Annotated in this window: 46 protein-coding genes and 2 pseudogenes (1 of these 48 cut by a window edge); 26 read left to right on the forward strand and 22 right to left on the reverse strand. The window is 64.9% G+C overall.

Translation table 11 applies throughout. The features are described from left to right. From glyA to RFN30_RS22065, 3 genes are all read left to right on the forward strand, one after another. Window positions 1-1,003, forward strand: partial view of a serine hydroxymethyltransferase gene (gene glyA, locus RFN30_RS22055; RefSeq protein ID WP_320264194.1) — the 3' portion only. It extends 320 nt beyond the left edge of the window; the window shows 1,003 of its 1,323 coding nt (coding positions 321-1,323); its start codon lies off the left edge, out of view; its stop codon occupies window positions 1,001-1,003. Between the two features lie 90 nt (window positions 1,004-1,093). Then, a complete protein-coding gene (locus RFN30_RS22060) occupies window positions 1,094-2,209 on the forward strand; it encodes a branched-chain amino acid ABC transporter substrate-binding protein (protein ID WP_320264195.1) in 1,116 nt (371 codons plus the stop codon). A 64-nt stretch (window positions 2,210-2,273) separates the two neighbouring features. Next, window positions 2,274-3,143, forward strand: a complete 870-nt coding sequence (locus RFN30_RS22065; RefSeq protein ID WP_320264196.1) for a tetratricopeptide repeat protein — start codon at window positions 2,274-2,276, stop codon at window positions 3,141-3,143. Here RFN30_RS22065 and RFN30_RS22070 read toward each other — a convergent pair. Then, entirely contained in the window at window positions 3,081-3,797 is a 717-nt protein-coding gene (locus RFN30_RS22070) for a hypothetical protein (RefSeq protein ID WP_320264197.1), read from the reverse strand. The two genes, RFN30_RS22065 and RFN30_RS22070, sit on opposite strands and share 63 nt — an antisense overlap. Window positions 3,798-4,028: 231 nt before the next feature. Here RFN30_RS22070 and RFN30_RS22075 point away from each other — a divergent pair, with 231 nt between their 5' ends. After that, the gene (locus tag RFN30_RS22075; RefSeq protein ID WP_320264198.1) at window positions 4,029-5,030 is read left to right on the forward strand and encodes a LysR substrate-binding domain-containing protein; all 1,002 of its coding nucleotides are present in this window, start codon (window positions 4,029-4,031) and stop codon (window positions 5,028-5,030) included. Here the strand turns inward: RFN30_RS22075 and RFN30_RS22080 are convergent. Continuing rightward, window positions 4,966-5,553 (reverse strand): TetR/AcrR family transcriptional regulator, encoded by a 588-nt coding sequence (locus RFN30_RS22080; protein ID WP_320264199.1) that lies wholly within the window; start codon window positions 5,551-5,553, stop codon window positions 4,966-4,968. The two genes, RFN30_RS22075 and RFN30_RS22080, sit on opposite strands and share 65 nt — an antisense overlap. A gap of 84 nt (window positions 5,554-5,637) precedes the next feature. Between RFN30_RS22080 and RFN30_RS22085 the strand changes: the two genes are divergently transcribed. After that, the gene (locus RFN30_RS22085; RefSeq protein WP_320264200.1) at window positions 5,638-6,513 is read left to right on the forward strand and encodes a crotonase/enoyl-CoA hydratase family protein; all 876 of its coding nucleotides are present in this window, start codon (window positions 5,638-5,640) and stop codon (window positions 6,511-6,513) included. On the opposite strand, the gene RFN30_RS22090 is transcribed toward RFN30_RS22085, so the two are convergent. The 5 genes from RFN30_RS22090 to RFN30_RS22110 all read right to left on the reverse strand — a co-directional run bounded on the left by RFN30_RS22090 (window position 6,492) and on the right by RFN30_RS22110 (window position 10,956). Beyond that, on the reverse strand, window positions 6,492-6,806 hold the full coding sequence (locus tag RFN30_RS22090; RefSeq protein ID WP_320264201.1) for a cupredoxin domain-containing protein: 315 nt from the start codon (window positions 6,804-6,806) through the stop codon (window positions 6,492-6,494). The genes RFN30_RS22085 and RFN30_RS22090 overlap by 22 nt on opposite strands. Further along, entirely contained in the window at window positions 6,803-7,327 is a 525-nt protein-coding gene (locus RFN30_RS22095) for a DUF4142 domain-containing protein (RefSeq protein WP_320264202.1), read from the reverse strand. Before RFN30_RS22095 ends, RFN30_RS22090 begins: the two co-directional genes overlap by 4 nt. Before the next feature lie 345 nt (window positions 7,328-7,672). Next, window positions 7,673-8,377, reverse strand: coding sequence for an RNA polymerase sigma factor (locus RFN30_RS22100; protein WP_320264203.1), 705 nt, complete (start codon window positions 8,375-8,377; stop codon window positions 7,673-7,675). 89 nt (window positions 8,378-8,466) lie between these two features. Continuing rightward, window positions 8,467-9,552, reverse strand: coding sequence for an HPP family protein (locus RFN30_RS22105; RefSeq protein WP_320264204.1), 1,086 nt, complete (start codon window positions 9,550-9,552; stop codon window positions 8,467-8,469). A 234-nt stretch (window positions 9,553-9,786) separates the two neighbouring features. Next, a complete protein-coding gene (locus tag RFN30_RS22110) occupies window positions 9,787-10,956 on the reverse strand; it encodes a cystathionine beta-lyase (protein ID WP_320264205.1) in 1,170 nt (389 codons plus the stop codon). A 559-nt stretch (window positions 10,957-11,515) separates the two neighbouring features. Between RFN30_RS22110 and RFN30_RS22115 the strand changes: the two genes are divergently transcribed. The 5 genes from RFN30_RS22115 to RFN30_RS22135 all read left to right on the forward strand — a co-directional run bounded on the left by RFN30_RS22115 (window position 11,516) and on the right by RFN30_RS22135 (window position 16,621). Next, window positions 11,516-12,544 (forward strand): amino acid ABC transporter substrate-binding protein, encoded by a 1,029-nt coding sequence (locus tag RFN30_RS22115; protein ID WP_320264206.1) that lies wholly within the window; start codon window positions 11,516-11,518, stop codon window positions 12,542-12,544. Between the two features lie 64 nt (window positions 12,545-12,608). Next, window positions 12,609-13,796 carry an amino acid ABC transporter permease gene (locus tag RFN30_RS22120; RefSeq protein WP_320264207.1) on the forward strand — a complete coding sequence of 396 codons (1,188 nt, stop codon included), beginning with the start codon at window positions 12,609-12,611 and terminating at the stop codon, window positions 13,794-13,796. A 4-nt stretch (window positions 13,797-13,800) separates the two neighbouring features. Beyond that, the gene (locus tag RFN30_RS22125) at window positions 13,801-14,958 is read left to right on the forward strand and encodes an amino acid ABC transporter permease (protein WP_320264208.1); all 1,158 of its coding nucleotides are present in this window, start codon (window positions 13,801-13,803) and stop codon (window positions 14,956-14,958) included. Window positions 14,959-15,034: 76 nt separating this feature from the next. Next, window positions 15,035-15,838 (forward strand): amino acid ABC transporter ATP-binding protein, encoded by an 804-nt coding sequence (locus tag RFN30_RS22130; RefSeq protein ID WP_126084530.1) that lies wholly within the window; start codon window positions 15,035-15,037, stop codon window positions 15,836-15,838. A 114-nt stretch (window positions 15,839-15,952) separates the two neighbouring features. Further along, on the forward strand, window positions 15,953-16,621 hold the full coding sequence (locus RFN30_RS22135; RefSeq protein WP_320264209.1) for a TIGR02117 family protein: 669 nt from the start codon (window positions 15,953-15,955) through the stop codon (window positions 16,619-16,621). 245 nt (window positions 16,622-16,866) lie between these two features. On the opposite strand, the gene RFN30_RS22140 is transcribed toward RFN30_RS22135, so the two are convergent. Together RFN30_RS22140 and RFN30_RS22145 are read right to left on the reverse strand one after the other, a co-directional pair. Next, window positions 16,867-18,102 carry an FAD-dependent monooxygenase gene (locus RFN30_RS22140; protein ID WP_320264210.1) on the reverse strand — a complete coding sequence of 412 codons (1,236 nt, stop codon included), beginning with the start codon at window positions 18,100-18,102 and terminating at the stop codon, window positions 16,867-16,869. A 30-nt stretch (window positions 18,103-18,132) separates the two neighbouring features. Beyond that, on the reverse strand, window positions 18,133-18,378 hold the full coding sequence (locus RFN30_RS22145) for a zinc-finger domain-containing protein (RefSeq protein WP_320264211.1): 246 nt from the start codon (window positions 18,376-18,378) through the stop codon (window positions 18,133-18,135). Between the two features lie 222 nt (window positions 18,379-18,600). On the opposite strand from RFN30_RS22145, the gene RFN30_RS22150 reads away from it, so the two are divergent. Further along, on the forward strand, window positions 18,601-20,796 hold the full coding sequence (locus RFN30_RS22150) for an RNA degradosome polyphosphate kinase (RefSeq protein ID WP_320264212.1): 2,196 nt from the start codon (window positions 18,601-18,603) through the stop codon (window positions 20,794-20,796). Next, a complete protein-coding gene (gene ppx, locus RFN30_RS22155; protein ID WP_320264213.1) occupies window positions 20,793-22,328 on the forward strand; it encodes an exopolyphosphatase in 1,536 nt (511 codons plus the stop codon). The genes RFN30_RS22150 and ppx overlap by 4 nt, the downstream gene beginning before the upstream one ends. A gap of 3 nt (window positions 22,329-22,331) precedes the next feature. Here the strand turns inward: ppx and RFN30_RS22160 are convergent, their stop codons facing one another. The 4 genes from RFN30_RS22160 to RFN30_RS22175 form a co-directional block, all read right to left on the reverse strand. Beyond that, on the reverse strand, window positions 22,332-22,754 hold the full coding sequence (locus RFN30_RS22160; protein WP_320264214.1) for a DoxX family protein: 423 nt from the start codon (window positions 22,752-22,754) through the stop codon (window positions 22,332-22,334). A gap of 130 nt (window positions 22,755-22,884) precedes the next feature. Then, window positions 22,885-23,307, reverse strand: a complete 423-nt coding sequence (locus tag RFN30_RS22165; RefSeq protein ID WP_320264215.1) for a DoxX family protein — start codon at window positions 23,305-23,307, stop codon at window positions 22,885-22,887. A gap of 397 nt (window positions 23,308-23,704) precedes the next feature. Then, a complete protein-coding gene (gene fumC, locus RFN30_RS22170; RefSeq protein ID WP_320264216.1) occupies window positions 23,705-25,102 on the reverse strand; it encodes a class II fumarate hydratase in 1,398 nt (465 codons plus the stop codon). Between the two features lie 147 nt (window positions 25,103-25,249). Further along, complete coding sequence (locus tag RFN30_RS22175; RefSeq protein WP_320264247.1) at window positions 25,250-25,723, reverse strand: cupin domain-containing protein; 474 nt, start codon at window positions 25,721-25,723, stop codon at window positions 25,250-25,252. A 110-nt stretch (window positions 25,724-25,833) separates the two neighbouring features. On the opposite strand from RFN30_RS22175, the gene RFN30_RS22180 reads away from it, so the two are divergent. Next, complete coding sequence (locus RFN30_RS22180) at window positions 25,834-26,799, forward strand: LysR family transcriptional regulator (RefSeq protein WP_320264217.1); 966 nt, start codon at window positions 25,834-25,836, stop codon at window positions 26,797-26,799. 8 nt (window positions 26,800-26,807) lie between these two features. On the opposite strand, the gene betI is transcribed toward RFN30_RS22180, so the two are convergent. Then, on the reverse strand, window positions 26,808-27,458 hold the full coding sequence (gene betI / locus RFN30_RS22185) for a choline-binding transcriptional repressor BetI (RefSeq protein WP_320264218.1): 651 nt from the start codon (window positions 27,456-27,458) through the stop codon (window positions 26,808-26,810). Window positions 27,459-27,540: 82 nt separating this feature from the next. Between betI and choX the strand changes: the two genes are divergently transcribed. Both choX and RFN30_RS22195 read left to right on the forward strand, forming a co-directional pair. Then, entirely contained in the window at window positions 27,541-28,479 is a 939-nt protein-coding gene (choX, locus tag RFN30_RS22190; RefSeq protein WP_320264219.1) for a choline ABC transporter substrate-binding protein, read from the forward strand. Then, window positions 28,476-29,318, forward strand: a complete 843-nt coding sequence (locus RFN30_RS22195) for an alpha/beta fold hydrolase (RefSeq protein WP_320264220.1) — start codon at window positions 28,476-28,478, stop codon at window positions 29,316-29,318. The genes choX and RFN30_RS22195 overlap by 4 nt, the downstream gene beginning before the upstream one ends. Here the strand turns inward: RFN30_RS22195 and RFN30_RS22200 are convergent, their stop codons facing one another. Then, window positions 29,319-30,068, reverse strand: a complete 750-nt coding sequence (locus RFN30_RS22200; protein WP_320264221.1) for an NIPSNAP family protein — start codon at window positions 30,066-30,068, stop codon at window positions 29,319-29,321. 238 nt (window positions 30,069-30,306) lie between these two features. On the opposite strand from RFN30_RS22200, the gene RFN30_RS22205 reads away from it, so the two are divergent. Then, entirely contained in the window at window positions 30,307-30,966 is a 660-nt protein-coding gene (locus tag RFN30_RS22205; protein ID WP_320264222.1) for a TetR/AcrR family transcriptional regulator, read from the forward strand. Window positions 30,967-31,023: 57 nt separating this feature from the next. Here the strand turns inward: RFN30_RS22205 and RFN30_RS22210 are convergent, their stop codons facing one another. Further along, window positions 31,024-31,617: a hypothetical protein gene (locus tag RFN30_RS22210; protein WP_320264223.1), complete on the reverse strand. Its 594-nt coding sequence runs from the start codon at window positions 31,615-31,617 to the stop codon at window positions 31,024-31,026. A 148-nt stretch (window positions 31,618-31,765) separates the two neighbouring features. On the opposite strand from RFN30_RS22210, the gene RFN30_RS22215 reads away from it, so the two are divergent. Then, on the forward strand, window positions 31,766-32,887 hold the full coding sequence (locus RFN30_RS22215; RefSeq protein WP_320264224.1) for a metallophosphoesterase: 1,122 nt from the start codon (window positions 31,766-31,768) through the stop codon (window positions 32,885-32,887). Between the two features lie 134 nt (window positions 32,888-33,021). Here the strand turns inward: RFN30_RS22215 and RFN30_RS22220 are convergent, their stop codons facing one another. Further along, complete coding sequence (locus RFN30_RS22220) at window positions 33,022-33,201, reverse strand: CsbD family protein (RefSeq protein WP_320264225.1); 180 nt, start codon at window positions 33,199-33,201, stop codon at window positions 33,022-33,024. A gap of 172 nt (window positions 33,202-33,373) precedes the next feature. Between RFN30_RS22220 and RFN30_RS22225 the strand changes: the two genes are divergently transcribed. The 6 genes and pseudogenes from RFN30_RS22225 (at window position 33,374) to RFN30_RS22250 (ending at window position 37,493) form a co-directional block, all read left to right on the forward strand. Continuing rightward, window positions 33,374-34,033, forward strand: coding sequence for a glutathione S-transferase family protein (locus RFN30_RS22225; protein ID WP_320264226.1), 660 nt, complete (start codon window positions 33,374-33,376; stop codon window positions 34,031-34,033). 111 nt (window positions 34,034-34,144) lie between these two features. Continuing rightward, on the forward strand, window positions 34,145-34,900 hold the full coding sequence (locus RFN30_RS22230; RefSeq protein ID WP_320264227.1) for an SDR family NAD(P)-dependent oxidoreductase: 756 nt from the start codon (window positions 34,145-34,147) through the stop codon (window positions 34,898-34,900). An 86-nt stretch (window positions 34,901-34,986) separates the two neighbouring features. After that, entirely contained in the window at window positions 34,987-35,307 is a 321-nt protein-coding gene (locus RFN30_RS22235) for an ArsR/SmtB family transcription factor (protein WP_320264228.1), read from the forward strand. After that, window positions 35,307-36,086: an SRPBCC domain-containing protein gene (locus RFN30_RS22240; RefSeq protein WP_320264229.1), complete on the forward strand. Its 780-nt coding sequence runs from the start codon at window positions 35,307-35,309 to the stop codon at window positions 36,084-36,086. Before RFN30_RS22235 ends, RFN30_RS22240 begins: the two co-directional genes overlap by 1 nt. A gap of 197 nt (window positions 36,087-36,283) precedes the next feature. Continuing rightward, a pseudogene (locus RFN30_RS22245) lies at window positions 36,284-36,622 on the forward strand (YkgJ family cysteine cluster protein); the annotation flags it as partial. A 259-nt stretch (window positions 36,623-36,881) separates the two neighbouring features. Further along, window positions 36,882-37,493, forward strand: a complete 612-nt coding sequence (locus RFN30_RS22250; protein WP_320264230.1) for a LysE family translocator — start codon at window positions 36,882-36,884, stop codon at window positions 37,491-37,493. Here the strand turns inward: RFN30_RS22250 and RFN30_RS22255 are convergent. After that, entirely contained in the window at window positions 37,490-38,527 is a 1,038-nt protein-coding gene (locus RFN30_RS22255; RefSeq protein ID WP_320264231.1) for an AraC family transcriptional regulator, read from the reverse strand. The genes RFN30_RS22250 and RFN30_RS22255 overlap by 4 nt on opposite strands. Before the next feature lie 289 nt (window positions 38,528-38,816). Here RFN30_RS22255 and RFN30_RS22260 point away from each other — a divergent pair, with 289 nt between their 5' ends. Both RFN30_RS22260 and RFN30_RS22265 read left to right on the forward strand, forming a co-directional pair. After that, a complete protein-coding gene (locus RFN30_RS22260) occupies window positions 38,817-39,242 on the forward strand; it encodes a GFA family protein (protein ID WP_320264232.1) in 426 nt (141 codons plus the stop codon). Window positions 39,243-39,296: 54 nt separating this feature from the next. Further along, a complete protein-coding gene (locus RFN30_RS22265; RefSeq protein WP_320264233.1) occupies window positions 39,297-39,812 on the forward strand; it encodes an OsmC family protein in 516 nt (171 codons plus the stop codon). An 88-nt stretch (window positions 39,813-39,900) separates the two neighbouring features. Here RFN30_RS22265 and RFN30_RS22270 read toward each other — a convergent pair. The 3 genes and pseudogenes from RFN30_RS22270 to RFN30_RS22280 form a co-directional block, all read right to left on the reverse strand. Continuing rightward, window positions 39,901-40,288: pseudogene (locus RFN30_RS22270) on the reverse strand (nuclear transport factor 2 family protein). 18 nt (window positions 40,289-40,306) lie between these two features. Then, complete coding sequence (locus RFN30_RS22275) at window positions 40,307-40,741, reverse strand: OsmC family protein (RefSeq protein WP_320264234.1); 435 nt, start codon at window positions 40,739-40,741, stop codon at window positions 40,307-40,309. A gap of 23 nt (window positions 40,742-40,764) precedes the next feature. Beyond that, window positions 40,765-41,775, reverse strand: coding sequence for a zinc-dependent alcohol dehydrogenase family protein (locus RFN30_RS22280; protein WP_320264235.1), 1,011 nt, complete (start codon window positions 41,773-41,775; stop codon window positions 40,765-40,767). Between the two features lie 110 nt (window positions 41,776-41,885). Between RFN30_RS22280 and RFN30_RS22285 the strand changes: the two genes are divergently transcribed. Next, the gene (locus RFN30_RS22285) at window positions 41,886-42,494 is read left to right on the forward strand and encodes a TetR/AcrR family transcriptional regulator (RefSeq protein ID WP_320264236.1); all 609 of its coding nucleotides are present in this window, start codon (window positions 41,886-41,888) and stop codon (window positions 42,492-42,494) included. A 158-nt stretch (window positions 42,495-42,652) separates the two neighbouring features. Here the strand turns inward: RFN30_RS22285 and groEL are convergent. Then, a partial coding sequence (gene groEL, locus RFN30_RS22290) for a chaperonin GroEL (protein ID WP_320264237.1) occupies window positions 42,653-43,446 on the reverse strand: 794 nt, incomplete at its 5' end.

A 43,446-nucleotide genomic window follows, 5' to 3' on the forward strand; every position in this document is an offset into this window, starting at 1 on the left:
AGTCTTCGGCGCGAAATATGCCGAGATCCGCGTGCCTTCCGGCGCCATCGCCAACCTCTATGCCTTCATGGTCGCGGCGCGGCCGGGCGACGCCATCATCGCGCCGCCGCCGGCGATCGGCGGCCATGTCACGCATCATATGGCGGGCTGCGCCGGCCTCTACGGGCTGGAGATCCATTCCGCGCCCGTCGACGCCGACGGCTATACGGTCGATGTCGCGAAGCTGCGCGCGCTTGCCCTGCAGGTCAGGCCGAAGATGATCACCATCGGCAGCAGCCTCAATCTCCTGCCGCATCCCATCAGCGAGATCAGGGCGATCGCCGATGAGGTCGGCGCGCTGGTGCTGTTCGATGCCGCGCATCTCTGCGGCATGATCGCCGGCCACGCCTGGCAGCAGCCGCTGGAGGAGGGCGCCCATCTGATGACGATGAGCACCTATAAGAGCCTCGGCGGCCCGCCTTCAGGGCTGATCGTCACCAATGACGCCGATATCGCCGAAAAGCTCGACCGCATCGCCTTTCCCGGCATGACCGCCAATTTCGATGCCGCCAAGTCTGCCGCCTTGGCCATCACGCTGCTCGACTGGAAGGCGCATGGCCGCGCCTATGCCGCCGCCATGGCCGGCGCCGCCAGGGTGCTGGCAGGCGAGCTGGCGCAGCGCGGGCTGCCGGTGTTCTCGACCGCGAAAGGCCACACCACCTCGCACCAGTTCGCCATTGAGGCGGCGGAGTTTGGTGGCGGCCAGGCGGCGGCGAAGCGGCTGCGGCGTGCGAACATCCTCACTTGCGGCATCGGCCTGCCGGTCGCGGCGGTCGATGGCGACATGAACGGCCTGCGCTTCGGCACGCCGGAGATCGTGCGCTGGGGCATGACCGAAAAGGACATGCCGGAGCTTGCCGCCCTTGTCGCCAGAGGGCTGCGCGGCAACGATGCCGTGGAGGATGTCGCGGCCGACGTGAGTGCATTCCGGCGCCGGTTCACCAAACTGCATTTCGTGAACTGACCGCCTGAACCCGCGGGCAGCGAGCCCGCATCTTAAAAAACAAGGGGCTGCGGGCGAGAAGCCCGCCTTCTTCAACAAAGGGGAAAGACCATGCGCATTATTCTGCGATTGATGACTGCTGCCCTGATGGCCGCCACCGCCGCCGGCGTCGCCAGGGCCGATATCGTGCTGGGCGTCGCCGGCCCGATGTCGGGGCCGAACGCCGCCTATGGCGAGCAGTACCGCGTCGGTGTCGAGACGGCGATCCAGCGCATAAACGCCAATGGCGGCGTGCTCGGCCAAAAGCTCAGCGTCTCGGTCGGCGATGATGTCTCCGACCCGAAGCAGGGCGTGTCGGTCGCCAACAAGTTCGTCGCCGACGGCGTGCATTATGTCGTCGGCCACTACAATTCCGGCGTCACCATTCCGGCCTCGGAGGTTTATGCGGAAAACGGCGTGCTCTTCGTCACGCCCACGGCCACCAACCCGATGGTCACCGAGCGCGGCCTGTGGGACGCTTTTCGCGCCTGCGGCCGCGACGACCAGCAGGGCATCATCGCCGCGAAATTTGTGCTCGCGCGTTTTGGGGACAAGAAGGTCGCGATCGTCGACGACAAGTCGACGGCCGGCAAGGGCCTCGCCGACGAGATGGCCAAGGCCTACAATGCCGGCGGCGGCAAGGAAGTGCTGCACGAGGAGATCAACCCGGGCGAGAAGGACTACGGCGCGCTTGTCGCCAAGATCAAGGAGTCGGGCGCCGACCTCGTCTATTATGGCGGCCAGCACACGGAGGCCGGCCTCATCGTGCGCCAGATGCGCGACCAGGGCGCCAAGACGATCCTGATGGGCGGCGACGGCATTTCGAACAGCGAGTTCGGCGCCATTGGCGGCGAGGGCGCGGCCGGCACGCTGATGACGTCCTTTCCCGATCCGGCCACCTTTCCCGAGGCCAAAGACGCTGTGGCCGACCTGAAGGCGAAGAATGTGCCCACCGAAGCGGTCACGCTCTATGCCTATGCCGCGACCCAGATCCTCGCCGAGGCGATCGCCAAGGCCAAGGCCGACGATCCGAAAGCGACGTCCGACTATCTCCATTCGGGAGCGGCTATCCCCACAGTGCTTGGCGCCATCTCCTATGACGACAAAGGGGATATCAAGCAGCCGGGCTTCGTCGTATTTGAGTGGCGGAAGGTCGACGGCAAGCTCACTCCGGTGGCCCTCAAATAGGCCTGAGGCGCCGGCGGCCTGGCGCAGGCTGCCGGCGCGTCTTCGGTCGAGGGAGCTTCAATTTGTGATCAGCGGCAGTCAGGGCGATAACAGTGATCTCATCCGCCGCGCGGTGGCCGCTTTCAATTCCGGCGATCACGGCCAGGCGACGGATCTGTGCGAGCTTGGCCTGAAACAGCGTCCGGGTGATCCGGCGCTTTGCCATCTTCTTGCGGCCGTTTTGTTCGCCAGGGCAGACCTGCCCGGGGCTCGTGCGCGCATCGAGGCGAGCCTCGCCGCTCGGCCGGACAATGTGCCCGCCTTGATCCTGGCGTGCAGGATTGCCCGGGCCGAAGGCCGGTTCGAAGCGGCGTTTCAGTTGCTGGACCGCGCCGCAAGGCGCTCGTCCCAAGTGGAAATTCTCGTCGAGCGGGCACGCACCCTGGATCAGGCGGGCAATGCCTCGGCAGCGGAGGCGTCCTGGGCACTTGTCTTGCAAAGGGAACCGAAATCCGGGGAGGCAATGGCGCGCCTCGGGCGCCTGGCGTGGCAACGCGGTGCGACCGCTGAGGCGGAAGGCTTCCTAGAACGAGCCGTCGCCGGTGGCGGGCATCCGGCTCAATGGTTTGACCTCGGGCTGGTGCGTCAAGACATGCGCAACTTCGGCAGCGCCGCCGAGGCCTATCGACGTGTGCTGGAGTTGAGCCCCGACGCCGCGGAAGCCGCGGTCAATTTGGGCGTCGTCCTGCAGGAAACGGGTGACCTTGACGGCGCGATGGCGGCCTATTCGAAGGCCTACCGTTTGAACCCATCCACCTTCGGCGTCATCGCCATGGCGCTCACCTCGGCGCCAAGCGGCAGGCTGTGGCTCGATGAGGAAGCACTGCGCCGCTCACTCGCCGGTGGAGCGACCCCGCCTGGCGCGAAACCGCTTGCGGTAGACACCCGGCGTTGACAGGACATCGGCGACCGTCTGGGCATACGAAGCCTGCCGTTTTTCGTCGAACACTTCATATTCGAGCCGAGGCGCGGCCCGCGGAACCGCAAAGCATTGCGCGACCGGAGTTCCTTTCCTGAGCACGCCGCAGAATTCGGGCTCTGTCCAGACCGCCGGGAAATTGATGCCGCCATCGCTGAACCGGTCGGAATCCACTAGGCCGGTCACCAGCCTGAAGGGAAGATCCTCGCGATTGACCGGGTGCGTCGCGAACAGCGACCAGCCATCCTCGACCTCGATGGTCCAGAAGCTATTGAATTTGAGGGCGGCCTGACCAGGCTTGGCAAACGGGCTGCCGGCGAGCTGTCCCGGCGTGTGAAAGCTCAGCGGCGCCCGGGGGTGGTTCTTCGTGACGGGGTCTGGGATTTTCCAGTCCCAGGAAAACGTCCCCCTGTCGACGATGACGTCGCATGGCAGCAGGATCATGAAGCCATAGGTCATAGCGTCGACCACCGGCGGGCACTGCTTGAGCGTGCGAATGTCGCGGCCGTGGATCGCAGAATAGGCGGTGGCGGGCATGGCGCGCAGCCAATCCGGCAGCGCGCCGCGCGCCAGGATCGGCCGCGGCAAATGCTCGACCAGCATCGGATCACATCGGAAAATGACACGCATCGCCGCCTCCCGGCATTGCGATACCATGCTTGCCGGCCACGCTCCAAGAAGGGGATATCAAGCAGCCTGGCTTCGTCGTGTTTGAATGGCGGAAGGTTGAGGGAAGCCGACCTCGCCGGCTCTCAAGCCGGTAACATTTGCGCAAATCCGGACGGAAAACCGCTACACACTTTCCTGGAATTTCTTTTTTGCGCCGGCGGCCGACTGCCGGCATTCCGTCGGGAGCCTGGAATGGCCGTCAATCCGCCGCGACCCCGCATGCCGCCGCTCAACGCCTTGCGGGCGTTCGAGGCGGCGGCGCGGCATGAAAGCTTCGCCAAGGCGGCGGGCGAGCTCGGCGTGACGCCCGCCGCTGTGTCGCATCAGGTCAAGGCGTTGGAGGCTTGGCTCGGCTCGGCGCTCTTCGTGCGCCACGCGCAAGGCCTGCATCTCACCGAGGCTGGTCGCTCGGCGCTACCCTCCTTTTCCACCGCCTTCGACGCTTTGGGGCTCGCCGTCCAGGAATTGCGCATTTCCGCACCCCGGCCGCAGGTTAGCGTCGCCGCGCTTCCCTCGATCGCCCAGCTCTGGCTGGCGCCGCGCCTGCCGGCGTTGCGCGCCGCTCATCCCGCGCTTCGCCCCTCCATCCATGCGCTGGAAGAGCCGCCGGACTTCAGGCGCGAGCCTTTCGATCTCGCCATCTTCCTCACCCGCCCTGGCGGCGGCCGCTCGTCAAAACTGTGCGACGACGTCATCTTCCCGGTCTGCGCGCCGGCGCTGTCCAGGCAGCTGAAGACGCCGGCCGATCTCGCCTCGCAGCTTCTGCTCTGGGACACGACCTGGACCGGGGACTGGAGCCTGTGGTTCGATGCCGCCGGGGTGAAAGGACCGTCGATCGAGACCGGCTCGGAATTCTCGCTCTACAGCATGGCGGTGCAGGCCGCCGTCGATGGCGCCGGCGTTCTGATGGGGCATGAGGCGCTGGTCTCGCGTGCTTTGGCCGCCGGCTCGCTGGTGGCACCTTTCCCCGAGCTGCGCGTGCCGACCGGCCTCGCTCTCTCGATCCTGGCGCCGGACCGACCGCCCGCGACCGCCGCGGCGATGATCGACTGGCTTCTGGAGCAGGAGGGGGCCACAGGGGCTGATACGGCCGCGTTTCCGTCGAGGCCCGTCGAACCGGGCGACAGATCTACCTCGCCACTTCGGGCATCCGCGCCCGCACCAGCGTCGCTGCGGCGTGACCGGCGGCCGTGATGTAATCCGGATTGTGGTGGATCAGCATGCTGGAAAAGGCGCCGTCCATCAGAAGCACGATCTCGCGCGCCAGCACCTTCGGCTCGCGCACGCCATGGCTTGAAAGCTCGCCCGCCAGCCATTTCTCGAAATTGCTCTTATGGCGGGAGCCGGCCTTCACCGCCGGATGGCCGGGCATCGCGGCGAGCTCGGCGGCCGTACGCAAGAAGCCGCAGCCCTTCCATTTGACGTGGCGGGCTACACGCGCCAGGTGGGTGAAGATCGCCACCACTTTCCGGTCCACGCCGCCTTCCGCGGCCTCGAACCAGCCGGCCATCTGCTTGAGGTTCGGCTGGTCGCGGCTGTCGAGATAGGCCGTGATCAGCTCGTCCTTGCTCTTGAAGTGGTAGTAGAGCGTGCGCTTGGTCAGCCCCGCCTTTTCCGCCACGGCATCGACGCTGACGCGGCCGATGCCTTCGGCATAGAACAGCTTCGCCGCCGCATCGACGAGGCGTTTTCTGGTGTGATTGGGCTTCTCGCTCATCCGTTGGGTATACCGACTAGTGAATATACAAACAAGGAGAAAGCTGATCCCTTGCGGCCGTCCCAAACCGGAAAGGAGAAGACGATGACCGAGCTTGTGCTTTGCGAAATTCGCGACCGCGTCGCGGTGCTGACGCTCAACCGCCCCGAAAAACTCAACGCCCTGAATTACGCCCTGATCGACCGCCTGCTGGCGATCCTCGATAGGGTGGAGACTGACGATGACGTGCGTGCCGTGATCCTCACCGGGGCAGGGGAGCGCGCCTTCTCGGCCGGCGGCGACATCCACGAATTCTCGTTGAGCGTCGCCGAAGGCGCGGATGTGGCGCTGCGCGACTTCGTCATGCGCGGCCAGCGGCTGACGGCGCGGCTGGAAGCTTTCCGCAAGCCGGTCATCGCCGCCGTCAATGGCCTGGCCTTCGGCGGTGGCTGCGAGATCACAGAGGCGGTGCCGCTGGCGATAGCCAGCGAACGCGCCCTGTTCGCCAAGCCGGAAATAAAACTCGCCATGCCGCCGACCTTCGGCGGCACACAGCGCCTGCCGAGGCTTGCCGGGCGCAAACGCGCGGTCGAGCTGCTACTGACCGGCGAGCCCTTTTCGCCCGCGCGGGCGTTGGAGCTCGGGCTCGTCAACAAAGTCGTGCCGCATGAAGAGCTGATGCCGGCCGCGCTTGATCTTGCGAACCGCATCATCGGCCATTCGCAGCCTGCGGTGGCGAGCATCCTCACCGCCGTGGCACGCGGCATCAACCTCAGCATCACCGAGGGCCTGATGGTCGAGGCCGAGCAGTTCGCCCGCATGGCCCCGACCGCCGATCTGGGCGAAGGGCTCAGCGCCTGGATCGAGCGGCGCCCGCCTGTCTATGACGGCTCTTGGACGCACATCACACGGCCGGCCGAGGCGAGGCGCGCCTCGCTTCGGCTCGACCGGGCGGCGGATCAGGGCGAAACCTCGACATGACCCTTCATATTGGGGTGGAAGCGGCAGAAATAGTCGACAGCAGCCGCTTCCTTGAGCGTGACCTTGCCCTTCGACTTGGGCGGGATCATCACCTCCCAGCCGCCTTTCACAGTCGCGGTGTGGGCGATCACGTCTTTGTTCGTCCACTCGATCGTGTCGCCGACCTTGGCGTTGACGCTCGCTGGCGAGAACACCAGTTTGTCGATCGTGACTTCGATCGTGGCGGCGAGCGCCGGCGCAGTGACAAGCGCCAGCGCCAATGCGACCGGGAGCGATAGCAGGCCCGCCCTCATTTCAGCATGCCGGCGACATGTTCGGCGTGCTGCTCATGCCCCTGGAATATCTTGAGGCCCGTTTCCAGCAGGCTCTTCAGTTCGGCATTGCTGGCCGAGGGGATGAGCAGGGTTTCGAGCGCGCCGTTGACCTGCTTGTGATAGGCCACTTCGTTCTCGATATAGGCCTTGTCGAAGGCCGCGCCCTTGAGCTTCGCCAGCTTGGCGCGCTCCTCCTTCGCCGTCTTGGTCAGCGCCTGGCTGGTGGCGTTGTCCTCGGGCTTGACCTTCAGCTTCTTCACCAGATCAAGCGCCTGCTTGTTCACCGCCTCGTGGTCGCGTTCCATGTCCTTGGCGAAGTCGACGACTTCCTTGGTCTTGGACGTCTTGATCGCCAGCTTGGCGGCTTCGACGTCGAGCGTGCCGGCGGTGTAGGCGATATGGGCGATCTGCGGGTCGGTGGGCTTTTCGGCGCCCTCAGCCAGCGGCGCGGCGCTGACGAGGAGGAAGGCGGCGAGTGCTGCGGTCGGTCGGATAAACATGGCATCTCCTTCGCCCGGCAGCGCGAGGCCCTCGGGCTTGTTTTGGGTTGACGGCCATTGGATGCGGGAAGGGGCGAAACGTTCCCGGCGTTTTTAAATTCGGGGATTGGAGCGCGAAGCGAGCACCGATGTGTCGAGTTCCGTCACACCCCCCTCTGGCCTGCCGGCCATCTCCCCCGCAAGGGGGGAGATTATTGGCTTCGTCGCCGGCGCCCTTCTTACAACGTTGATGGTTGGCGAAAGCGGACGTGACATCCGATCTCCCCCCTTGCGGGGGAGATGTCCGGCAGGACAGAGGGGAGTGCTGTCCCTCGGCGTATCGGGGTCAAGCCCGAAACGACGAATTCAATCGCCGAACCCCAGCCTCTTCATCACCGCCTCCGTCAGCCGCTCGCAGCGCCGACCGGCGAACGGAAAAGCGTCGAGCAGCACCGGGCCGATCTCATCGTCCAGCGCCTTGCGCACCAGGCTACGCGCTCGGTGCAGCCTGGTCTTTACCGTCTCCGGCCTGATGCCGAGCAGGTCGGCCGTCTCCTCGATGCTCAGGCCCTCGATGACGCGGGCGACGAAGACGGTGCGATAGACATCGGGAAGGCTGTCGGTCGCCCGTTCGACAAGCCTGAGGATCTGCCGCTGCGCCATCGTCCGCTCCGGATCGTCGCCAGGGTTCAAGTCGCTTGGGTTCAGGGGAAACCGGATGATCTGCGCTTCCGGATTTTCAGGCATCGCTACGATGCGCTTTTTCTTGCGCAGCCGGCCGAGCGCCTCGTTGATGACGATGCGCGTGAGCCAGGTTGCCAAAGAGGCGTCGCCGCGAAAGGCATCGAGGCTGGCGAAGGCGCGCATATAGGCTTCCTGCACGATGTCTTCGGCCTCGGCGTCGTTGCGCACCACGCCGCGCGCTATGCGGTAGAGCCGCTGGTTGTGCGTCTTGATGATCGAGCGGAAGGCGCCCGCTTCCCGCGCAAGCGCACGGCGCACCAGCGCCATGTCGCTTGCGATAGCGTCCGCCGCCGAAATCGCGGCGGCCTGCAGTGCGGACTGTCTCATCGCGTCCCGATCTCCCGACGGGCGTTGCATCCGATAGTTGGACGCGCCTGCCGGCAAAAGGTTCCCGGACTTTCCGGATCCAGCCGGCGCTATGCTACAGCTTTCAACTGCGGCCTGTCTGCAGCCTGTGCGCGGGCGGCGGCGGCCAAAAGGTCGGTCTGGGTGATCAGGCCGAGAATATGCCGCCCGGCGTCGACAATCACCACGGCGTGGCTGCGCCCGTCGGTCAGCGCCGGCAGCAGGCTCATCGCCGGCGTCTCGGGCGAGGCGGTGCCGGCCTTCGACATCACACCCTTTACCGTGTCGGTCGTTCCCGTCAGCTCGCGCAGGCCGACGGCGCCGACCAGCTTCGCCTCGGCGTCCACCACCGGCAAGGTGCGGATGTTGTGGTCGAGAAGCTGCTTGCGCGCCTCCTCGGCGGTGGCGTTCTCCGGCACCGAGATCACGTCGCGGGACATGATGTCCTGGCAGAGCAGCGTGCGGTGTGCGCGCACCGTCGCCTGCAGCTCGACCTGGCGCAGCAGCCTTTCGATGTCGTCGCGGTCGATGTCGAAGGTTTCGTCGAGCGCTGCAAGCGCGGCATCGACATCCTCGGGCCGGAAGCCGACCCGCTCCGTCGGCGGTCGGTCGGCGGTGCCGTGGCTGTTGGCCACGGGCACGTGCACATGCGGATAGTTGCGCCGCGACAGCTTGTGGAACAGGAAACCGAGCGTGACCAATATGATAGAGTTCAGCGCCACGGGCACGAATGGAAACAGGAAGCCGGCGCTGATCACGGCCGGTCCGCCGAGGACGCCGGTGAGCGCCGCGGCGCCGCCCGGCGGATGCAGCGAGCGCGTGAACGACATGGCGGCGATCGCCAGCGCCACCGCCAGCCCGGAGGCGATCACCGGGTTGTGCACGAAATGCGCCACCGTGACGCCGACCAGCGCCGAGATCGTATTGCCGCCGATGATCGACCAGGGCTGCGCCAGCGGGCTCGAGGGCACGGCAAAGAGCAGCACCGCCGAAGCGCCCATCGGCGCCACCAGCATCGCCACATGCGGGCCGCTGCCCATGGCGAGCCCGCTGATCACCCCGGTCAGCGCGATGCCGATCGTGGCGCCGATGCAGGCGGCAAGCCGTTCGCGCAGCGTCGCGCCGGCAAGGATCGGAACGAAAAGGCGAAACGCCATGGCGGGCCCCAGGTCGAATAGCTGGAATTATCGAATGGGTGGAATCTGCGCTGCTCGCAATGCCGCCGAAGCCACGGATTTGGAAGCCAAGCCAATCCGTATATTCGCGGCTGTGGAGAATATTATTGCGCGAAGAGGTCGCGTCGGCATGCCGCCAGCGGCCTCGGCTTACTCATTCGCGCCAAAGCGTTACGGCCGTTTGCTGAATCGGTTGCTACGTGCCTGGCCTCGTACTCAGGCTTCGGCTGCCGCTTTGAGCCCGCGCAAAATGTCGGCCTTGAGGTCCTCGACGTCTTCCAGCCCGATCTGCAGGCGGATCAGCGGCCCCGAGTAAGAGCCCTTGGCGATGGTGCGGTCGCCGAGGAAGACCGGCACCGCAAGGCTCTCATAGCCGCCCCAGGAATAGCCGAGGCCGAAGATGGTCAGCGCGTCGAGGAAGGCGTGCTGCTGTTTCTGCCCACCTCCGTTCAGCACGATCGAGAAGACGCCGCTCGAGCCGCAGAAATCGCGCTTCCAGAGCGCGTGGTCGGGGTGGCTCTCCAGCGCCGGATGCAGCACCTGCGCCACGCCCGGCTGCCCCTCCAGCCAGCGCGCGATTTCAAGCGCGCTCCTCTGGTGGTGTTCGAGTCTCACACCCATGGTGCGCAGGCCGCGCAACGTCTGGTAGACGTCGTCCGGGCCAGAGCAGCAGCCCAGCGTGCAGAAGCCTTCATAGAGCTTCTTCCAGCAGGCCTCGTTGGCGGACACCAGGCCGAGCAGCACGTCGGAATGGCCGGCCGGGTATTTCGTCGCCGCATGGATGGAGATGTCGACGCCGTAGTCGAGCGGCTTGAAGTAGAGCGGCGTCGCCCAGGTGTTGTCCATCATGACGATGGCGTTTGCGGCATGCGCCGCCTTGGCGATAGCCGGAATGTCCTGCACCTCATAGGTGTTCGATCCTGGCGATTCCGTCAACACCACCTTGGTGTTGGGCTTGATCAGCGATGAGATGCCGGCGCCGATGCGCGGATCGTAATATTCGATCTCGACGCCGAGCCGCTTCAGCATGGTGTCGGCGAAATTCCGTGTCGGGTGATAGACGGAATCGACGATCAGCAGATGGTCGCCGGCCGAGGCGAAGGTAAGCAGGGGAATCGTCACCGCGGCCAGACCCGACGGCACCGCGATCGTGCCGGCCGAGCCTTCGAGCGCGTCGACGGCGAGCGTGAGCGCATCCATGGTCGGCGTGCCGCGCGTGCCATAGGTGTATTTCTGATTGCGCGAGGCCATCGTGGCGGCGTCGGGATAGAGAACCGTCGAGGCATGCACGACCGGCGGATTGACGAATCCGAAATAGTCGAGCGGCTTGTTGCCGGAATGGGCAAGCCGCGTGTTGATGCCGATATCGCTGCCGTCTGTCGCCATGGTTCGTCGCCTGTCGTAGTGTGTCAGGAGGCCAGCCATAAAGCGGCGGAACTGGCCGCGCAACTGCTGCCGACCCGCCAAGCGGCGGTGTTTGGATGGGCCAAGTAGAAGATCGCCAGCCTGTCGTTTGCACCCTTGCACGCCTCTGGCGAAGGTGCGCCGAACGCGGTTTGGCGCACCTTCCTGCGCCCATGAATCATGCCAGTCCTCCCATCGGAGGCGACAGTAGTAACCGGCAGGAGGTCACGTAACGTTCAAACTTTCCGCGACGCCTGACTTGCCGGTTCCGATTGCAGCTCTTGACCAATTCGCAGGCGCTTTTGGCTGCAATTCGAGCACTTGTGGCAATCCGTTTTCAATCGTGTCGCAATTCGGTCATTTCCCTTGACCTCACAGGAATAATCGCCTTCGATGCGTTTCGTGAATGGGAGGCAGTGCATCGGCAACGATGCGGGTCCTGGAGAGGGCCGTTAAGTGGGAGCTGCATTCACACGCGGAAAAGATCAGGGGCTGCCTGGGAAGCAGGGGCGCCTGTAAAACAGAAAAGGGTCTGTGGGTCATGAAACACATTGCAATCGGCATTCTCGGCGCCGCCGCGCTCGGATTTATGGCGTCGGCAGCCTCGGCCGGCACGCTGGATACCGTGAAGCAGAAGGGCTTCATCCAGTGCGGCGTCTCGACCGGCCTCGCCGGCTTCTCGGCGCCGGACGACAAGGGTGAATGGCAGGGCATCGATGCCGACTTCTGCCGCGCCGTCGCGGCCGCTGTCTTCGGCGACGGCACCAAGGTCAAGTTCACCCCGCTCAGCGCCAAGGAACGCTTCACCGCGCTGCAGTCGGGCGAGGTCGACATCCTCTCGCGCAACACGACCTGGACGATCAACCGCGACACCGCGCTCGGCCTGAACTTCGTCGGCGTGACCTACTATGACGGCCAGGGCTTCATGATCAACGCCAAGAAGCTGCCGGGCGTGAACTCGGCGCTGCAGCTTTCGGGCGCCGCCGTCTGCGTGCAGACCGGCACCACGACCGAGCTCAACCTTGCCGACTACTTCAAGTCGAACAAGATGGAGTACAACCCCGTCGTGTTCGAGAAGCTGGAAGAGGTCAACGCCGCCTATGACGCCGGCCGCTGCGACGTCTACACCACCGACCAGTCGGGCCTCTACGGTATCCGCCTGACGCTGGGCTCGCCGGCCGACCATGTGGTGCTGCCCGAGATCATCTCCAAGGAACCGCTCGGACCGGCCGTGCGCCAGGGCGACGACCAGTGGTATCACATCGTCAAGTGGACCTACTTCGCGCTGCTCGACGCCGAGGAGCTCGGCATCACCAAGGCCAATGTCGATGAGATGAAGAACTCGGACAATCCCGAGATCAAGCGCGTGCTCGGCCAGGAGGCCGACACCAAGATCGGCACCGATCTCGGCGTCTCCAACGACTGGGTCGTCAACATCGTCAAGGCCGTCGGCAACTACGGCGAAGTATTCGAGCGCAACGTCGGCTCCGGCAGCCCGCTCAAGATCGCGCGCGGCATCAACGCGCTGTGGACCAAGGGCGGCCTGCAATACGCTCCGCCGATCCGCTGACCGAAACGTGATCCGGGAGGCAGGTCGACCTGCCTCCCGGTTTCTCTTTCCAGGGGATGGTCGCATGGCATCGCAGGAAATCCTTCGCGAGGAGCCGAGCCGCGGCTCCTTCATCAATGACCCGAAAATACGCAGCCTCTTCTTTCAGACGCTGGTCATCGTCTTGCTGTTCGGCTCGGTCTGGTGGATCGTGCAGAACGTTATCGACAATCTGGCCCGCCTGCACATCGCCTCAGGCTTTGGCTTCCTCAGGGGGCGCGCCGGCTTCGATATCTCGGACACACCGATCGCCTACACGTCGGACTCGACCTATTTCCGCGCCATCCTCGTCGGCCTGATCAACACGATCATCGTCGCGGTTGCCGGCATCATCACCGCCACCATCATCGGCTTCATCATTGGCGTTGGTCGCCTGTCGCAGAACTGGCTGATCCGCAAGATCTGCACCGTCTATATCGAGATCTTCCGCAACATCCCGCCGCTGCTGGTCATCTTCTTCTGGTATTCAGGCGTGCTGGCCGTCCTGCCTCCGCCGCGCGAGAGCTTCCACCTGCCGTTCGGCTCTTTCCTCAACCAGCGCGGATTCTATTTCCCGCGCGCCATCTGGGGTGATGGCTCCTGGTTGATCCTGGTTGCTTTCCTCGTCGCGCTCGCCATGGCCTGGTTTGTCGCCCACAGGGCGCGCCAGCGCCAGATGGCGACCGGCCAGCAGTTTCCCGTGTTCTGGACTTCGGTCGGGCTGATCGTCGGCCTGCCGGTGCTTGCCTTCCTGTTCGCCGGCATGCCGCTCACCTTCGATCTGCCGAAGCAGTCGACCTTCAATCTGACCGGCGGCTTCCAGGTCAAACCCGAGTTCCTGTCGCTCTATCTGGCGCTCTCCTGCTATACGGCGGCCTTCATCGCCGAGATCGTGCGCGCCGGCATCAGGGGTGTCAGCAAAGGCCAGACCGAGGCGGCCGGCGCCCTTGGTTTGCGCTCCGGCCCAATTCTGCGCCTGGTTGTGGTGCCGCAGGCGATGCGCATCGTCATTCCGCCGATGACCAGCCAGTATCTCAACCTGACCAAGAACTCGTCGCTTGCGATCGCCATCGGCTATCCGGACCTCACCGCCACCGCCGGCACGGTGCTCAACCAGACGGGGCAGGCGGTCGAGGGCGTGTTTATCATGATGAGTGCCTATCTGGTGCTGAGCCTCGTGACCTCCGCGGTCATGAATGTGGTCAACGCCAGAATGGCGCTGGTGGAGAGGTAGGGCCATGCAGGAACACGACATGTCCTGGGTGCGTACCGAAATGGCGCTGGCGCAGCCGGCGCCGCCCAGCGAGCGCGGCGCCTATGCCTGGGTGCGCAAGAACCTAATCGGTTCGGTAGGCGACACCATCCTCACCGTTCTCGGCATCGCCATTGTCCTCTGGGTGCTGCCGCAGGTCATCAACTGGGCCTTCATCAACGCGCAGTGGACCGGGCCCAACCGCACGGTCTGCGCCACGGTTTCGCAGGGCGGCATCCAGCCCGACGGCTGGAGCGGCGCCTGCTGGGCCTTCGTCAACGCCAAGTTTGGGCAGTTCATGTTCGGCACCTATCCGGTCGAGGAACGCTGGCGGCCGATCCTGGTCGCTATCCTGCTGGTGGTGCTTTTGGTGCCGATGCTGATTCCACGCGTGCCGCGCAAGGGACTGAACGCCATCCTGCTCTTCCTGGTGCTGCCGGTCGTGTCTTTCTTTCTCTTGTCCGGCGGCGCGTTCGGCCTCCCGGTTATCGAGACTTCGCGCTGGGGCGGGCTGCTGGTGACGCTCAGCCTCTCTTTCGTCGGTATCGCCGTGTCGCTGCCGCTCGGCACGGTGCTGGCGCTCGGCCGGCGTTCCAAGATGCCGATCGTCAAGATGCTGTGCGTGATTTTCATCGAGACGGTGCGCGGCATCCCGCTGATCACGGTGCTGTTTTTCGCCAGCGTCATGCTGCCGCTGTTCCTGCCGGCCGGCGTCACCTTCGACAAGTTCCTGCGGGCGCTGATCGGCGTGTCGCTGTTCGCCGCCGCCTATATGGCGGAAGTGGTGCGCGGCGGCCTGCAGGCGATCCCGAAGGGGCAGTATGAGGGTGCCGATTCGCTTGGCCTCGGCTATTGGCAGAAGATGGGTCTGATCGTGCTGCCGCAGGCGCTGAAGCTGGTCATCCCCGCCATCGTCAACACTTTCATCGGCATGTTCAAGGACACCAGCCTGGTGCTGATCATCTCGATCTTCGACCTTTTGGGCGTGGTCAAGCAGAACCTGTCCGACGCCAACTGGGCGACGCCGCAAACCGCGAAATCCGGTCTTGTGTTCGCCGCCTTCGTATTCTGGCTGTTCTGCTTCGGCATGTCGCGCTATTCAATGTACACCGAACGCCGGCTCGACACCGGCTACAAACGCTGATGCATGTCGCCCAAAAGTGTGTAGCGGTTTTTGGGGTAACGACATGCATCAAATACAACGATAAGGGGAATTTGCCATGAGCACCGAAAACGCCGTCAGCGCGGAAGACATCAAGGTCGATGCCAAGAAGATGCATGTCTCGACCACCGATGTCGCCATCGACATTGTCGGCATGCACAAATGGTACGGCGAGTTCCATGTGCTGAAGGACATCAACCTCAAGGTGATGCGCGGCGAGCGCATCGTCATCTGCGGTCCGTCCGGCTCCGGCAAGTCGACCATGATCCGCTGCATCAACCGGCTGGAAGAGCACCAGAAGGGCAAGATCATCGTCGACGGCAAGGAACTCACCAACGATCTGAAGAAGATCGACGAGGTGCGCCGCGAGGTCGGCATGGTGTTCCAGCACTTCAACCTCTTCCCGCACCTCACCATCCTGGAGAACTGCACGCTGGCGCCGATCTGGGTGCGCAAGACACCGAAGAAGCAGGCCGAGGAGATCGCCATGCATTTCCTCAAGCGCGTCAAGATTCCGGAGCAGGCCAACAAATATCCTGGACAGCTCTCCGGAGGCCAGCAGCAGCGCGTGGCGATCGCGCGCTCGCTGTGCATGAACCCGCGCATCATGCTGTTCGACGAGCCGACCTCGGCGCTCGACCCGGAAATGATCAAGGAAGTGCTGGAGACGATGGTCGGCCTTGCCGAAGAGGGCATGACGATGCTCTGCGTCACCCACGAGATGGGCTTTGCCCGCAAGGTCGCCAACCGGGTGATCTTCATGGATCAGGGCCAGATCGTCGAGCAGAACACGCCGGCCGAGTTCTTCGACCATCCGCGCCATGAGCGCACGAAGCTGTTCCTGTCGCAGATCCTGCACTGAGCGGATCGGATACCGATTTGCGAAGCCCGGCCGCGAAACGGCCGGGCATTTTTGTTTTTGGGTGATCGGCTAAAGGTTTCGCCGGTTTGAAACGCGACGGAATCGCTGCCGCCGATGAGAAAATTCCTGCGTTTCCTGATCACGCTGGTCGGCGCGGCAGCACTTGCCGCAGGGCTCGGCACACTGGTGCCGCGCCCGCTCTGGCCGTCGGCGATGGCCGCAGGCGAGGGCACCCGGCACATACTGGTGCTGAGGAACCCGATCCATACCGACATCGCGATACCGGTCGAAGACGGCGTGCGCCGGCGTTTCGGCTTCCTCGCCGATGCCGGCCTGCCGATTGATGCAGCGGCGGCGCGCTACCTCGTCTTCGGCTGGGGCGGCCGCGCCTTCTATCTGGAAACGCCGACCTGGTCGGAATTGAAGGCGGTGCCGGTGTTCGAGGCGCTGACTCTCGATGCCTCGGTCATGCATGTCGATGTCGCCGGTGCGATTGCCGAGCCGCATCCGGATGTCGCCGGGTTCGACATCGACGAGGCGCATTTTTCGGCGCTGCTCGATTACATTCAATCGAGTTTCCAGCAGGGGTCGAACGGGCCGATGGTCATCGACAACGCGGGCTATTCCAGCTTCGACCGCTTTTACGAAGCCAACGGCCACTTCAACGCGCTGGTCGGCTGCAACACCTGGACGGCGGCGGCGCTGCGCGCCGCCGGCCTGCGCACCGGCTGGTGGAACCCGCTGCCGGTGTCGCTGGGGTGGTCGATGAGGCTGTATAATTAGCTGGGTGCTTGCGGGAATTCGCCGACGTCGCGTTCCTTCTCGCCCCCCTCTGTCCTGCCGGACATCTCCCCCACAAGGGGGGAGATTGGCAGCTCTGGCGCCGGCGCTCATCATGCAACGTTGGTGATTTGCGAAAGCCGGCGCGACATCCGATCTCCCCCCTTGTGGGGGAGATGTCCGGCAGGACAGAGGGGGGCGCTGTCCCGCCAGCGTATCCAATTGGTCGGCCGCCTGCTAAAAAGCCTCTATCGCCTCACAACCTTCCGCTCCTCCCACCCATAAAGCCAGTCCAGATCCGCGGCGAGCTTCTCTGCCGGCCGCGTTGCCAGCACCAAATTGCGCGCGATCGCCACCGGACCCCAGGCATGCCAGGCAAGCCGGTTGAGCGCGCCTCGGCTGAGCACCTTCTCGATGCGCGGCCGCCTGAGGTTTTCCCAGATGGTGAGGCTCTGCCTTGGATCGGTGAGGATATCGACGACCAGATTGGCGAGCATCGCGGCGTCCTCGATCGCCATCGCAGCGCCCTGCGCCGCAAATGGCGTCATCGCGTGCGCCGCGTCGCCGATCAGGGCGATGCCTTCCGGCATCGTCCAGCGCCGCTGTTCGACCGTGTGGATCGGAAACGCCGTCCATGGGCCGGCCAAATCGACAAGTCTCGCCAGTTTGGGCGACGTGCCGCGCATGGCGCTGGCGAGAATTGCGGGATCGGCATGACCCGACCAGCCTTCGGCGATGCGCTCGCCCTTGGTGAAGGCGGCGAGGTTGAAGGCACTGCCCTTGCTCACCGGATAGGCGACCATATGGAAACCGGGATGGAGGAAAGTGGTGATGCAGTCGATCGCGCCGATCGCGGCGAAGGCTTCCCCGCCAGCGCTTTCCGCCGCCACCGTGGCGCGCCAGGCGAGCTCGCCGGAAAAGCGGCTTCTCGTGAAAGCGGGCTCCCTGCCGGCAAGTTGCGATCGAACCGACGACCAGACGCCGTCGGCGCCCACCAAAAGGTCCGCGGCAATCTCCGTGCTGCCGCCGTCTCTTTGCGCCGTGACGACGATATCTTGCGGCGCCACAGCAATGCCTGTAACCCGCGCTCCGGTGATGAGCTGGATCTCGGGGTGCTCCGCCATTCGCGCCGTCAGCGCCGCTTGCAGGTCGGCGCGGTGCGCCACGAGATAGGGCGCCCCCCAGCGGTCCTCGCCGGCCTGACCCAGCGGCACGCGCGCCAGCTCGCGCAAGGTTGCGGCGTCCTTCAGCACCACCGCTTCGGGCCTGATCGCGCTCAGCCGCAACCGGTCGAGTGCGCCGAGCTGGCGCAGGATGCGGGTTGCGTTGGGGGAAAGCTGGATGCCGGCGCCCGCCGCTTCGAGCTGCCTGGCCTGTTCCAGCACCGTGACGGCATGGGCGCGCCCGGCAAAGGCAAGAGCCGCCGTCAGCCCGGCGATGCCGGCCCCGGCAATGACCACCTGCCGGGACCGCGCCTCATTCATGATCTAGCAGTCGTCCAGGCGACGCGGGAATCAGGCGGCCTGGTCGACATAGAGGCAGCCGGCCGGCTCCGTTTCCGTCGCCTTCAGCTTCGGCGAATAGCGGTAGAGCGTCGAGCAATAAGGGCAGACCTTCTCATTGTCGTCGCCCATGTCGAGGAACACATGCGGATGATCGAAGGGCGGATTGGCGCCGGTGCACATGAATTCCTTCACGCCGATGTCGATCGCCTGATGGCCCGCGTCGTTCTGGAAATGGGGAATGGTACCGCCTGCCATCGTCGTCTCCTTCAGTTCGGCCCGTTTGCATCTGGATCATAACCGGCCAGTTTGCAAGATCGATGAAATGAAACTGTCGCAAAAGGCTGGCAAAGGATAAGTTGAGCCGGTTAAGCGCATGACCTTCCGCTCGGAAGGGATTCACGAGGGGATCGTGCGTCACAAAGAAGTGGTAGAGCGTCCATAGCGCGCTCCAAAAGGGACCGTTGCGGACAAGGAACCATGACCGAACTGAAGCCGATACAGAGCGAGTTCATCAACGTCGAGGTGGCCAGCCCGGATGGCGGCAATCCCGACCGCTTCGTCAACCGCGAGTTTTCCTGGCTGCAGTTCAACCGCCGCGTGCTCGAGGAATCGTTGAACGGGCATCACCCGCTGCTCGAGCGTGTCCGCTTCCTGTCGATTTCGGCCGCCAATCTCGACGAGTTCTTCATGGTCCGCGTCGCCGGCCTCGCCGGCCAGGTCCGCGAGGGCATCGCGCTGAAGAGCCCGGACGGCCGCACGCCCGAGCAGCAGCTCGAGCAATTGCTGCGCGAGGTTGAGCGCCTGCAGGAGGACCAGCAGAAGAGCCTGTCGACGCTGATGGAGCTGCTTAACAAGGAAGGCATCGAAAGCATCACCCGCGACGCGCTCACCAAGGACGAGCGGGCCTGGCTGGAGGAGCATTTCCAGGAACAGGTTTTCCCGGTGCTGACGCCGCTGTCGATCGATCCGGCGCACCCGTTCCCGTTCATCCCCAATCTCGGCTTCTCGATGGCGCTGCAACTGCGCCACCGCAAGAACGGCGAGGAGATGAGCGCGCTGCTGCGCCTGCCGGTGGCGCTGCGGCGCTTCATCCGTCTGCCCGACCGCAGGCATCTTGTGCGCTTCATCCCGCTGGAGGAAGCGGTCGGCCTTTATATCGGCAAGCTTTTCCCTGGGTATGAGGTCAAGGGCTCAGGCACGTTCCGCATCATCCGCGACAGCGATATCGAGGTGGAGGAAGAGTCGGAAGACCTCGTGCGCCTGTTCGAGACGGCGCTGAAGCGCCGCCGCCGCGGGTCTGTCATCCGCATCGAATTCGACACGCTGATGCCGGCCGAGCTGCGCGACTTCGTCGCCGGCGAGCTCGGCGTATCGTCAAGTCGCATCAGCGTGCTCACCGGCCCGCTGGCGCTCAACCAGATTTCCGAGATCGTCGCCATCCCGCGCGACGATCTCAAATTCACGCCCTACAATCCGCGTTTTCCCGAGCGCATCCGCGAGCACGGCGGCGACTGCTTGGCCGCCATCCGCGAGAAGGACATCATCGTCCACCACCCTTACGAATCCTTCGACGTCGTGGTGCAGTTCCTGCGCCAGGCGGCCGCCGATCCGGAAGTCGTCGCCATCAAGCAGACGCTCTACCGCACCTCGAACGACAGCCCGATCGTGCGCGCGCTGATCGACGCCGCCGAGGCCGGCAAGTCGGTCACGGCGCTCGTCGAGCTCAAGGCGCGCTTTGACGAGGAGGCCAACATCCGCTGGGCGCGTGACCTCGAGCGCGCCGGCGTCCAGGTCGTGTTCGGCTTCCTGGAGTTGAAGACCCACGCCAAGATGTCGCTGGTGGTGCGCCGCGAGGACGGCCGGCTGCGCAACTACGTGCATCTCGGCACCGGCAACTATCATCCGGTCACCGCCCGCATCTATACCGACCTGTCCTTCTTCACCACCGATCCGACGATCGCGCGCGATGTCGCGCAGGTCTTCAACTTCATCACCGGCTATGCCGAGCCCGCCGAGGAGATGCGTCTTGCGGTGTCGCCGTTCACGCTGCGCAACCGCATCCTGAGGCACATCTCCGAGGAGATCTCCTACGCGCGCGAGGGCAGGCCGGCCCGCATCTGGATGAAGATGAACGCGCTCGTCGACCCGATCATTATCGACGCGCTCTATGACGCCAGCCGCGCCGGCGTCGAGATCGACCTCGTGGTGCGCGGCATCTGCTGCCTCAGGCCGCAGGTGCCGGGCCTGTCCGAGAACATCAGGGTGAAGTCGATCGTCGGCCGCTTCCTCGAGCACAGCCGCATCTTCTGCTTCGGCAACGGCCACGGCCTGCCGTCGGACGAGGCGATCGTCTACATCTCCTCGGCCGACATGATGCCGCGCAATCTCGACCGCCGCGTCGAGACGCTGGTGCCGATCACCAATCCGACTGTGCATGAACAGGTGCTTGGCCAGATCATGCTCGGCAACATCATGGACAACCAGCAAAGTTTCGACGTATTGGCAGACGGGACCTCCCGTCGCGTCGTGCTGGAGGAGGGCGAGGAACCGTTCAACGCGCAGGAATATTTCATGACCAATCCGAGCCTTTCCGGACGGGGTGACGCGCTGAAATCGCATGCGCCCAGGCGCATTGCCCAGTTCAAGCGCCGTAAGAAGAACGGCGCCGCGTGATTTCAATCTCCCAGGGCCGGCTTCAGGACCGGCGGCCGCTGTCGATCATCGACATCGGATCGAACTCGATCCGCCTCGTCGTCTATGAAGGGCTGGCGCGCTCGCCGACGCTGCTGTTCAACGAAAAGATGCTGGCCGGCCTCGGCCGCGGCATCGTTTCGACGGGCAAGCTCGATCCCGAGGCGGTGACGCGCTCGATGGAAGAGTTCCGCCGCTTTCGCGCGCTTTCGGATCAAGCCGGCGCCGAGCACATGTATGTGCTGGCGACCGCGGCCGCCCGCGAGGCGGTCAACGGTCCGGATTTCATCCACCGCGCCGAGGATGTGCTGAAGACCGAGATCCGCGTGCTCTCCGGCCGGCAGGAGGCGCATTATTCGGCGCTCGGCGTCATCTCCGGCTTTTACCCGGCCAACGGCATCGCCGGCGACCTCGGCGGCGGCAGCCTGGAGCTCATCGACATCAACGGCGAAGCGATCGGCGACGGCATCACGCTGCCGCTCGGCGGCCTGCGGCTGCAGGACATGGCGAAGAATTCGCTCGTCCAGGCGCAGAAGATCGCGCGCCAGGAGCTGGCGCGGGCGAAGCTCCTGAAGGGCGGGCAGGGCAGGGTCTTCTACGCCGTCGGCGGCACCTGGCGAAACCTCGCGCGGCTCCACATGGAGATGACCAACTACCCGCTCGGCGTCATGCATCATTACGAGATATCGGCCGACAGTGCGCAGAGCTTCCTCAGGCAGGTGGCCAGGGGCGAAGTCGAGAAGGTCAAGGGCATCGAAGGCGTTTCCAAGAACCGCCGCTCGCTCCTGCCTTACGGCGCCGTCGTGCTGCAGGAGATCATGGCGGCCACGCAGCCCTCTAAGATCGTCGTCTCGGCGCAAGGCGTGCGCGAGGGCTTCCTCTATTCGCTGCTCGACGCCGCCGAGCAGAAGGCCGATCCGCTGATCTCGGCGGCGGAGGAGCTAGCGTTGCTGCGCTCGCGCTCCGTCCACCATGCGCACGACCTCGTCGAATGGACGGGCAAAGCCTTCAAGGCCTTCGGCATCGACGAGACGGTCGACGAGGCGCGCTACCGCCACGCCGCCTGCCTGCTTGCCGATATCGGCTGGCGCGCGCATCCCGAATATCGCGGCCGGCAGTCGCTCAACATCATCGCGCATGCCTCCTTCATCGGCGTCGATCATCCGGGCCGGGCCTTTCTGGCTTTGGCCAGCGCCTACCGCCATGACGGCGTCTTCAACGATGGCATCGCGCCCGAGATCAAGGCACTGGCGCCGCCGCGCGTGCTCGAGCGCGCCCGCGTGCTGGCGGCGATGATGCGTGTCGTCTACCTGCTGACGGCGGCGATGCCGGGCGTGATGCCGCGGGTGAAATGGGAAAGCCGCGGCAACGGCGCGCTGGCGCTGGTGCTGCCGGCCTCGCTTGCCGACCTCTACGGCGAACGCCCCGCCGGCCGGCTGGCGCAGCTCGCGCGCATCACCAACCGCCGGCTGATGCTGGCGGTGGAGGGCGGTCCGAGCGTGTCGGTGAAGTAGTCGTCAGGTCAGTTGCGCGTCGACATCGAAGCCGCGCCCATCGGCCGACCACGCGCCGGCGCCGGCCATGGCGAGCGCCAGGAAGCCGCCGGCAATCGCAATGTCCTTCATCAGCATCTGCTGGTGCATGAAGGCTAAAGTCGCATCGTCCGCCCCTTGGCCGTAATGGCCGATGAAGCCGGCGGCGATCGAGAAGGCGGCAAGCAGAAGTGCTGCGATCCGCGTCTGGAAGCCGACCAGGATGAGGAGCCCGGCGATCAGTTCGAACAGCCCGGTACCCCAGGCGGCAAGTGACGGCAGCGGCAGGCCGAGGCCGGCGAAATAGCTGGTCGTGCCGGCGATGTTGGTGAGCGCCTGGAAGCCCGAGGGCACGAACAGCGCGGCAAGCAGCAGTCGCGAGACGAGAAGCAATGCGTTGCGGGGCATTGGCCACCTCCTTGCCGGTACTCGGATTCGTACCGGCTTTCGGTGCAGTGTACGCCTGCAGTTGAGAAAACGAAAAAGCGGCGCGGAAAATTCCGCGCCGCCTGAGCTTAGGTCTCTGGGAGGAAAAAGTTCAGCTGCGCTTGGCGTCGATGGAATAGGCGCCGGCGCCCGAGGAGGCGAGCAGGATGAAGCCGCCGGTGATGGCGAGGTTCTTGAGGAACTGGATCATCTGCATCTGGTCGGCCCAGCCGGTGTGAGCAACCAACCCGGTGGCGATCGTGAAGATGGCAAGCACCCAGGCGGCGACACGGGTCTGGAAGCCGACGAGAATGGCAAGGCCGCCAAGCAACTCGATCAGGCCGACGACAATGGCGCTTACAGTCGGCACCGGCAGGCCGAGGCTGCCGAAGTAGCCGGCGGTGCCGGAAATGGCGGTGAGCTTGCCGAAGCCGGAAAGCAGGAAGATGACGGCGAGCAGGATGCGGCCGAGGAGGATGGTGGTGGAACCGTTCGAGGCGGTGCCGGCACCGGCGGCGGAAGTGTTGATGGACATGGCGAGTCTCCGAGTGGGTTGAATGCCCAGTCAGATAGACGACGGAGACTGTTCACCAAAGCCGCTTATGCGGCGACACATTGTTCACAGGTTACGCATTCTAAGGTCATGCGGCCGCCGCGAAATTCATGCCGCGAGAATCGGCTGCGAGAGCAAATTCTCCCGCTGCAAAATCCCTTACGCTTCGTCATCAACGGGCGAAGCAAGGAGCGAAGCGACGCGGCGCAGACACGAGCATCCATGCCGTGACTTCAAAACAGCCGCTGCGGTGCAGGTTTTGCTCCGCAGCGCCCAGGTAACGGCATGGATTCCAGGGTCTCCGCGACGGAGCTTCGCTCCAGCTTCGCCCTGGAATGACGACGTTGCGAGGCTATAACAGCCTGCAACAACGTGGGCTTCACCCCGGATGCGTCATGTCCTCGGGCCGCACTAGCCGGTCGTAGTCGGCTTCGCTGACCAGCCCGGTGGCCAGGGCTTCCTCGCGCAGTGTGGTGCCGTTCTTGTGCGCGGTCTTGGCGATCTTGGCGGCGTTGTCGTAGCCGATGGTGGGGGCGAGCGCCGTCACCAGCATCAGCGAGCGCTCGAGCGCCGCCTTGATGTTGTCCTCACGCGCCTCGATGCCGACCACGCAATTGTCGGTGAAGGACACGGAAGCGTCGGCGAGCAGCTGCACCGACTGCAGGAAGTTGTAGGCCATCAGCGGATTGTAGACGTTGAGCTCGAAATGGCCCTGGCTGCCGGCGAAGGTAAGCGCGGCGTTGTTGCCGAACACTTGCACGCAGACTTGTGTCAGCGCCTCGCACTGGGTCGGGTTGACCTTGCCCGGCATGATCGAGGAGCCCGGCTCGTTTTCCGGCAGCGAGAGCTCGCCAAGGCCGGAGCGCGGGCCGGAACCCAGAAGGCGGATGTCGTTGGCGATCTTGAACAGGGCCGCGGCCGCAGCGTTGATCGCGCCATGCGAGAACACCATGGAGTCATGCGCGGCCAGCGCCTCGAACTTGTTCGGCGCCGTGACGAAGGAAATGCCGGTGATCGAAGCGATCCGGTCCGCGATTTTTTCCGCGAAGCCGACCGGCGCGTTGAGGCCGGTGCCGACGGCGGTGCCGCCCTGCGCCAGCTCCTGCAGGCCGGGCAGCGTCTGCTGGATGCGCTTGATCGAGGAGGCAACCTGCGCGGCATAGCCGGAGAATTCCTGGCCGAGCGTCAGCGGCGTGGCGTCCTGCGTGTGGGTGCGGCCGATCTTGATGATGTGGTTGAAGGCGCGGGCCTTGGCGTCGAGCGCCTTGTGGAGGTGGTGCAGGGCGGGGATCAGATGGTGCGCGACCCGCTCGGCGCAGGCTATGTGCATGGCCGTCGGATAGGTGTCGTTCGACGACTGGCTCATATTGACGTGGTCGTTCGGGTGGACGGGCTTCTTGGAGCCCATCACGCCGCCGAGCATCTCGATCGCCCGGTTCGAGATCACCTCGTTGGCGTTCATGTTGGACTGCGTGCCCGAGCCGGTCTGCCAGACCACCAGCGGGAAATGCTCGTTGAGCTTGCCGTCGATCACTTCCTGCGCGGCGTCCACGATCGCCTTGCCGATGGCGGGATCGAGCCGCTTCATCTCCATGTTAACTTCGGCCGCCGCGCGCTTGACGACGCCCAGAGCGCGCACGATCGAGGCCGGCTGTTTCTCCCAACCGATCTTGAAATTGCCCAGCGAACGCTGCGCCTGCGCGCCCCAATAGCGGTCGGCCGCCACCTCGATGGGGCCGAATGTATCGGTTTCGATTCTGGTCTTTGCAGCGCTCACGGGAAGTCTCCTGTCGATTTGCGCAACGGCGTATCGCGTTGCACAAATGGCATCAAGCGGAGATTGCGGGCGAGGTCGATGCAAATCGGTTGAAGGGGTGGCGCCTCTTTCCTTCTCCCACAAGAAGGGGAGAAGGGAGGGCGTTCCTCACCCCATCGGCGCTCCGACAATATCGATGCCGTTCTCCCCGCACAGCCTTGTCAGCGCCGCGATCATCTCCGGCGTCGGTGCCGCCGGCCGAGGCAGCTCCGGCCTTTCTGCCGGCCGGCTCGCCAGACGCACCATCGTCTCGAAATTCGCGCCGCGCGTCACCGTGAGGGTATGCGCGCCTTCCGGAGATTCGACCCTGTAAGTGTGCGGCTGGCCCTTCGGCGCGACGATCGTTTCGCCGGCGCCGGCGACCCGCTCGCGACCGTCGACGACGAAGCGCATGCGTCCTTCCAGGATGTGAAAAATCTCGTCCTCGTTCCGGTGCACATGCAGCGGCGGGGAATCGCCGTAGGGCAGGCGATGCTCGATGACGCAGATGCCGTCCTCGCCCTCGGCCGACGAGACCTGGATGGCTACGAGCGTGTTGTTGAACCACAGGAGCTCCTTGCCTGCGATGGTCCGGTTGATCATTGTCACGATGTCTCTCCCTTGTGTCGGGCCGGCGAAACGGCGTCGATGCAACCTAACCAGGGGTGGGCGGACGATGGAAATCGAATGATCGTATGGGCTGAATTGATGCGATGAATTTGAATGCGCTCGATCTCAACCTTGTGAGGGTCCTCGACGCGCTTTTGCGCGAGAAAAGCGTGACGCGCGCCGGCGAGCAGATCGGCCTCAGCCAGCCCGCCGTGAGTGCTGCGCTCAACCGGCTGCGCCATGCGCTTAACGACCAGCTTTTTGTCCGCCGCGGCAATGACATGGTGCCGACGCCGCGCGCCGAAAGCCTGGCCGAACCGGTGCGTGCGGCGCTGCGCGAGATCGAGCGCGCCTTCCAGCCGGCGACGGACTTCGATCCGGCCAGGCTGGAACGCACCTTCACCTTCATGGGCGCCGATTTCTTCTCCATGCTCCTGATGCCGCCTTTGGCCGCGCGCATCGCGGCGGTTGCGCCTCGCATATCATTCCGCTTTCTCGACAGCGCTATCGGCGACGTTTCGAGGCTGCTGCAGGAGGATCAGATCGACGCGGCGCTGGAGCGCCCGCTGGAGGTCGCCGACTGGGTGTCCAGCGTGGCGCTGTTCGGCTCGCCCTTCGCCGTCATCGCGGCGAAAGACAACGCCGCGCTTGGTCGAGCCGGCATCGCAGAGGGCGAGCAGGTGCCGCTCGACCTGTTCTGCGAATTGCCGCACGCGCTGCGTTCCATCGACGGCTCGATGTCGGGCTTCACCGACGACGCGCTAGGCAGGATGGGCCGGGTGCGTCGCGTCACGCTCGCCTTGCCGCATTTCCAGGCCGTCGCGCTGGCGGTGGCGGGCGGGCCTTATCTGGCCGTTGTTCCAAGGCAGTTCGCGGCGGTGGCGGCAAAATCCTTGCCGATCTGCGTCTATCGGGCGCCGATTTCAATCCCTTCGCCCGCGGTGAGGATGTACTGGCATGCTCGCCACGACGACGAGGCGCCGCATCGCTGGATCCGCGAGCAGATCCTCGCCGAGGTCGAGGCGCTCGGATTCAAGGACTGGGATGACGCGGACGGTGCCGGCGTTTAGGACCGGGTTTATCCGGCCGAGGCCAGGCCGGCGGGCGCCGGCTGGCGCATGGTGAGGCGTCCTGCGACATAATCCTTCACTTGGCGGACCGCCTGCTCTCGCGTGACGCTGCCCGGCTGCAGGCCGAGCCTGAGCCACAGCCCGTCGATCAAAGCCGTGATGCCGAGCACGATCTCGTCGGCGGCCTCCGGCGAAGCGAGGCCGCGCAGGCCGGACAACAGGTTCGAGCGCATGCGGGCGTGAATCACCCTCTGGATGCGCGCCAGCTTCTCGTCGCGCGGCACCTCGGCGCAGAGCGAAAGCCAGGCATGGCAGAGCGGCGGCAGGAACAGATGCTCCTCGAAATTGCCCTCGATCACCGCATCCAGCCGCTCCATCGGCGTCCGCGCCCGCTTGAGACGCGCCACCACGGCGTTGCACAGCACGGCATTGGCCTCGCGCATCGCGTGCTCGAACAATTCCTGCTTGTTGCGGAAATAATGAAGCACGATGCCCTTCGAGGCGCCGGCCTGGGCCGCCACCTTTTCCAGCGTCGCGCCGGCAATGCCTTCGCGCTCCAGCACCGCGAAGGCCGCCTGCCGCAACTCCTTGCGGCGGATGTCGCTGAGACGCCTGAGTTTCACCGGCTCGATCCATGCATTGCGAATCCACGTTGACATTTTCGTCCGCTCAGATCAATGATTGACCAATGGGACAACAAATAGACCACTAGGTCAACAAATATCGATGAGGAGAACCGGAATGTTGCGCATGCTTGCGAATGGCGTCTGTCTCGCTGCCTTGATGGTGGCTGCTCAAACGGCTTATGCGGCCGAGCCGGAGCAGTGCAGGGTGGTCCGCATGGCGGAGCCCGGCTGGAACGATCTCGCGTTCACCACAGGCGTTGCCAAGGTCCTGCTTCAGGGGCTCGGCTATGAGCCGCAAAGCGAGGTGCTCGGCATCAACGTCATCTATGAAGGCCTGAAGAACAAAGACCTCGACTTGTTCCTCGGCTACTGGGACCCGGCCATGGTCACCTACTATGCGCCCTACAAGCAGGACGGCTCGATCGAGAACGTGCGCGTCAATCTGGTGGGCGCCAAATACACCTTCGCCGTGCCGACCTATGTCTGGGAAGCCGGCGTCAAGGACCTGTCCGACCTGCACAAATTCGCCGATAAATTCGGGAAGAAGATGTACGGCATCGAGCCCGGCTCCAACCAGCTGATGATGGACGCCATCGCCGACCCTCAGTTCCAGCTCGACGGTTGGCAGGTGGTCGAATCCAGCGAAGCCGGCATGCTTTCGGAGGTCGGTTACGAGATCAAGGAGAAGCAGTTCATCGTCTTCCAGGGCTGGGCGCCGCATCCGATGAACACGATGTACGACTTCCAGTACCTGACCGGCGGCGACAAGTTCTTCGGCCCGAATTTCGGTGCCGCGACGGTGACGACGCAGGTGCGCAAGGGCTACCTGCAGGAATGCCCGAACGTCGCGCTGCTGCTGAACAATCTCGTCTTCGACATCGATCTGGAGAATGTCGGCATGGGCTACCTCATCAATGACGGCATGAAGCCGGAGGAAGGGGCGCTCAAGTCGATCACCTTGAACAAGGACCGTCTCGACGCGTGGCTTGCAGGCGTCACCACTTTCGACGGCAGGCCCGGCCTTGCCGCGGTCAAGGAAAAGCTCGGACTGTGAGGCCGGCGGCATTGGATCTGCCGGAGCAGGAGGCAGAGCAGGGCGCCTGGGCCGGCCGCAAGCGGTTCGCCGATGTCGGCGGGCTCGATCTTGCCTATGTCGAGGTCGCCGGTTCGGGACCGCCGCTCGTCCTGGTGCACGGCTTCACCGATACCAGCCGCAGCTTCTCCTTGCTGGCGCCGCATCTTTCCGGTCGGCGGCTGATCATGCCGGACCTGCGTGGCCACGGCGCCTCGCAGGCGGGCAGGGGCTTTGGCATCGCCGACTTCGCCGACGACGTCGCTGGATTGATCCGGCGCCTGCGGCTCGAACGGCCGGTCGTCGTCGGCCATTCGCTTGGCGGCATGGTCGCCATGCAATTGGCTGCACGGCATCCGGAACTCGTAGGCGGCCTGGCACTGCTGGCCACTACGCTGAATCCCGGCATGACGCCGGACCATCCGCTGGTCGCCGGTGTGGCGGCGCTTCGCGACCCGATCTTGCCGGCCGATCCATTCTACGACTGGTGGCATCAATGCGGACCCGGCGTGCCGCAGGCCTTTCTAGCCGGCATGGCGAAGGACGCTTCGGCGATGCCGGCGGCCCGCTGGCGCGCCATCCTGGAAGAAATCCGGAGGACGGATCTGGGGGGCGCGGCGCGGGCCATGCGGGCCCGGACGCTGATCATAGCGGGCGCCAGCGATCCGCTCTTCGGCCAGGCACACCAGCAGGATTTGGCTGGGGCGCTGGCGGGATCACGTCTTATCTGGGCGAAGGATTGCGGCCACAACCCACACTGGGAGGAGCCGGCCTTCATTGCCGGCGCGATCGCCGGGGCGTTTCGGAACGGGGAAGCGTGACTACCTCAACAGCGATCGGGCCGTGGGCGTCAGGCGCAGCGTCTCGGTCGGGCGATCGGCCCGCGTGGTCTCGCGCGAAGCAGCCAGGGCGGCGCTGTATCGGGCATGGGCGGTTTCGTCGTCGAAACCGGTGACGCAGATGAAGACATTTTCGCCGGCTCGCACAGGCAGCCGGGGAAAGGTGTTTTCGGCATGCTCGCTGATGAAGGCGCCGAGCAGCCGCACGCCATTTGCCGTGAGCTGCGGTACCGCTTCCGCCTGGAAACGCTCGGCGAAGCCAGCTTCCATGCCTGGGCGCAAATGGTGAATCCATATCTCAACAATGCCGTCTAAACGACTATTCCGGCTTTTGTTTTCGGCTTCGCTCGCGGCCGGTCGTTTCAGTCCCGACAGGTTGAAGCCCGCATCTTTCCACGCCGGCTTCAGAAGCAGCACATCGTCGGAATCGATCATCGTCGCATTGGCGGCGTCGCGATGCTTGGCCCAGACCGGCCCTCCGTAGAAGGCGGTGAGCGCGTCTTTTCTAGCCTCCATGTCATCGAAGCCGCGCAGCCAGACGAACATGTCGTGGCGGTCGAGGTCGCGGAACTGGCCGATGACGGTCATCCCGGTTGCTTCCTGCGTTTCGACGAACTCCCGGTCGAAGAGCGCAATCAGCGTTTCGCGCTTGCTGGGTTTCAGTGTGTATTGCCGGAGCTCCACAACCGGCGAGGCAGGGCGGAGCGAGGTGTCGTTTCGAGCAAGATCCATCTTCGGTTCCAAAACAGGGTGATTGTCCTGTTTGCAAAACAGACCGGTTGTCCTGTTTTGTCAATCTGATATCTTTTCCTTTCCTTCTTCCCTTGTGGGAGAAGGTGGATTGGCGCGCAGCGCCAAGACGGATGAGGGGTGCTGGACGGATCGCCGTCCTTGCCAGGCTGGAGCACCCCTCATCCGCCTTCACTTTGTTCAGGCACCTTCTCCCACAAGGGGAGAAGGGGAGACGGCGATGCGCAGGAAACGTACCAACGATCCCGAAGGTATGCGCCGCCGCGTGCTCGACGTGGCGGAGGAATCCTTCCAGGCGCGCGGCTACCACGCCTCCAGCCTCGGCGATCTGATGGCGGCGGCCGGCGTCACCGGCGGCGCGCTTCACCACCATTTCCCGACCAAGAAGGCGCTGGCGCTGGCGGTGATCGACGAGCGCGTGGCGGCCGCGGTTCAACAGACCTGGATCGAGCCGGTGCGGGCGGCGCCTTCGGCCCGCGAAGGCGTTCGCACAGTGTTTGAAGCGGTGGCGGCCGAGCTCGAACAGCAGGGGTATGTGCGCGGCTGCCCGCTCAACAACCTGGCGCATGAACTGTCGCTCGCCGATGCCGATTTCCGTGTTGCGCTGGCCGATATTTTCGCCGGCTGGCGGCAGGCCATCGCCGACAAGGTGCGGAGCGATCAAGCGAGCGGCGGAGAGGGCGGGACCGATCCGGACCGGTTTGCGGCGTTGACGGTAGCGGCCTACTCCGGAGCGATGTCGATGGCCAAGACATCGCAGAATGCGGGAGTGTTGCGGGAGTGCCTGGCGGGGCTGGACCGGGTCCAGCCTCCGCCGTCACAGAACGGTTTGGCAGCCAGGCGACGCCGCAGGGTGTTGCGACGGCAGACCATCCGCTGATGCCGCCGGGACAGAGGCGGTGTTAAGGATCGCCCCGTCGATGCCGCAACGTCGGCTTCACTCCCTCAGCGGCTTGATCGTCTCGAAACCCACCTCGCTCTGCGCGCTCGTCCCTTCGTCGTAGCGCCGCGCCAGCACGGCTTGCAGGTCGGGCGAATAGAGCGCGGTGAAGCTGTCGATCACCGCGCCGGAATCGCCGGTCAGCGTCTCGTTCACCGCCAGCACATTGTATTTGCAGTCACCGAGCTTATAGGTCTCCTTGCCCTTGACGGCCAAAGCCAGCGTTTCGGTGCCCTTTGGCGTCTTCTTTGACGAGAGCCGCACGAACTCGGTCTTGCTCTTGCCGCCCGCCTTCAGCGGGAACAGTTTCTTGAGGTCACCGAGCGGGATCATCGACAGCCGGCCGGTGTCGCTGTCGCGAAACACCTCGATCAGCCCGGCATAGAGATATTGCGTCTGCGGCGACTGCGACTGGTAGTTGTTGGCGACCGCGACCATGCCGCCCGGCGCCGGCCGGAACTCGCTGCGGATGCCGGGCTTCTCCAGCACGAAACCCGCCTTGGCGGATTTGGCGTCGACGCAGTCGGCAGCCTCGGCGGTGCCGGCGAGGGCTAGCATGGCAAGCGCCATGCCGGTCGTCATGGGTTTCATTGCGTCCTCCTGGATGCGTCCTGGAAGGAATGACAGACCCTTATCGCGCTGTCGACCCAAGTGCCCTTCACGATTCAACCAAGGCTTGAAAAGTCCGCCGGCCGCCGATCTGGACGATTCGGCGCTGAAAATGTTCAATCGAGCGACGATGAATCGCCTGTCCTCAGCATCCTTGTCCCGCCGCGATTTCCTGGCTGGCCTTGCCGCGACTTGCGCCCTGCCGCGCTCTGCCTTCGCTCAGACCGGCCGGCGCATCCAGCCGATCGATGCCACCTTCCTGTTCATCGCCGACATCCATGCCTGCCGCATGGCGAGCGGGCTGAGCCCGCATTGCGAGCAGGAGGGCAAGACCGACGCGGCATTGCTGCGCAATGTGGCGGCGCTCAACGCAATCGACGACAAGGAGTGGCCGACCGAGATCAACGGCGCGGCCACCGGCCTGCGCTCGGCCGGCACGCGCGTCGGCACGCCGCTCGGGCTCGTCACCGGCGGCGACATCACCGATGACGGCGGCGGCCAGATCACCCAGCCGCGCGAGGGCACGCAGCTTCTGCAGTTCAGTCAGCGCTACCAGCAAGGCATCGGCCCCGATCGCGTGCATATCCCGGTTTATGTCGGGCTCGGCAATCACGATCTCGACCAGAACGGGCCGAAGCGGCAGGTCGACTGGTACCGCCGCGAGATGCGCGACTATGTCGAGGTCAACCATCGCCCCGGCGTCTTCTTCAAGCCGCCGGTGCCGGCGACCAATTACGACGTCGGCACCGACTGCTATTCCTGGGACTGGGGCGGCCTGCATCTCGTCCAGACGCATCGCTTCGCCGGCGACACCGGCCACGGCGCGATAAACAGCCTGCCTTGGCTGAAGCAGGATCTGGCGACCTATGCCGGCGACGGCCGCCCGGTCATCCTGTTCCAGCACTATGGCTGGGACACCTTCTCGATCGAGCGCTGGGATCCGGCAAAGCGCACCTATGACGACGACGGCGCCGGCCGACCGCACTGGTGGGGCGAGGCCGACCGCCAGGCGCTCATCGCCGCGCTGAAGGGCTACAATGTGATCGCGATTTTCCACGGCCATCAGCACGCGGTGCCGATGATCTACCAGCGCGACGGGCTCGATCTCGTCAAGCCGAAGGCGGCCTTCATGGGTGGCTTCGCGCTGGCGCGGGTGACCGATGACCACCTGGACGTGGTCCTGGGCGAGGCGGCCGGAGACCACGGCGAGGTCATCTTCACCAACGCCTTCGCCAAAAGCTGGGCCACCTGAGCCGGGAAGTCTGGGGGAAGAGTTGCGCCTCTAGGCTGTGCCCGAGCTTTCCGGCCCTCTTGGCGCACTCGGTTGCTCAAACGACGAAGAGGCCGGCGCGGGTCGCGCACCGGCCTCGCCAGGGATGGAACGGATCAGAGCACCTTGCGGGCCTTGTCCTTCACATCGCCATAGGCCTTGCGCACCTTGCCGGCGATCTTTTCGGACACGCCTTCCACCTGCATGCGCCGGCTGCCGGTGGCCTTGCCGGCCGCCTGCTTGACCGAGCCCTTCACCTGCTTGGCGAGCCCGACGACCTGATCCCTGTTCACCATATCCGCATCTCCTGGGTCTGGAATGGGAGCAGGATGCGATAGCTGCATCCGACACGACAACGAGCGGACAACGTTCGGGTTCCCGTGCGGCCTGCCACGTCGCGGCGAAGACTTTCATGGGGAGGGCGGAGCGGTTAGCCTGACGCCGCAAGCGGCACCAAACGGGGCGATCATGGCTGAGTTCACACTCTACATCGGCAACAAATGCTTTTCGTCCTGGTCGCTCAGGCCCTGGGTGGCGATGAAGCACCTGGATATCCCTTTCGAGGAAAGCTTCGTGCGGCTGCGCACGCCGGAGACCGCCGCCAATCTCGCCAGGGTGTCGCCGACGGGACTGGTTCCGGTGTTGAATCACAATAGCAGGATCGTTTGGGAAACCCTTGCCATCCTTGAATATCTGGCCGACCTGTTTCCGGAGAAAAAACTCTGGCCGGACGATCGCGGCGCGCGTGCCCTGGCACGTTCCGTGGCGACCGAGATGCATTCCGGCTTCAGGGAGGTCCGCTACGGCTGGCCGATGAATCTGCGCCGTCCGAGGGCCCACAAGCCGCTCGACGCCGAAGGCGAGGCGCAACGGACGCGCATCGAGGCGATCTGGCGGCAGTGTCGCGAGCAATATGGCCAGGGCGGCCCGTTCCTGTTCGGCCATTTCACCGCGGCGGACGCCATGTATGCGCCCATCGTCACCCGCTTCGACACCTATGGTGGCGAGCTTGCGCCCGTCACCCGCGCCTATGTCGATGCAATGCTGGCGACGCCGGCAATGCTGCATTGGTACGCGGAGGCAGCGAAGGAGCCTTGGCCGGAGCCGGGGCCGCACGAGCAGGATTAGACTCCAGCGCGGCGGCATGGGCCGCAATTGTGTCAACTGCTCCGATGGCGGACTTCAAGAAAGGACTGCGCGGCCTATGTGGTGGGAAGGGCGGGTACCTGGAGAAATCTCATGACATCCGCAAATTGCTCCCTCTCGGGTAAGGTCGCGCTCGTCACCGGCGCCTCATCCGGCATCGGCGAAGCGACGGCCGCGGCACTTGCCGCCGCCGGCGCGAAGGTGGCCGTCGCCGCCCGCCGCATCGATCGCCTCGCGACGCTGGTCAGCCGCATCGAGAAAGCCGGCGGCACCGCGCTCGCCATCGAAGCCGACATCGCCAAGGGCGGCGACATTATTGCCATGGTCGACAAGGTCGTTTCCAAATGGGGCCGGCTCGACATCCTCGTCAACAATGCCGGCGTCATGCTGCTTGCACCGGCGGCCGAGGCCAATCTCGACGACTGGCGCCGCATGATCGAGCTCAACCTGATCGGCCTGATGGGAACCACCAAGGCGGCGCTGCCGCATCTCAAGGCTTCCAAGGGCCATGTCGTCAACGTCTCCTCGGTGGCCGGCCGCGTCGCCAACCCGGGTGCCAGCGGCTATGCGGCAACCAAGTTCGGCGTCGTCGCCTTTTCGGAGTCGCTGCGCCGCGAAGTCTATGCCGATAAGGTGCGCGTCACCGTCATCGAGCCAGGCCTGGTGCGAACCGAACTCGGCGACCACATCACCAACGAGGAGTTCAAGGCCGGACTCGAGCACCGCCTCGCCACCATGGAAGCGCTGACCGCCGAGGATATCGCCAACGCAATCCTCTTTGCCGTCAGCCAGCCGCCGCGCGTCAACATCAACGAAATCCTGATCCGCCCGACCGACCAGGAGCGCTGAGCCACCAACGAACACCTGGTCGCCGGTCGGGCAGAATTGACCGGTGCCGCATTTCGGCATAATACGTAACCAAATGGATACGTATCATGCCGCAGGCTGAGCAGGACCGTTCCGTCTTCCGCGCCATTGCCGATCCGACGCGGCGCGCCATCCTCGACCGGCTGCGGCAAGGGCCGGCGCCGGTCAACGAGCTGGCCTCCGCCTTCGCGCAAAGCCGGCCGGCGATTTCCAAGCATCTGCGGATCCTGCGCGAACTCAACGTCGTCTCCGAGCAGCGGCAGGGGCGCGAGCGCGTTTATCGGCTGGAGCCGGCCGAACTGAAGGACGTCGCCGACTGGATCCTTCCCTACCGGGACTTCTGGCAGCAGAGCCTCGGCAATCTCAAATCCTATCTGGAGAACGAGTGATGGCGAGCGATGACAGACCGCGCGCGATCGCGGACGTTTCGGCGGGCACGATCCTCGCCACGGTAACGATAGCGGTGCCGCCCGAGCGCGTGTTCCGCGCGATCACCGCTGAAGATCAGATTCCGCTCTGGTGGGGCGCGGACGACATGTACCGGACGACGAAACACATGGCCGATGTCCGGCCGGGCGGCGCCTGGCGCTCGGAAGGCAAAGGCGCCGACGGGCAGGATTTCCACGTTGGCGGCGAATATCTCGAGGTCGAGCCGCCGCATCGCCTGGTGATGACCTGGATAGCGCCGTGGGACGGCGATCATGTCACCACCGTTACCTACACGCTGGAAGCGGTGGAGAACGGCACGCGGCTGACGCTGCGCCACGACGGTTTCGGCGCGCGCAAGGATTCCTGCCGCGACCACGGTTCCGGCTGGGAACGGGTGCTGGGCTGGCTCGGCGACTTCCTTGCCAAGGAGACCGCCAGCAAGGCACCAGCCGTTTTCCATTGCCGGCTGATCCCGCCACGGCCGGATTTCGCCTTCACCCTGACGGAGGAAGAAAGGGCGCTGATGAACGCGCATGCCGACTATCTGCGCGGCCAGCTTCGGGCCGGCACGATGATGATCGCCGGCCCGGTCGCCGATCCGGCCGGCCCGTGGGGACTCTGCATCCTGCATGTCGACACGGAGGCCGAGGCGCGGGCGATAGCCGACGGCGATCCCGTCGTGCGGTCAGGCCGCGGCTTCCGCTATGAAATCCTGCCGATGATGAGCACCATCATGTAGGGTCAATAGAAAACGCCTCTCGCGCTTTTTACGGCGCGGGAGGCGTCTTTTGCTATCAGCTCTTTCAGATTGCTCGTGAATTTGCCGACAGCAGGAATAAAACCGTCAGCCGGCGAAAGGGTTCCCGGCAAAATAAAAAAATCTTGTTCGGCCGGCGAGGGTGTTTTCCCGCGCTCTGTGCTAGAGGCAGTGCCAGTATGAGGATCGCCTTGCCGCACGACCACTCCTTCCCGATCCTGGCCGACGTATCGACCGCCTTCGATTGCCAGAGCTGCGGCGCCTGCTGCGCCTATTCGGCCGACTGGCCGCGCTTCTCGACGGAAGAGGATGCCGAACTCGACCGCATCCCCGAAGCATTCGTCGCCGCCGACCAGTCCGGCATGCGCTGCGAGGGCAGCCGCTGCTCTGCGCTTGGCGGCGAAGTAGGCAAGGGGACTGCCTGCGCGATTTACGAAGCCCGCCCGCATGTCTGCCGCGCCTGCATGCCCGGCGGCGACGACTGCCTGATGGCGAGGGCGGCGTTTGGGCTGGCGCTCGAACTGCCAATCTCCCCCCTTGTGGGGGAGATGCCCGGCAGGGCAGAGGGGGGCGCTGTCCCGCCGGCGTCTCAACTGAGGTTCAGTCGCACATCGGAGTAGATTTCGGCCGGGGAACCGGAGGTCGGCATTCCTTCGCGCCCCCCTCTGGCCTGCCGGCCATCTCCCCCACAAGGGGGGAGATTACGCTCTCGCGGACGCTTGCCCACCCTCACGCCGCTCGATACCTTGCCGCGCGGGCAGGACTGTGGAGGAAACCGTGAGCATCGAATTCCTGTTGACGTCGCTGATTATCGTCGCTTCGCCCGGCACCGGCGTTCTCTATACGCTGAGCGCCGGACTCTCGCGCGGCGCGCGCGCCTCGATCGTCGCTGCCTTCGCCTGCACGCTGGGCATCATCCCGCATATGGCGGCGGCCGTCACCGGCCTTGCCGCGGTGCTGCACACCAGTGCCGTCGCCTTCGAGACGCTGAAATATCTGGGCGTCGCCTATCTGCTCTACATGGCCTGGAACACGCTGAAGGAGCGGGGTGGCCTGAGTATCGACGAGAACGTCGCGCCGCGCTCGACCGGCAAGGTCATCACCTCCGGCGTCCTGGTCAACATCCTCAACCCGAAGCTGTCGATCTTCTTCTTCGCCTTCCTGCCGCAATTCGTCAGCACCACCGAGCCGCATGCTTTTGCCAGGATGCTTGAGCTCTCCGGCGTCTTCATGCTGATGACTTTCGTCGTCTTCGCCGTCTACGGCGTGTTCGCCGCCGCGGTCCGCAGCCATGTCGTGTCGCGGCCGAGGGTGCTGACCTGGATGCGCCGCAGCTTCGCCGCCGCCTTCATCATGCTGGGCGCCAAGCTGGCGCTGGCGGATCGCTAGTCCGCTGCAGTGTCGGCCGGTTCGCTTTCGGTATCGGAAGCCTCGTCGCCTCCGGAACCGGGCGCAGGCCGAACCCCAAGCCGCCAGGCCGAGGGCGGGACGCCGATCATCTTCTTGAAGGCGCGGCTGAACGCAGCCTCGGATTCGTAGCCGATTTCGGCCGCGATGTTCGCCACGTTGCTGTTTCCGGCGCTGAGCAATTCCGAGGCGATCTGCATCCGCCATTTGGCGAGATAGTGCATCGGCGGCATGCCGACGAGTTTCGTGAAGCGCTCGGCGAGCACCGTGCGCGACAGCGCGGCCTCCTTCGCCAGCGCCTCCACAGTCCAACTATGCGCCGGCCGGTCGTGGATCAGCGCCAGCGCCTTGCTCAGATGCGGATCGCGCAGGCCCGCCAGCCAGCCGGTTTGCTGCGGCGGCAGTGACTCCACATAGCGGCGCAGGACGTCGACGAACATCAGCTCGCTGAGCTTGGTGAGCACCGTCTCGCTGCCCGCCCGCTTTTCCGCGACCTCCGACACCGCCAGCTTGATGAACTGGCCGAGCCAGCCGCCATCGCCTTTCACGTCTCCGGCCTTGATGATCGGCGGCAGCGCTTCGAGCAGCGGATTGTACGGCAGGGCATCGCAAGCGAGATAGCCGCAGACCAGCCGGGCCGACAACGATCCGTCCTTGACGTAGTTGATGGGAAACGGCGTCTGGCTGGCGGCCGCGATCTCCAGGACATCCGCGGTCGGCGGGTCGGCCCGAAGGTCCGGCGTGCTCGACATGATATGCGGGTCGCTGTTGGTGAAGACTACGACCTCGCCGGCCTCGACGGGAATAGCCTCCTTGCCGATGATGCGCGCGAAGCAATGGCCGGCTGTCAGCACGTGGTAGGAGATCAGGTGATCCGCGCCCGGCAGTATCCTCGGCAATATCGAAGCGGGCGAGGGCGAGCAGACCGCCCATGGGTCCTGGGCTTCGATGTCGAAAAATGTCGCCCCGGTGAGGCGCACCGTTTTCAACAGGTCAGACAGAGCGTCCCCGGCCATTCCACCCAAGTCCCGCTAGAGCAATTCCAGGAAAAGTGTGAGCGGTTTTCCGTCCGGAATTGCGTCAAAACAAGAAGATAGAGCGGTTCGCCGTTTCCGTGAAACGGTGAAACGCTCTAGTTGCGCGGCAACCCGGCGCGACATCCCTTTCGAGTTCCGGACGCGCTGTCAAGTGAGGCGGACGCCGCGTCATTCCGTTCGTTGCCGGAAGCTTTAAACCCGCCAGGCGCTGAGCTTCGACTCAAATCGGGCGCTCAAGCGCAGTCGAACTCAAGGAAGGATGTGAGTCATGACGGTACATAAGGGCGGGTGTTTTTGTGGCGCCGTGGAAATCGAAGTCCACGGATCGGCCGAGGCCATGGGCTATTGCCATTGCAGTTCCTGTCGGTCGTGGTCGGCGTCTCCCGTGAACGCCTTCACGCTGTGGAAGCCGGAGAACGTCAAGGTCACCAAGGGTGCCGAATTCCTGTCCGGCTTCAGGAAATCGAAGATGAGCGATCGTCAGTATTGCACCAAATGCGGCGGTCACCTGATGACGGATCATCCGCCGCTCGGCCTGGTCGACGTCTATGCGGCCACGATACCGACGGTGGAATTCACGCCGGGCGTCCATGTCAACTACGCCGAGACGGTGATGCCGATGAAGGACGGCTTGCCGAAGCTGAAGGATTTTCCGGCCGAGCTCGGAGGCTCCGGTGTGAGCCTGCCGGAATAGCCCGGCGATGACGCACGACCTCCACGAACCACGCTCAACGACAGGAGAATATGCATGGACATCGCGACATTTCGCGCCACGCAGGAGCCGATCAAGGATCTATATCGCAAGGATGCCCGGGCGGCGCTTCTTACGCTGAAAGCCAAGGGCAGCGCCGACGACTCCAGGGTGACCTGCAAGGTCGAGACCGGCCGCGGCCTCGCGCTGGCCGGCATCCATCCGAAGGCCGGCGGCAGCGGGCGGGAGCTTTGCTCGGGCGATATGCTGCTGGAGGCGCTGATCGCCTGCGCCGGCGTCTCGATGCGGGCGGCCGCCGCGGTGCTCGAGATTCCGATCAAGTCGGCGGAAATCTCCGCCGAGGGCGACGTCGATCTTCGCGGCACACTCGGTGTCACCGAAGGCGTGCCGGTCGGCTTCAAGGAGATCCGTTTGCGGTTCGATATCGAAACGGACGCTCCGCAAAAAAGGCTGACGGAACTGCTTGAGCTCACCGACCGCTACTGCGTGATCTTCCAGACGATCCAGCGCAGCCCCAAGACCTTCGTGAAGCTCAACAGGATCGCGCGCTAAAGCGACGCGGCAATGCGAGTTGCCCGGAATCCTAACCTTGGCGGGGGGATTCCGGGCTGGGCCTGAGCGCGGCTTTCCGCGCCAGGCCCTATCCCTTCACGTAACCCATGGCCTCGACGATCCGCCCGTCCGCGACACGCATCAGGTTGACGCCGCGCAGCGAATTGCCGTCGGACATCCAGAAAGCGCCAACGGATCGTCGCCCGGTCGCCGGCGACAAATGTCTCTTCCAGATCGAAGCGCATTCCGGGTGCGGTGGCGATCGCCGACCACAGCTCGACGCAGGCGGCCTTGCCGACGCGCCGGGCGCCGTCCGGCGCCGGAGTGGTGTTCTCGATCACGCAGTCCTGGGCCACCAGTTCGGCGAGCGCCGACGGGTCGTGCCTCTGGAAGACGTCGTTGTAGCGCCGCATGATCTCGGCCGTCTCGTCGGAGCGCTTGGCGGCGGCGGTGTCGACGATGAATTCCTGGGTCATTGGATTTTTCCTTCCGTCTCAGTGCTCTATGAGGTTCGCCTTGAGCGTGATCGCAGCGACGCCTGCGAGCGCCCGCGAGACCAGGCAAGTCGCCTTGGCCTTCTGCGCCAGCCGCTCGAAGTCCTCGCCCGACAGGCCCGCGACGTTGGCCTCGGTCTCCAACTCGATGCGGGTGATCGTCGGCCCATCTGAGGTGGCGCCGAGATGCACCTTGGCGATCGTGCGGATGCTGCCCGGAATGTGGCCTTCGCGGCCGAGAATGGCGCTGAGCGCCATCGAGAAGCAGCCGGCATGCGCTGCCGCGATCAGTTCCTCCGGATTGGTGCCGGGGCCGTTTTCGAAGCGGGACGGGAAGGAATAGGCGCCTTCGAACGCACCGCTGCCCAGCCGCAGCCGGCCGGATCCCTCCTTGAGCGTGCCTTGCCATTCGGCCGAAGCGTCGCGCATTGTCATTGCTGTTCCTCCTCTCTGGTTGGTCATGCGCCGTCGATGACGACCTTGCCGAAGACGTCGCCCTGCTGGAAATGAAGGTAGGCCTCGCGTGCCTCGGCGAAGGGAACGACCCTGTCGATCACCGGCTTCAGCCGATGCGTGGCAACAGCGGCGAGCATCGCCTCCAGCCCGTTGCGGCTGCCGACGAAGACGCGGCTTATGGTGGCGAGGCTGCGCTGATAGACGGAACCCGGAATCTCGACCGGCTTGCCCTTCTGGTCCTGCACGGTGAGCAGCACGATGCGTCCGTAAAGCGAGCTGGCGATCAGCGATTGCGCGAAGGTCGCCGGGCCGTCGGTATCGACGACCAGGTCGATGCCGCCGGTCGCCTCGCGCAGCCTCAGGCCCCATTCCGGCGTCTCGCTCGTTGCGATGACCAGATCGGCGCCGAGCGCCCGCAGCCTGTCGGTCTTCCCGGCGCGCGAGGTGACGGCCGCCACGCGGCAGCCGGCGAGCTTGGCGAACTGCAGCGCAAACACTGCGACGCCGCCTGAACCGATGGTGAGAACCCATTGCCCGGGCTTCGGAATCTCCGCGCCCGTCAGCGCGCTCCAGGCGGTCAGCCCGGCGCAGGTGAAGGTCGCCGCTTCATGCCATGAGAGATGCTCGGGCAGCCGCACGGCCCATTGCTCATCGAGCAAGACGTATTCCGAAAGCATGCCGTCCAGCGTGCAGCCGAGCTGGTCGACAATGCCCGGATGCATGCGGCCGTCGATCCAGCGCGCGAAATAACTACCGGTGACGCGGTCGCCGACGGCAAAGCGCGTGACGCCGTCGCCGATCGCCACCACCTCGCCGGCGCCGTCGCTCAGCGGCACGATGCCCGGCCGCGGCGTCAGCGGATAGGTGCCGTCGAGGATCATCGTGTCGCGCCGGTTGAGCGAGGTGGCGCGCACCCGCATGACGATCTGATGCGCGCCGGGCCGGGGCGCCGACTGCTCGTGCATCACCAGTCCGTCGATGCCGCCTTGACCCTCCAGTCGATAGGTTCGCATTCTCGCCTCCGAAATATGTAGACCGATTTACATATTATGTAGACCGATTGTCATATTCTTGGCAAGCCCTATAATGCGCACTCCTGACAGAGGTTGACATTGAGGTTGATGTGGCGACCGACACACGCACCCGCATGATCGAGGCGACGGCGCTGCTCATCAGGCAGCGCGGCTATCACGGCACGTCGCTCAACGACATTCTGAGCGCCAGCGGCGCGCCGCGCGGCTCGCTCTATTTCCATTTTCCGGGCGGCAAGGATCAGCTGGTCGTCGAGGTGACGCGCGACAGCGTGGCGAAGGTCACCGAGAGGCTCGGCGCCGATCTTGCCGCTGAGAGCGACCCTGCGGTCGCTGTCCGTCACATCTACCGGTCGGTGGAGCAGATGCTCGAGGAAAACCAGTTCTCGCTCGGCTGCCCGGTCGCGCCGGTGGTCCTGGATGCGCCGAACGATGTGCCGGACCTCGCCGAAATCTGCCGCGCCGCCTTCGAGCAATGGATCGGCCTGCTGCGCCTGGCATTCGTGCGGGCAGGGGTGCCGGAGCACCGCGCGCAGGCGCTGGCGCTGCTGGTCGAATCCTCGCTCGAAGGCCTGATGGTGATCGCCCGCGCCACCCGCGACCGCTCGGCGCTCGCTGTCGTGGCCGACGAAGTGGTGGCCCTGGTCGAGGCGGCGGTGCGTTCCGGCAGGGTAGCGCAGCGCGCCGACGCAGCCGTCTGAATAGCCACTAGCTCTTGGCAACAACGAAAAAGGGCGGCATCTCTGCCGCCCTTTCCGTATTCGCGATATGGGTAGGACTTCTTAGAAGTCCATGCCGCCACTCAAGCCCGCAAGCGGGCTTGAGCATTGTTAGTTGATGGGCGTGCTTATGGATTTCCTTAGAAATCCATGCCGCCCATGCCACCCATGCCGCCGCCGGGCATGCCGCCCGGCATACCGCCGGCGGCTTCCTTCTTCGGAGCCTCGGCGATCATGGCTTCGGTGGTGACGAGCAGGCCGGCAACCGAGGCCGCGTCCTGGAGAGCGGTGCGCACGACCTTGACCGGGTCGACGATGCCCATGCCGATCATGTCGCCATACTCGCCGGTCTGGGCGTTGAAGCCGTAGGTCGCAGCCTTGTTCTCGAGGATCTTGCCCGCGACGATCGAGGCTTCGGCACCGGCGTTGGCCGCGATCTGGCGGGCCGGAGCCTGCAGCGCGCGACGAACGATGTTGATGCCGGCGTCCTGGTCGGCATTGGCGCCGGTGGCCTTGACGTTGGCCGAAGCGCGCAGCAGCGCGACGCCGCCGCCGGCGACGATGCCTTCTTCCACAGCCGCGCGGGTCGCGTTCAGAGCGTCGTCAACGCGGTCCTTCTTTTCCTTGACCTCGACCTCGGTCGCGCCGCCGACGCGGATCACCGCGACGCCGCCCGCGAGCTTGGCCAGACGCTCCTGCAGCTTCTCCTTGTCGTAGTCCGAGGTGGTCTCCTCGATCTGCTGCTTGATCTGGGCGACGCGGCCCTGGATCTCGGCCTTCTTGCCGGCGCCGTCGACGATCGTGGTGTTCTCCTTCGAGATCGACACCTTCTTGGCGCGGCCGAGCATGTTGAGGCCGACATTCTCGAGCTTGATGCCGAGGTCTTCCGAGATGACCTGGCCACCGGTGAGGATGGCGATGTCTTCCAGCATGG

The sequence above is a fragment of the Mesorhizobium dulcispinae genome, assembly GCF_033977345.1.
GTDB lineage: Bacteria > Pseudomonadota > Alphaproteobacteria > Rhizobiales > Rhizobiaceae > Mesorhizobium > Mesorhizobium dulcispinae.

Bases quoted from the DNA above. Each gene is read 5' to 3' on its own strand.
- RFN30_RS22060 (WP_320264195.1), top strand. From the start codon at position 1,094: ATGCGCATTATTCTGCGATTGATGACTGCTGCCCTGATGGCCGCCACC.
- RFN30_RS22070 (WP_320264197.1), bottom strand. From the start codon at position 3,797: ATGCGTGTCATTTTCCGATGTGATCCGATGCTGGTCGAGCATTTGCCG.
- RFN30_RS22075 (WP_320264198.1), top strand. From the start codon at position 4,029: ATGGCCGTCAATCCGCCGCGACCCCGCATGCCGCCGCTCAACGCCTTG.
- RFN30_RS22080 (WP_320264199.1), bottom strand. From the start codon at position 5,553: ATGAGCGAGAAGCCCAATCACACCAGAAAACGCCTCGTCGATGCGGCG.
- RFN30_RS22085 (WP_320264200.1), top strand. From the start codon at position 5,638: ATGACCGAGCTTGTGCTTTGCGAAATTCGCGACCGCGTCGCGGTGCTG.
- RFN30_RS22090 (WP_320264201.1), bottom strand. From the start codon at position 6,806: ATGAGGGCGGGCCTGCTATCGCTCCCGGTCGCATTGGCGCTGGCGCTT.
- RFN30_RS22095 (WP_320264202.1), bottom strand. From the start codon at position 7,327: ATGTTTATCCGACCGACCGCAGCACTCGCCGCCTTCCTCCTCGTCAGC.
- RFN30_RS22100 (WP_320264203.1), bottom strand. From the start codon at position 8,377: ATGAGACAGTCCGCACTGCAGGCCGCCGCGATTTCGGCGGCGGACGCT.
- RFN30_RS22105 (WP_320264204.1), bottom strand. From the start codon at position 9,552: ATGGCGTTTCGCCTTTTCGTTCCGATCCTTGCCGGCGCGACGCTGCGC.
- RFN30_RS22110 (WP_320264205.1), bottom strand. From the start codon at position 10,956: ATGGCGACAGACGGCAGCGATATCGGCATCAACACGCGGCTTGCCCAT.
- RFN30_RS22115 (WP_320264206.1), top strand. From the start codon at position 11,516: ATGAAACACATTGCAATCGGCATTCTCGGCGCCGCCGCGCTCGGATTT.
- RFN30_RS22120 (WP_320264207.1), top strand. From the start codon at position 12,609: ATGGCATCGCAGGAAATCCTTCGCGAGGAGCCGAGCCGCGGCTCCTTC.
- RFN30_RS22125 (WP_320264208.1), top strand. From the start codon at position 13,801: ATGCAGGAACACGACATGTCCTGGGTGCGTACCGAAATGGCGCTGGCG.
- RFN30_RS22130 (WP_126084530.1), top strand. From the start codon at position 15,035: ATGAGCACCGAAAACGCCGTCAGCGCGGAAGACATCAAGGTCGATGCC.
- RFN30_RS22135 (WP_320264209.1), top strand. From the start codon at position 15,953: ATGAGAAAATTCCTGCGTTTCCTGATCACGCTGGTCGGCGCGGCAGCA.
- RFN30_RS22140 (WP_320264210.1), bottom strand. From the start codon at position 18,102: ATGAATGAGGCGCGGTCCCGGCAGGTGGTCATTGCCGGGGCCGGCATC.
- RFN30_RS22145 (WP_320264211.1), bottom strand. From the start codon at position 18,378: ATGGCAGGCGGTACCATTCCCCATTTCCAGAACGACGCGGGCCATCAG.
- RFN30_RS22150 (WP_320264212.1), top strand. From the start codon at position 18,601: ATGACCGAACTGAAGCCGATACAGAGCGAGTTCATCAACGTCGAGGTG.
- RFN30_RS22160 (WP_320264214.1), bottom strand. From the start codon at position 22,754: ATGCCCCGCAACGCATTGCTTCTCGTCTCGCGACTGCTGCTTGCCGCG.
- RFN30_RS22165 (WP_320264215.1), bottom strand. From the start codon at position 23,307: ATGTCCATCAACACTTCCGCCGCCGGTGCCGGCACCGCCTCGAACGGT.
- RFN30_RS22175 (WP_320264247.1), bottom strand. From the start codon at position 25,723: ATGATCAACCGGACCATCGCAGGCAAGGAGCTCCTGTGGTTCAACAAC.
- RFN30_RS22180 (WP_320264217.1), top strand. From the start codon at position 25,834: ATGAATTTGAATGCGCTCGATCTCAACCTTGTGAGGGTCCTCGACGCG.
- betI (WP_320264218.1), bottom strand. From the start codon at position 27,458: ATGTCAACGTGGATTCGCAATGCATGGATCGAGCCGGTGAAACTCAGG.
- choX (WP_320264219.1), top strand. From the start codon at position 27,541: ATGTTGCGCATGCTTGCGAATGGCGTCTGTCTCGCTGCCTTGATGGTG.
- RFN30_RS22200 (WP_320264221.1), bottom strand. From the start codon at position 30,068: ATGGATCTTGCTCGAAACGACACCTCGCTCCGCCCTGCCTCGCCGGTT.
- RFN30_RS22205 (WP_320264222.1), top strand. From the start codon at position 30,307: ATGCGCAGGAAACGTACCAACGATCCCGAAGGTATGCGCCGCCGCGTG.
- RFN30_RS22210 (WP_320264223.1), bottom strand. From the start codon at position 31,617: ATGAAACCCATGACGACCGGCATGGCGCTTGCCATGCTAGCCCTCGCC.
- RFN30_RS22215 (WP_320264224.1), top strand. From the start codon at position 31,766: ATGAATCGCCTGTCCTCAGCATCCTTGTCCCGCCGCGATTTCCTGGCT.
- RFN30_RS22220 (WP_320264225.1), bottom strand. From the start codon at position 33,201: ATGGTGAACAGGGATCAGGTCGTCGGGCTCGCCAAGCAGGTGAAGGGC.
- RFN30_RS22225 (WP_320264226.1), top strand. From the start codon at position 33,374: ATGGCTGAGTTCACACTCTACATCGGCAACAAATGCTTTTCGTCCTGG.
- RFN30_RS22230 (WP_320264227.1), top strand. From the start codon at position 34,145: ATGACATCCGCAAATTGCTCCCTCTCGGGTAAGGTCGCGCTCGTCACC.
- RFN30_RS22235 (WP_320264228.1), top strand. From the start codon at position 34,987: ATGCCGCAGGCTGAGCAGGACCGTTCCGTCTTCCGCGCCATTGCCGAT.
- RFN30_RS22240 (WP_320264229.1), top strand. From the start codon at position 35,307: ATGGCGAGCGATGACAGACCGCGCGCGATCGCGGACGTTTCGGCGGGC.
- RFN30_RS22255 (WP_320264231.1), bottom strand. From the start codon at position 38,527: ATGGCCGGGGACGCTCTGTCTGACCTGTTGAAAACGGTGCGCCTCACC.
- RFN30_RS22260 (WP_320264232.1), top strand. From the start codon at position 38,817: ATGACGGTACATAAGGGCGGGTGTTTTTGTGGCGCCGTGGAAATCGAA.
- RFN30_RS22265 (WP_320264233.1), top strand. From the start codon at position 39,297: ATGGACATCGCGACATTTCGCGCCACGCAGGAGCCGATCAAGGATCTA.
- RFN30_RS22275 (WP_320264234.1), bottom strand. From the start codon at position 40,741: ATGACAATGCGCGACGCTTCGGCCGAATGGCAAGGCACGCTCAAGGAG.
- RFN30_RS22280 (WP_320264235.1), bottom strand. From the start codon at position 41,775: ATGCGAACCTATCGACTGGAGGGTCAAGGCGGCATCGACGGACTGGTG.